The 57,671-nt window shown below is 37.7% G+C and carries 52 protein-coding genes, 2 pseudogenes and 2 riboswitches (1 of these 56 running past the window's edge); of the genes and pseudogenes, 29 read left to right on the top strand and 25 right to left on the bottom strand.

Annotated elements, in window-relative coordinates; genetic code table 11:
• Positions 1 to 1,140, top strand: partial view of a fructose-bisphosphatase class III gene (locus ON15_RS10055; RefSeq protein WP_010581367.1) — the 3' portion only. Its footprint begins 786 nt before the window's first position; only the last 1,140 of its 1,926 coding nucleotides appear in the window; the start codon falls outside the window, past its left edge; its stop codon occupies positions 1,138 to 1,140.
• 489 nt (positions 1,141 to 1,629) lie between these two features.
• On the opposite strand, the gene ON15_RS12345 is transcribed toward ON15_RS10055, so the two are convergent.
• Positions 1,630 to 1,860, bottom strand: a complete 231-nt coding sequence (locus ON15_RS12345) for a TetR/AcrR family transcriptional regulator C-terminal domain-containing protein (protein ID WP_412768441.1) — start codon at positions 1,858 to 1,860, stop codon at positions 1,630 to 1,632.
• Positions 1,821 to 2,177: a TetR/AcrR family transcriptional regulator gene (locus ON15_RS11310; protein WP_010581366.1), complete on the bottom strand. Its 357-nt coding sequence runs from the start codon at positions 2,175 to 2,177 to the stop codon at positions 1,821 to 1,823. The genes ON15_RS12345 and ON15_RS11310 overlap by 40 nt, the downstream gene beginning before the upstream one ends.
• 227 nt (positions 2,178 to 2,404) lie before the next feature.
• Here ON15_RS11310 and ON15_RS10045 point away from each other — a divergent pair, with 227 nt between their 5' ends.
• The 8 genes and pseudogenes from ON15_RS10045 to ON15_RS10010 all read left to right on the top strand — a co-directional run bounded on the left by ON15_RS10045 (position 2,405) and on the right by ON15_RS10010 (position 15,164).
• Positions 2,405 to 5,659 (top strand): MMPL family transporter, encoded by a 3,255-nt coding sequence (locus ON15_RS10045; protein ID WP_010581365.1) that lies wholly within the window; start codon positions 2,405 to 2,407, stop codon positions 5,657 to 5,659.
• A gap of 466 nt (positions 5,660 to 6,125) precedes the next feature.
• Positions 6,126 to 7,178 (top strand): AI-2E family transporter, encoded by a 1,053-nt coding sequence (locus ON15_RS10040; RefSeq protein WP_026049582.1) that lies wholly within the window; start codon positions 6,126 to 6,128, stop codon positions 7,176 to 7,178.
• Entirely contained in the window at positions 7,175 to 8,356 is a 1,182-nt protein-coding gene (locus ON15_RS10035; RefSeq protein ID WP_010581363.1) for a MalY/PatB family protein, read from the top strand. Before ON15_RS10040 ends, ON15_RS10035 begins: the two co-directional genes overlap by 4 nt.
• Before the next feature lie 101 nt (positions 8,357 to 8,457).
• Positions 8,458 to 9,144: a 2,3-diphosphoglycerate-dependent phosphoglycerate mutase gene (locus tag ON15_RS10030; protein ID WP_010581362.1), complete on the top strand. Its 687-nt coding sequence runs from the start codon at positions 8,458 to 8,460 to the stop codon at positions 9,142 to 9,144.
• Positions 9,145 to 9,476: 332 nt separating this feature from the next.
• Positions 9,477 to 10,886, top strand: coding sequence for an IS5 family transposase (locus ON15_RS10025; protein ID WP_010581361.1), 1,410 nt, complete (start codon positions 9,477 to 9,479; stop codon positions 10,884 to 10,886).
• Positions 10,887 to 11,351: 465 nt separating this feature from the next.
• Entirely contained in the window at positions 11,352 to 12,230 is an 879-nt protein-coding gene (pepI, locus tag ON15_RS10020; RefSeq protein ID WP_010581360.1) for a proline iminopeptidase, read from the top strand.
• A gap of 499 nt (positions 12,231 to 12,729) precedes the next feature.
• A complete protein-coding gene (locus tag ON15_RS10015) occupies positions 12,730 to 13,923 on the top strand; it encodes a hypothetical protein (RefSeq protein ID WP_010581359.1) in 1,194 nt (397 codons plus the stop codon).
• A 26-nt stretch (positions 13,924 to 13,949) separates the two neighbouring features.
• A pseudogene (locus ON15_RS10010) lies at positions 13,950 to 15,164 on the top strand (family 1 glycosylhydrolase).
• A 69-nt stretch (positions 15,165 to 15,233) separates the two neighbouring features.
• Here ON15_RS10010 and ON15_RS10005 read toward each other — a convergent pair.
• On the bottom strand, positions 15,234 to 15,695 hold the full coding sequence (locus tag ON15_RS10005) for an RpiB/LacA/LacB family sugar-phosphate isomerase (RefSeq protein WP_026049581.1): 462 nt from the start codon (positions 15,693 to 15,695) through the stop codon (positions 15,234 to 15,236).
• A gap of 279 nt (positions 15,696 to 15,974) precedes the next feature.
• Between ON15_RS10005 and ON15_RS10000 the strand changes: the two genes are divergently transcribed.
• Positions 15,975 to 16,211, top strand: coding sequence for a hypothetical protein (locus ON15_RS10000; RefSeq protein WP_010581355.1), 237 nt, complete (start codon positions 15,975 to 15,977; stop codon positions 16,209 to 16,211).
• A gap of 198 nt (positions 16,212 to 16,409) precedes the next feature.
• Here the strand turns inward: ON15_RS10000 and ON15_RS09995 are convergent, their stop codons facing one another.
• On the bottom strand, positions 16,410 to 17,423 hold the full coding sequence (locus ON15_RS09995; protein WP_010581354.1) for an LCP family protein: 1,014 nt from the start codon (positions 17,421 to 17,423) through the stop codon (positions 16,410 to 16,412).
• A gap of 28 nt (positions 17,424 to 17,451) precedes the next feature.
• On the bottom strand, positions 17,452 to 18,069 hold the full coding sequence (locus ON15_RS11305; RefSeq protein WP_141567417.1) for a CPBP family intramembrane glutamic endopeptidase: 618 nt from the start codon (positions 18,067 to 18,069) through the stop codon (positions 17,452 to 17,454).
• Between the two features lie 440 nt (positions 18,070 to 18,509).
• Between ON15_RS11305 and ON15_RS09985 the strand changes: the two genes are divergently transcribed.
• Positions 18,510 to 18,863: a bacteriocin immunity protein gene (locus ON15_RS09985; RefSeq protein WP_026049580.1), complete on the top strand. Its 354-nt coding sequence runs from the start codon at positions 18,510 to 18,512 to the stop codon at positions 18,861 to 18,863.
• Between the two features lie 60 nt (positions 18,864 to 18,923).
• Here the strand turns inward: ON15_RS09985 and ON15_RS09980 are convergent, their stop codons facing one another.
• Entirely contained in the window at positions 18,924 to 19,694 is a 771-nt protein-coding gene (locus tag ON15_RS09980) for a sulfite exporter TauE/SafE family protein (RefSeq protein ID WP_010581351.1), read from the bottom strand.
• A 680-nt stretch (positions 19,695 to 20,374) separates the two neighbouring features.
• On the opposite strand from ON15_RS09980, the gene ON15_RS09975 reads away from it, so the two are divergent.
• From ON15_RS09975 to ON15_RS09955, 5 genes are all read left to right on the top strand, one after another.
• Positions 20,375 to 20,941, top strand: a complete 567-nt coding sequence (locus ON15_RS09975) for a hypothetical protein (protein WP_010581350.1) — start codon at positions 20,375 to 20,377, stop codon at positions 20,939 to 20,941.
• A gap of 239 nt (positions 20,942 to 21,180) precedes the next feature.
• The gene (locus ON15_RS09970; protein WP_010581349.1) at positions 21,181 to 21,486 is read left to right on the top strand and encodes an adenine nucleotide alpha hydrolase family protein; all 306 of its coding nucleotides are present in this window, start codon (positions 21,181 to 21,183) and stop codon (positions 21,484 to 21,486) included.
• A gap of 21 nt (positions 21,487 to 21,507) precedes the next feature.
• The gene (locus ON15_RS09965) at positions 21,508 to 23,124 is read left to right on the top strand and encodes a DUF4118 domain-containing protein (RefSeq protein ID WP_010581348.1); all 1,617 of its coding nucleotides are present in this window, start codon (positions 21,508 to 21,510) and stop codon (positions 23,122 to 23,124) included.
• A complete protein-coding gene (locus tag ON15_RS09960) occupies positions 23,125 to 23,820 on the top strand; it encodes a response regulator transcription factor (RefSeq protein ID WP_010581347.1) in 696 nt (231 codons plus the stop codon). It abuts the gene before it with no gap.
• A gap of 182 nt (positions 23,821 to 24,002) precedes the next feature.
• Complete coding sequence (locus ON15_RS09955) at positions 24,003 to 26,033, top strand: KUP/HAK/KT family potassium transporter (RefSeq protein ID WP_026049579.1); 2,031 nt, start codon at positions 24,003 to 24,005, stop codon at positions 26,031 to 26,033.
• On the opposite strand, the gene ON15_RS09950 is transcribed toward ON15_RS09955, so the two are convergent.
• The gene (locus ON15_RS09950) at positions 26,023 to 26,238 is read right to left on the bottom strand and encodes a hypothetical protein (protein WP_010581345.1); all 216 of its coding nucleotides are present in this window, start codon (positions 26,236 to 26,238) and stop codon (positions 26,023 to 26,025) included. The two genes, ON15_RS09955 and ON15_RS09950, sit on opposite strands and share 11 nt — an antisense overlap.
• A gap of 18 nt (positions 26,239 to 26,256) precedes the next feature.
• Positions 26,257 to 26,454 (bottom strand): hypothetical protein, encoded by a 198-nt coding sequence (locus tag ON15_RS09945; protein WP_010581344.1) that lies wholly within the window; start codon positions 26,452 to 26,454, stop codon positions 26,257 to 26,259.
• 167 nt (positions 26,455 to 26,621) lie between these two features.
• Between ON15_RS09945 and ON15_RS09940 the strand changes: the two genes are divergently transcribed.
• From ON15_RS09940 to ON15_RS09930, 3 genes are all read left to right on the top strand, one after another.
• Positions 26,622 to 26,801, top strand: coding sequence for a hypothetical protein (locus ON15_RS09940; protein WP_026049578.1), 180 nt, complete (start codon positions 26,622 to 26,624; stop codon positions 26,799 to 26,801).
• Between the two features lie 44 nt (positions 26,802 to 26,845).
• Positions 26,846 to 27,607, top strand: coding sequence for a hypothetical protein (locus ON15_RS09935; protein ID WP_010581343.1), 762 nt, complete (start codon positions 26,846 to 26,848; stop codon positions 27,605 to 27,607).
• Between the two features lie 205 nt (positions 27,608 to 27,812).
• Positions 27,813 to 28,121 (top strand): hypothetical protein, encoded by a 309-nt coding sequence (locus ON15_RS09930; protein WP_010581342.1) that lies wholly within the window; start codon positions 27,813 to 27,815, stop codon positions 28,119 to 28,121.
• A 116-nt stretch (positions 28,122 to 28,237) separates the two neighbouring features.
• Here the strand turns inward: ON15_RS09930 and ON15_RS09925 are convergent, their stop codons facing one another.
• The 4 genes from ON15_RS09925 to ON15_RS09910 all read right to left on the bottom strand — a co-directional run bounded on the left by ON15_RS09925 (position 28,238) and on the right by ON15_RS09910 (position 34,107).
• Positions 28,238 to 30,181 carry a hypothetical protein gene (locus ON15_RS09925; protein ID WP_010581341.1) on the bottom strand — a complete coding sequence of 648 codons (1,944 nt, stop codon included), beginning with the start codon at positions 30,179 to 30,181 and terminating at the stop codon, positions 28,238 to 28,240.
• 11 nt (positions 30,182 to 30,192) lie between these two features.
• Positions 30,193 to 31,131, bottom strand: coding sequence for a glycosyltransferase family 2 protein (locus ON15_RS09920; protein WP_010581340.1), 939 nt, complete (start codon positions 31,129 to 31,131; stop codon positions 30,193 to 30,195).
• 298 nt (positions 31,132 to 31,429) lie between these two features.
• Positions 31,430 to 32,797 carry a HAMP domain-containing sensor histidine kinase gene (locus ON15_RS09915; RefSeq protein ID WP_010581339.1) on the bottom strand — a complete coding sequence of 456 codons (1,368 nt, stop codon included), beginning with the start codon at positions 32,795 to 32,797 and terminating at the stop codon, positions 31,430 to 31,432.
• 17 nt (positions 32,798 to 32,814) lie between these two features.
• A complete protein-coding gene (locus ON15_RS09910; protein ID WP_010581338.1) occupies positions 32,815 to 34,107 on the bottom strand; it encodes an FAD-binding oxidoreductase in 1,293 nt (430 codons plus the stop codon).
• A gap of 233 nt (positions 34,108 to 34,340) precedes the next feature.
• Here ON15_RS09910 and ON15_RS09905 point away from each other — a divergent pair, with 233 nt between their 5' ends.
• Positions 34,341 to 35,033, top strand: a complete 693-nt coding sequence (locus ON15_RS09905) for a response regulator transcription factor (RefSeq protein WP_010581337.1) — start codon at positions 34,341 to 34,343, stop codon at positions 35,031 to 35,033.
• A gap of 209 nt (positions 35,034 to 35,242) precedes the next feature.
• Here ON15_RS09905 and ON15_RS09900 read toward each other — a convergent pair whose 3' ends face one another.
• Positions 35,243 to 36,052: a CHAD domain-containing protein gene (locus tag ON15_RS09900; protein ID WP_010581336.1), complete on the bottom strand. Its 810-nt coding sequence runs from the start codon at positions 36,050 to 36,052 to the stop codon at positions 35,243 to 35,245.
• Between the two features lie 612 nt (positions 36,053 to 36,664).
• Here ON15_RS09900 and ON15_RS12340 point away from each other — a divergent pair.
• A pseudogene (locus ON15_RS12340) lies at positions 36,665 to 37,175 on the top strand (L,D-transpeptidase); the annotation flags it as partial.
• Between the two features lie 19 nt (positions 37,176 to 37,194).
• Positions 37,195 to 38,010 (top strand): alcohol dehydrogenase catalytic domain-containing protein, encoded by an 816-nt coding sequence (locus tag ON15_RS09885; protein WP_010581335.1) that lies wholly within the window; start codon positions 37,195 to 37,197, stop codon positions 38,008 to 38,010.
• A 126-nt stretch (positions 38,011 to 38,136) separates the two neighbouring features.
• Here the strand turns inward: ON15_RS09885 and ON15_RS09880 are convergent, their stop codons facing one another.
• From ON15_RS09880 to ON15_RS09870, 3 genes are read right to left on the bottom strand one after another with little or no spacing between them, the layout of a single operon-like run.
• Positions 38,137 to 38,655, bottom strand: coding sequence for a methylated-DNA--[protein]-cysteine S-methyltransferase (locus ON15_RS09880; protein ID WP_026049577.1), 519 nt, complete (start codon positions 38,653 to 38,655; stop codon positions 38,137 to 38,139).
• 22 nt (positions 38,656 to 38,677) lie between these two features.
• On the bottom strand, positions 38,678 to 39,028 hold the full coding sequence (gene crcB, locus ON15_RS09875; RefSeq protein ID WP_010581333.1) for a fluoride efflux transporter CrcB: 351 nt from the start codon (positions 39,026 to 39,028) through the stop codon (positions 38,678 to 38,680).
• Positions 39,028 to 39,426, bottom strand: a complete 399-nt coding sequence (locus tag ON15_RS09870; RefSeq protein ID WP_010581332.1) for a fluoride efflux transporter FluC — start codon at positions 39,424 to 39,426, stop codon at positions 39,028 to 39,030. Before ON15_RS09870 ends, crcB begins: the two co-directional genes overlap by 1 nt.
• Positions 39,427 to 39,655: 229 nt before the next feature.
• Positions 39,656 to 39,725: riboswitch (Fluoride riboswitch) on the top strand.
• Positions 39,726 to 39,784: 59 nt separating this feature from the next.
• Between ON15_RS09870 and eno the strand changes: the two genes are divergently transcribed.
• The 4 genes from eno (at position 39,785) to ON15_RS09850 (ending at position 44,626) form a co-directional block, all read left to right on the top strand.
• Positions 39,785 to 41,071, top strand: coding sequence for a phosphopyruvate hydratase (gene eno, locus ON15_RS09865; protein WP_010581331.1), 1,287 nt, complete (start codon positions 39,785 to 39,787; stop codon positions 41,069 to 41,071).
• A gap of 11 nt (positions 41,072 to 41,082) precedes the next feature.
• A riboswitch (Fluoride riboswitch) is annotated at positions 41,083 to 41,141 on the top strand.
• 57 nt (positions 41,142 to 41,198) lie between these two features.
• Positions 41,199 to 42,728: a MutS-related protein gene (locus tag ON15_RS09860; protein ID WP_010581330.1), complete on the top strand. Its 1,530-nt coding sequence runs from the start codon at positions 41,199 to 41,201 to the stop codon at positions 42,726 to 42,728.
• Entirely contained in the window at positions 42,718 to 44,181 is a 1,464-nt protein-coding gene (locus ON15_RS09855; RefSeq protein WP_010581329.1) for a MutS-related protein, read from the top strand. The genes ON15_RS09860 and ON15_RS09855 overlap by 11 nt, the downstream gene beginning before the upstream one ends.
• Positions 44,182 to 44,344: 163 nt before the next feature.
• Complete coding sequence (locus ON15_RS09850; protein ID WP_010581328.1) at positions 44,345 to 44,626, top strand: hypothetical protein; 282 nt, start codon at positions 44,345 to 44,347, stop codon at positions 44,624 to 44,626.
• 174 nt (positions 44,627 to 44,800) lie between these two features.
• Here the strand turns inward: ON15_RS09850 and ON15_RS09845 are convergent, their stop codons facing one another.
• From ON15_RS09845 to ON15_RS09805, 9 genes are all read right to left on the bottom strand, one after another.
• Complete coding sequence (locus tag ON15_RS09845) at positions 44,801 to 45,949, bottom strand: MFS transporter (protein ID WP_010581327.1); 1,149 nt, start codon at positions 45,947 to 45,949, stop codon at positions 44,801 to 44,803.
• Between the two features lie 37 nt (positions 45,950 to 45,986).
• Positions 45,987 to 46,961 carry an asparaginase gene (locus ON15_RS09840; protein ID WP_010581326.1) on the bottom strand — a complete coding sequence of 325 codons (975 nt, stop codon included), beginning with the start codon at positions 46,959 to 46,961 and terminating at the stop codon, positions 45,987 to 45,989.
• 69 nt (positions 46,962 to 47,030) lie between these two features.
• On the bottom strand, positions 47,031 to 48,707 hold the full coding sequence (gene ade / locus ON15_RS09835) for an adenine deaminase (RefSeq protein ID WP_010581325.1): 1,677 nt from the start codon (positions 48,705 to 48,707) through the stop codon (positions 47,031 to 47,033).
• Between the two features lie 178 nt (positions 48,708 to 48,885).
• Positions 48,886 to 50,025, bottom strand: a complete 1,140-nt coding sequence (locus ON15_RS09830; protein ID WP_010581324.1) for a serine hydrolase domain-containing protein — start codon at positions 50,023 to 50,025, stop codon at positions 48,886 to 48,888.
• Between the two features lie 21 nt (positions 50,026 to 50,046).
• Positions 50,047 to 51,339, bottom strand: a complete 1,293-nt coding sequence (dltD, locus tag ON15_RS09825; protein ID WP_010581323.1) for a D-alanyl-lipoteichoic acid biosynthesis protein DltD — start codon at positions 51,337 to 51,339, stop codon at positions 50,047 to 50,049.
• The gene (dltC, locus tag ON15_RS09820) at positions 51,336 to 51,581 is read right to left on the bottom strand and encodes a D-alanine--poly(phosphoribitol) ligase subunit DltC (RefSeq protein ID WP_010581322.1); all 246 of its coding nucleotides are present in this window, start codon (positions 51,579 to 51,581) and stop codon (positions 51,336 to 51,338) included. The genes dltD and dltC overlap by 4 nt, the downstream gene beginning before the upstream one ends.
• Before the next feature lie 19 nt (positions 51,582 to 51,600).
• A complete protein-coding gene (gene dltB / locus ON15_RS09815) occupies positions 51,601 to 52,836 on the bottom strand; it encodes a D-alanyl-lipoteichoic acid biosynthesis protein DltB (RefSeq protein WP_010581321.1) in 1,236 nt (411 codons plus the stop codon).
• Positions 52,833 to 54,359: a D-alanine--poly(phosphoribitol) ligase subunit DltA gene (dltA, locus tag ON15_RS09810; RefSeq protein ID WP_010581320.1), complete on the bottom strand. Its 1,527-nt coding sequence runs from the start codon at positions 54,357 to 54,359 to the stop codon at positions 52,833 to 52,835. The genes dltB and dltA overlap by 4 nt, the downstream gene beginning before the upstream one ends.
• Positions 54,360 to 54,380: 21 nt before the next feature.
• Positions 54,381 to 54,521: a teichoic acid D-Ala incorporation-associated protein DltX gene (locus tag ON15_RS09805; protein ID WP_026049576.1), complete on the bottom strand. Its 141-nt coding sequence runs from the start codon at positions 54,519 to 54,521 to the stop codon at positions 54,381 to 54,383.
• A gap of 382 nt (positions 54,522 to 54,903) precedes the next feature.
• Here ON15_RS09805 and ON15_RS09800 point away from each other — a divergent pair, with 382 nt between their 5' ends.
• The 3 genes from ON15_RS09800 to ON15_RS09790 form a co-directional block, all read left to right on the top strand.
• Positions 54,904 to 55,968, top strand: a complete 1,065-nt coding sequence (locus tag ON15_RS09800) for a YdcF family protein (protein ID WP_010581318.1) — start codon at positions 54,904 to 54,906, stop codon at positions 55,966 to 55,968.
• A gap of 40 nt (positions 55,969 to 56,008) precedes the next feature.
• Positions 56,009 to 56,698: a response regulator transcription factor gene (locus tag ON15_RS09795; protein ID WP_010581317.1), complete on the top strand. Its 690-nt coding sequence runs from the start codon at positions 56,009 to 56,011 to the stop codon at positions 56,696 to 56,698.
• A partial coding sequence (locus tag ON15_RS09790; protein WP_235720456.1) for a sensor histidine kinase occupies positions 56,685 to 57,671 on the top strand: 987 nt, incomplete at its 3' end. The genes ON15_RS09795 and ON15_RS09790, both read left to right, overlap by 14 nt.

The raw sequence follows: 57,671 nt of genomic DNA, 5'->3' as shown, positions 1-57,671 counted from the left end.
CTGCGACATTTATTCTTTTTTGCCGATCAACACTATCAAGCTTTGCCAGCCTTTTACCCTAAAACCATGTCTGATCAAAAACAGCTGACAGAAGTAGAGAAAAAAATGATTGCCAAAGTCCAAGCGGCCGTTACGATTATTCAGTTTAAACTTGAAGGCCAATTGAAGCAGCGACGGCCTGAATGGCGGTTGCCGCAGGTTGGATTATTAGGCGAAATTAACTGGCAAAATCAGACCGTAAAGATCAATGGTCAGGATTACGAATTAAGCAATCAGTGTTTTGCAACAGTTGATCAGCAAAATCCATTTGTCTTGACCGCTGAGGAAAAAACAGTTACTGACGGGCTTTTAAATTCATTTATCAATTCTAGTAAATTACGTCGGCAGCTGGATTTTATGATGCAAGCCGGCAGTATGTATAAAATTGCTAATGGAAATCTATTATTTCATGGCTGTGTGCCAGTTGATGGAAAAGGAAAGTTTTTGACTTTGCATTCAAAAAATCAAAGCTACACCGGTCAAGCTTTGTTTTGCTTTTTTGAAAAGCAATTGCGGCAGGCTTACGCCCATCCCAACCGGCAAAATGATCCAGCAACCGATTGGACCTGGTACTTGTGGCAAGGACCATTATCACCGCTCTTTGGCAAACACGCTATGACAACTTTTGCTCGCTATTTTGTTGCTGATCAAAAGACGCATATTGAACGTAAAAATCCTTATTTCGTTTTGCGCCGTGAAGAGTGGTTTTGCCGACAAATCATGCAGGAATTTGGTTTGGACCCGCAAACCGGCCATGTGATCAATGGTCATACGCCAGTTAAACGTGGTCAAGAACCAATTATGGCGAACAAAAAAATGATCGTTATTGATGGCGGCTTCTCTAAAGCTTACCAGCCAACGACGGGAATTGGCGGCTATACTTTGCTGTCAAATTCTTATGGCCTGCAATTAGTTTCTCACCATCCGTTCACTTCAAAACAGGATGCAATCAAAAATGAGACGGATATTATTTCAACCATTCAAGTCGTCAATCATGAAGTTGAGCGAAAAAAAGTAGCTGATACGGATACCGGCAAGCAAATCAAAGAAAATATCCGACAGCTGCATCAACTTTTAAAAATTTATGCTTCAAAAGAATGATCAAGCGAGTGTTTGACTTGCTGGCTATGTGCCTAAAGTCAAAGCAGCATTGATAATTGAGTTAGAGTTTTACGGATGACCAGTAGCCAAGTGCCAATTAATGCACATGCTGCTAACTGTTAAAAGTAATGGTTACTATTCATACTGGAAGCAAAACACTGTATACTGACAAGAGTAATAATTTCTATTAGTCAAAAAGAGAAGATAATTTTATCTGGCAAAGAAATCGAAATTTGTAAAAATTAAAGCATCAAGAAGCTTTAGTTGCCAAATTCGCTGCTAAATGCTGCAACATCCCTAACTTCTGCCCATAGCTTCTAATTGTTCGGCAATTTCCTTAGTTCATCCCCAGCATGATCACTGGCTATAATAATCTTTATTTAAATCATTCCTTTCTTATAAATTCTCGGAATAGATCAAAACTGGAATTATTTCTTGTCATGTTAGCAGGAATTTTGACTAACAGCGATTGTATTTTTTGAGCAACAGTTATTCGAGTTTGATTAGAATCTGATTGAGAATATTTGATAATTCGTGTGAATCAGTGTCAGAATCCCGCATTAACCAACTTATGAATATATTAATGGCACCAGTTACGGTGAACAAAATTTCAAAGTAAGCTTGTTTATTAGTTCGAGATATATGTTCGATTTTTATAATACGGTCAGTAAATAATTTTATCAAACGGTTGTCAACTTGCTTTCGCTGTCTTTTTGAAATAATATTCGAAAAATCTTTTTCTGTTCGACTACATAATTGATTAATTCTTGCATTAATTTCTTGAAATTTGAAGCCAAGGTGCTGGCTAGATAGAGCTGATCAAACCGAATAGTTAAACCATTTAATAAGTTAGTGATGATTTGATCATATAAATCATAAACATCTTCATAATGCAGATAAAAAGTGCTACGAGCAATGTCGGCGCTTTTAGTTATATCGGCAACGGTAATTTCATTAATCTTTTTTTGGCTTAATAAATCAAGGAAACTTTTTCTGATAGCGCGTTGAGTTTTAGTGATACGACGATCAATTCTCATGATTTTCTCCTATTTTGGACAATTTAAGACCAGGTGTCTTTTAATAAACAATTTTCTCCAAATTGCTCTTTGGTTGTAGTGACTTTACAAATATAATAAAGGATAAATTTTGAAAAATTAAGTCGAAATTGGCAAATTTAGAGGTTATTTAGCAATCCAAAAGGAAAACTTTAACTCTTTAAAAATGCTTAAAATTTCAGCAGACCATTGTAGTCAGGAGAATGAGAATGAAAGAAAAACTTTTAAGCAGGTATAAATGGTGGGCACTCGGTTGGACAGCCTTATTAATAATTGCGTTCTTGTTTACTCCAAGTGTTGCGAATGTTAATAAAAGCAGTACAATTCCCAGAAATTATCAAAGTACCAAGGCAACTAAACTACAAAATCAATGGGGAAGCAAAGAAAACAAGACAACTTCGCTGATTGTTGTTTTTAACAATCAGCATCATCGTTTAACGTCGAAGCAAAATCGAGCTATTAATCAGACAATTACTCGACTGAAACAAAAAAAACAGCAATATCAAATTAAAGATATGACTGATGCTAAAGATACCCCACTGGTTAAATCGCAGTTAATTTCTAAAGACAAAACAACTCAAATTGTTGAAATTTCAGTCCAAAAAACCAAACAGCACGATATTAAGAAAATTAAACAAGAATTGACAAAAGCAATAAAAACACCAGGTGTTAGAAGTTATTTGACAGGAAGTGATATTTTAGACCAAGATTTTTCTAATTCAACTGAAAAAGGTGTCAAGAAAACTGAAATTATTGCAGCAATCTTTATTTTCGTAGTATTGTTGCTGGTATTTAAGTCGCCAATCACGCCAATCTTTTCTTTAATAACAGTTGGAGTTGCCGGCTTAATTTCTATCAGTACTGTCGATACTTTGGTTAAATATCTGGGTTTTCCATATTCAGACTTCACTGAAGTATTTATCATTATTGTCTTGTTTGGAATTGGTACAGATTACAATATTTTGTTGTATAACGAATTTAAAGCTGGATTATCAGCTGGATTAACTAAAAAAGAGGCGACCAAATCTGCTTTGCAAGTTGGCGGTCGAACGATTATTTATTCAGGAGTCTCGGTCTTAATAGGTATGACAACTTTATTTTTTGCCAAATTCTCTCTTTATCGTTCAGCAGCTGGGATTGCTGTCGGAGTGGCAATTCTTTTACTGGTTTTATTGACGTTGAACCCGTTTTTTATGGGAACAATAGGTGAAAAAATTTTTTGGCCGATTAAGCATTTTGAAGGGGAGAAGCAAAGCCGTTTGTGGCAAGGTTTAGCAAAATATTCATTATTGCGACCGATTATAACGATTGTTGTAGTTTTGGCATTTTTGGTCCCCTTAGCAGTTCAAAGTCAGGGGCTGTTAAACTATGATGATGTAGATGAGGTTAGTAGTCAAGTTCCATCAAAAATTGGTTTTAATTTAATTCAACAACATTTTTCGAAGGGAATGTCAGAACCAACAACTATCTATCTTAATAGCCGGCACCAATTGATAAATGAAAAATATTTAAAATTAATTGATCAACTAACTAATCAGCTGAAAAATGTTGCTGGAATTAAAACGGTTTTATCTGCTTCACAACCAGCAGGGAAGGTAATAAAAAATCTATATCTCAAAAAACAACTAACAGATGTTACTCAGGGGCTAACTCAGGCTAAAGTTGGTTTAAGTAAAATTAGTGGCGGCTTAAGTTCAGCTAAAAATCAAATTGATGGAGTGAATATTAAGGGGGAAGTTGCTTCAACTCAACAATTAGCCTCAGGATCGCAGCAAGTTGCGACGGGAACTAGTCAATTAAGTGACGGCATTAAAGAATTGACCTCAGCAGTTACTACGCTACATGACCAGCTAAATTCTGGGATGAATAATTCTGAACAAGCACAATTACAAAAGTTAGTTCAATCGTTGCCAGAGTTGAATCACGCTATTAGCCAACTGAACCAACAAGTAACCAATAGTTCCAGCAGTTCTGAGTCAACGACTAAAAATTCATTAACACAAATTGGCAATGCGGCAAACGATATTCAGCAGCAATTGACTGCCGTTGATGCTGCAATGGGGAAATTAACTGCAAACACCGTTTTGGGGACGCAATTGGTGGCAAAATTGCAAAGTGCAGGTGTTAAGTTGACAACGGAGCAGCGGCAAAAAATTATTCAAATTATTAATCAAAATCAACAACAGCAACAACAAGCTTTATCCAGCTTAAACGGAGCATTAACTGAATCTTTGACGAAGATTGGTAATGATACCCAATCAATTGGCAATTCAACTAATTCTCTAGCTGCTCAATTAACTACTCTTCAACAGTCATCAGCCAGCTTGCAGCAAGCAGTTAGTCAGTTAGCAAGTTCATCAGCACAAATTTTGCCAGCAGCTGCAAGTACAATTACCCAATTAAACAGCAATTTAGGCCAATTAAGCAGTAGCACAGCGCAATTAGCTACTGCGATGGATACGTTGAACAACCAAACTGGTCAATTGACGACCGGAGCCAATCAAGTTGCTGCTGGAAATCAGAAGTTAGTTCAAAGTTTAACTGGTTTGCCAGCAGCTGTTCAGGCATTGTCGGCAGGATTAGGAAGTGCTACTAATGGAATCGGTCAAGTTAATCAAGGAAATCAAGCCAGCAACAATTATTTGCAGGGATTGCAGAAATCCACAGCGGGTAAAACTTATTACTTGCCGGCAAAAAAACTGCACAGTAAGGCTTTTAAACCAATTTTAGATACTTATTTCTCAGACAATAAAAGAATGACACAATTAACCGTTATCCTAAAAGCTGATCCTAATTCGCAAGCTGCCATTCAAACCTTGGCAAAAATTCAGCAGTTAGTTACTGGTTCTTTAAAAGGAACTAGTTTGAATCATGCAGAGGTAGTTTTAGGTGGTTCAACTTCGCAAACACGTGATTTGAAACAAGTAGCAGCACAAGACTTTAAGCGGACTGCTTTGCTGATGCTAGTTGGAATTTTAGTTGCCCTGATGTTCGTTACTCGTTCGCTAATTCAGTCACTAACAATTGAAGCAATGTTAGTTATTATCTATTACAGTGCATTAAATATCGTTCACTGGTTCAGCCAAATTGTTTTAAAAACTTCGATGTTGACCTGGAATACCCCATTTTTTGCGTTTATAATGCTGGTGGCTTTGGGAGTTGATTATAGCATTTTCTTGGTCATTAAATTTCGAGAAGGATTGCATGAACCAATTTCAATCGATGCTAAAGTGTTACGGGCAACGGCGATCATTGGTACGGTAGTTATTTCAGCTGGAATCATTCTCAGCGGAACTTTTGCAGCCTTGATTCCATCAGGGGTAACCACGCTGATTCAAGTAGCTTTAGTAGTAATTACCGGCATTTTCTTGTTAGTGATTTTAATTCCAATTGTGATGCCAGCTGTGATGAAGATTACTTATCCAACCCCGAGTTCTAAAATTAATGATCAATCATATAAATAGTTTTAGATTGTTATAATTCCTAAAGAAGTTGATAAGGGTTTTTATTAATGTCTTTAGACCTAGTTAGGTAAGACAGAAAACCATTTGTTTTGCGGAGTTTGCTAAAATTAACGACTGCCGCTGTGGTCGTGCATTATCAAAAACATCGTCAATAGTAAATTTAAAACTGATATCAATTAAGTCCAATGATTGCTAAAAAATTTCAGTTAGTTTAACATTGAACGAAATTTCTTAAAAAAAAGGAGGAATATCGAAAACAGATTTAAACAAGCTAAAACTGGTTAAAGATCTGATTTGCATAGTGCCTATAATTAATAGATATTTTAGGTAGCTCTAGTAAAAGTTCAAGTTTAATATTTTTTAATTACTGGAATTTATCATTATCAGCGAAACGTGACTATTTTAAAAATACGTAATTAGTGGTTAAATAAAACTGGATTGTTTTAAAAATTTGCGAGGTGATTTTGTGGGAGTTTGGCAACGATTTTTGGCAAATGTCCGTTTAAGAAGATTTGCCGTCTTACTTAGTGTCATTGTAGTTTTATATTTATTACGAGGGTTATTAAGTATGATTTTATTAACCTTCATTTTCACATTTCTGGTTTTTAATTTTGCCATGTTCCTGAAAAAAAAGCTGCGTTTACCGTTTCATCTCGGGGTGATCCTGATTTATTTAGCTTTGATCGGTTTACTATATTTAGCGGTAACTATATATTTTCCGCTAATTTTTAAACAAACTGAGGCAATGATTCGCTACTTAGTTGATTTTTATCAAAAGCCTTCAATGACGGCTAATAAAGTTTTCGACTTTTTCAGTCAGTATATTAGTACTTCAACACTGTCCACTCAATTAAAAAATGGCGTAGCAATCGTATTTAAATATGTAACCAGCATTGGAACAGTGGGGGCAACCTTTATTTTTTCTTTGATTTTGAGTTTCTTTTTCACGATCGAAGAAAGACGGATGGCTAATTTTTCTCAGAATTTTTTAAGCGGACCGTTTGCCTGGTATTTTCAAGATATTTACTTTTTTGCTAAGAAATTTGTCAATACCTTTGGAATCGTGATTGAAACCCAATTTATCATTGCGATTGTCAATACAATTATCACGACAATTTGCTTAGCATTTTTAAAAATGCCGCAATTATTTAGTTTGTCACTGCTGATTTTTATCATGAGCTTGATTCCGGTTGCCGGGGTAATTATTTCGGCTATTCCAATGAGTGTAATTGGTTATTCAGTTGGTGGTCTTCGCGATGTGATTTATATTATAATAATGTTATTAGTCGTTCATGCTCTGGAATCTTATGTCTTAAATCCTAAGCTAATGTCAAATAAGACCGAATTGCCAATTTTTTATACTTTTGTAGTTTTATTTGTCGCTGAAAAACTTTTTGGAATGTGGGGATTGATCGTCGGCATTCCGATCTTTACCTTCCTCTTAGATATTTTAGGAGTCAAAGCGATTAAGCAGACTAACAAACAGGGCAAAATTGAAAAAAAGGAGAAAAGCTCATGAATATAACTGACTTTTTGAAAACATACCAAATTGATCGCCGCCAAACTGATTCAGTCAAATGGGATGGGATGAAACAGGCTTTTGGACGAGCTGATTTATTGCCACTGTGGATTGCTGACACTGATTTTAAGGTACCAGCAGCAGTTGTCGCAGCTTTGCAAAAAGTGATAGCTCAGGGAGCATATGGATACTCAATGACTCCTGAAAATTATTTTGCTGCTTATGCTAATTGGCAACAAAATCATTATGGTACGGAGATTCATCCGGAATGGCTACGCTATGGAACAGGTGTAGTTCAATCTTTAAGTACACTAATCAATGTTTTAACGCAGCCGCAAGCAGCGATCATGGTTTTGCAGCCAGTTTACTTTCCATTTATGAAGGTAATTGAAGAAAATGACCGGCAGCTGGTGGTATCTGAGTTAAAACCAGTTGATCATCATTATGAAATGGACTTTGCTGACATTGAGCAAAAAATTGTTGCTAATCAGGTTCATCTACTGATCAATTGTTCCCCGCACAATCCTGTTGGCCGTGTTTGGAGTGAAGCGGAATTAGAGAGGTTATTGGAAATTTGTCGGGAACATGAAGTTCTATTAATTTCAGATGAGATTCATCATGATTTGATTGTTGGTCCGCAGAGGTTTATTTCAGCACTTTCTGTTAAAAATGGTTTCTATCGTGATAATTTGGTAATGCTGGATGCAGCTTCTAAGACTTTCAACTTGGCAGGCTTAAAAAGCAGTCATGTCGTGATTCCTAATCCGCAAATGCGTGCACGTTATGATGCTTATTTTGCACGCTTAGCCGCGCCGGCTGGAACTTATTTGGGACAAGTGGCAGCTTTAGCAGCTTATCAAGCAGGACAAGATTGGCTCGACGGCTTTTTAGCGGTTGTTCGGCAAAACTTTGCCATTTTAAAGCAACTTGAAAAAGTCCAACCACAAGTCAAAGTCTATGATTTGCAGGGAACTTATTTAGCTTGGGTTGATTTAAGGCGAGTAATTGATCCTGCCAAATTAAAACAGGTGATGCTGACTGATGCTAAATTGGCGGTTAATTTAGGTGAAATGTTTGGCCAAAGCGGCCGGGGTTTTGTTCGGCTTAATTTGGCGACACCACCGCAAAATATTAAAGCAGCTGTAGCTAGGTTACAAAAGGTGATTGAAAATAAATAAAGTTTTCACAAGTTCTGTTAGTTGGTACTATCAATTTTCAAATTTTCATTGTAAAATATGAGATGTAAACAAATAATTAATGAAAGAGGTTTTCGCTAGCTATGACAAAATTAGTATTTATTCGTCACGGACAAAGTGAATGGAATTTAAAAAACCTTTTCACTGGCTGGGTAGATGTTGATTTAAGTGAAAAAGGTGTTGAAGAAGCAAAAGAGGCTGGTCGTAAGCTTAAGGAATCAGGTATTCAATTTGATCAAGCTTATACTTCAGTTTTAACTCGTGCCATTAAGACATTGCATTATGCACTTGAAGGCTGTGGCCAATTATGGATCCCAGAAACCAAGACCTGGCGTTTGAATGAACGTCATTACGGTGCTTTACAGGGTAAAAACAAAGCTAAAGCTGCTGAAAAATATGGTGATGAACAAGTTCATATTTGGCGTCGTTCATACGATGTTTTGCCGCCGCTTTTGAGTGCCGATGATGAAGGGTCCGCAGCTAAGGATCGTCGTTATGCAGATCTTGATCCACGGGCTATTCCTGGTGGTGAAAACTTGAAAGTAACTTTGGAGCGGGTTATCCCATTCTGGGAAGACGAAATTGCTCCTAAATTATTAGACGGCAAGAACGTTATTATCGCAGCACATGGTAACTCATTACGTGCTTTGACCAAGTACATTGAAGGCATTTCTGATGCAGACATCATGAATGTTGAAATGACAACAGGTCAGCCAGTTGTTTATGACCTGGACGAAAAATTAAACATTGTTAACAAGACAAAGCTTTAATAACAAACGCTAATGAATTACAAAAGCCATGGTTTCCTTCAAAGGAATCATGGCTTTTTTACGTTTGCTATTTTTGGTCGAATGTTGTTAATTTTTATTACGTTAGATTGTTTTAATTGGAATATATTCCAAAAGAGGTAAATGATTCTTAACACGTTAAACATGCTTTTGCTTAAATTACTGTTTGATGAGTTCACTATATAGTGGGTACTGAATAATTATGCAATAGCTAATTTGATAGTTATTGTATCATATATGTTGTATAATAAATGCATGTGATATGGCGCTGATTCGCTATTTCTCATGCATTTTTTAGAAAACGGGGTGCGAAAATGGTTTATCGGATTAAAGCAGTTCAACTTTCAATCGATTCTTTCGGGCAAGAATTAGGCGTCGCTTTGAGTCCCCAAAATAAGTGGGTTCAGTTGGCCAACCAGTTGCCCTGGTCTAAGTTGGAATCCGTTTATACCACCACCTTTCCGTCAAAAGTCGGTCGAGCTGGAAAACCTTTTCGGTTGTTTTTCGGCGCTCAATTAATCAAACAGGCAACTAACCTGTCGGATGTTGAATTGGTTAATGCGATTCGTGATACACCAGCTTACCAGTACTTCATTGGACTCCCCAAATATCAAATCGAGTTACCTTTCAGTCCTTCTGCCATGACGGTCTTTCGCAAACGAATTGCGCCCATTAGTCCTGAGTTGCGAACGATTATTGGTGACTGGGCCAAACAACAGTTGAAGCATTCTTTGACTGATGACCAAACGATTATCGTGGATGCGACGGTCGTACCGGTAAACATTCGCTTTCCGCAAGACTATTCGCTACTCAACCAAGCACGCACAACTCTTGAAAAGTTCATTACTGAGTTGGCTCACCAATTAAACACTCAGATTCCCCGAACCTACAAGCGGGAAGCCCACAAAGTTTATGTTCGTTTTACCAAGAAGCCGCGACGTTCAGCTAAGGAAACTCGACACCAGGTTAAAGTGCAACTGCAGTATGTGCGGCGTGATTTACGTTACGTCCATGAACTCCGTGAACAAGGTGGCCAGCTGTCGGAACGGCAATTGGTTAAGCTGACGACGATTCAACAGTTGTTTGAACAACAGAATTTCATGTATCAAAATAAGACTCATCGAGTTAAAAACCGTATCGTTAGTCTGTCACAGCCCTATGTGCGACCAATCAAGCGTGGAAAAGCCCGACAGAACACTGAGTTTGGTCCTAAGATTGACGCTTCCATTCAAAATGGCATCATTGAAATTGAACGGGTTGATTTTAATGCCTTTAATGAGAGTACCGACTTTCAAACCGTGATTGAACGATATCATCATCTTAACGGTTACTACCCAGATGAAGTTCTTGCCGATAAATTATATCGGAACCGCGAAAACATCGCTTTTGCCAAGGAACATGGCATAAAAATAATCGGTCCCAAACTAGGACGTAAGCCCAAATATATTGATCAAAAGGAACGGCGGGCTGCCAATGCGGCTGCCCGAGATGCTGAAAATCGTCGCGGAAAAATCGAGCGACACTTTTCTTTCATTAAGCACAAATGTGGGCTAGGATTAGTGCGCGCTAAAACAGCGGCCACCATTGCCGTTTCAATCGATTTGGGGATCATGGTGGCCAATATCGAAACAGTTTTACGCTTTTTTTCTTGGAAACTTTTACTTATCATCAAAACTGACGCTATTTATTTAAAAATCAGTTATCAAACAAACCAAATAGATTAAATCTAAGGGCCTAATTCAGCAGCCACTATATAATTTACTGTTGTTCATTAGTTCTAGATGAGTTCCTTCTGCTACTATCCGTCGGTGAAGACTATAAGTTCATTTCAAAATGTGCTCATAAATTAGAACGAGCTTTTAACATAATCATTAATGATAATGAAATCGCCATTTTAATTAAAACAGTTAAAATGTTATGATTAAGCAAGGGGTGGAATAGTAAACATCTAATAATCGATGGTTTTTAAAAAGGTTGCAGCGTTCAAAACTATATTTTAATCTAGTTTTAGATTGGGTTGCCTTTTTAATTTTGCATCCTAACAATTTCTACAAATGCTTACCTTGTTTTTCCAATTATATGGCAAAGAAATTTCTATCATGAGCAGTCTAAGAACACTCAAATTTCTTTTTCTGTATTTTATAATTGCACATTACAACTATTAAGCAATTGAAAGGAACTGATTGATGATGAAAATTCAAGAAGGATATATGCCGTTTCATCAGTATCAGACATATTATCGAATTGTGGGCGAACCAAGTCAAAGTAAAGCTCCATTGTTGCTGATCCACGGTGGACCCGGGTCTTCACATAATTATTTTGAATTAATGGATGATTATGCCAAGACTGGTCGGCAATTGATTATGTATGATCAGGTCGGTTGCGGTAAATCATCGATTCCAGATGATGAGTCGATTTATGTTAAAGAAACTTGGGCAGCTGAATTAGTTGCTTTACGCAAGTATTTGCATTTAGATCAGGTGCACTTACTAGGCCAATCATGGGGCGGCATGTTGGAAATGTATTATTTGACAACTTTTGATCCCCAAGGAATTAAAAGTGTGATGATCAATGGATCGCCGGCTTCAATTAAGCTCTGGGTCAAAGAACAGCACCGCTTGCTTAAATACCTGAGTTATGAAGATCGGCAAGCAATTGCTGAAGCCGAAAGAACCGGAAATTTCAGCGGACCGAAATATTTAGCAGCTAATGATCGGTATATGGAACGCTATTGCTGGGATGACCCTGATGAAAATTCACCAGAGCCTTTAAGACGACCAACAAATGGCAAGAAAGCAAGTTTGATTGCCGAAGGGCCAAATGAATTTACAGAAAATGGGACGATCAGTGATTTTGACGTAACCGATGAGCTTAAAAAGATCCATGTACCAGTGCTGGTTACTAATGGGACAGATGATTTGTGCACGCCTTTGATTGCTAAAACTGTTTATGATCATATTCCGGGAGCTAAATGGCATTTGTTTGCTAATAGCCGCCACTTAGCACTGCTTGATCAGCATGATGAATTTATTCAGGTTTTAGATCAATGTTTAAAAGAAAATGATTGATCAATTGACTAACTAAGAAAGCTCGACGACTGCTGTTTGGCACTCATCGGGTTTTTTACGGTCAGGAATCTGATTAGTTTTTGGCAAAAAATCAAATTGCTAAAAAAATCAGCAAATAAAGTAAAGTGTCAAGTAAAATTATGGCTTTGTCAACTGATTGATTAATGAGCTGATCAGCTGAATAATTGTAGGATCGTCTGGTTAGATTAATTGTAAATTATTCAGCGGGTTAACTAACGCATTTTCAATAAAAGCGACTCATCGTTGTGCAAATTCCAACAAGATAAATTTTTTAGCTGAAATTAATATTTCCTGGGAAATGGTAATCGATAAGTTCTATGAATTTAAAATTAAAAGTTAAGTTGAACAACTTTTTTGAATTAAACTGGAGCCAAAAGATGGTACCTGGCTTCTTTGATTGCTTATTCAACAAGTTAATGCGCTTTCTTTTATTAGCAATGCTATAATTAATGAATCAAAGGGAAATGAGGAAGAAATCATGCGTAAAAGATATATCTTAGGACTGTCTTTTTTGTTGCTATTATTAACTAGTTGTGCAGCTCAAAAATCAAAACAGACTACGAAGCAAAATGCAACCGTTTCAGTTAAAACAACAACTAACCATGTTTTGCAAGCAAAATCCAAGACTTGGGTGTTTACTAAAAAAGTTGTTTCTCAGCAAACAAAGAAACGAGGAGTTGCTAGTCAGTTAACGACTTCAATGGTTTCAAAAACTGACACAACGACTAATTGGGTAACAGCTAAAGGTCAATTTATGGCTGGCTCTGTCAATTATAAGAAAGTTTCTTTAAAAGAGTGGCGAAAAAATTTGAATCACAATTTTGTCAAGAGTGGCCGCAAGAAAATCCATCTCATGTCGGTTGATCAGGTTAACGCAGTTTTAAAGAAATTGGGCGCTAATTTTAGAATTGCTCACCTAACAGAGCTGATTTTTTTAGCAACTAAATCTAATGGCTTAACGATTGCACAGGCCTTTGCCGCCAAGGGACACCATTTATATGCAATCAATATTCCATATTTTGATAATAACCAAACTTTGACGATTGATCGAGGAGAAGTTTTTACGGACACTGGCACTAAAAAAGCGACTGGTCAAATTTCATTGGCTAAATTGAATGGTACTTGGATCGCTCCCCAGACCACAACCAGTTCGACGGATACAGGTAAGATCTTAATCAAAGATGGTTATCTATATCAGCAGCGTTTTGACAGTTTCGAGAGGTCAGCAATTCAAAACTTAAGTACTTATTCCTTGATTTCACTTAATCAAAATACGACTTATGCGAATCAAAAGATTAATGCGGCCAATGCTGGCTATCAGTTGACACAAAAGACGGTTGCCAGCGGTGATAGTTTAGGGTATCTTTATTTATTTATTAATCAAAATAAGATGATCCGGATCGGAGCTGGGGTAACGACGAACTATAAGAAAGTTAACACGTTAGTTGCAGCATCAGATCTGCCTCAAGATGATATCACCATTTTTCAGCAAATGGATCAAAAAAATCCAGGTGAAGCAGCTTCAACGATTACTGTTAAAGCAGGTCCGGCTGTCGTGGGAATGAGTAAGAGTATTAAATATTTAACCAATCCTGAGGCCGGACAGATTACCAGTAATCAAACGATTAGTTTAAACAATGGGCAAGTTTCAGTCAGTCAATCAGAGAATTAAACCAATGTTTGTGGGTTGAAGTTTAAATGATTTTAAAGCAGAACTTTTTATGGGGTGGAGCAGTTGCTGCTAACCAAGTCGAGGGTGCTTGGCGAGCGCATGGAAAAGGACTGTCAGTAGCCGATGTAGCTTCTTATCGACCTCAGCTTGATGTTACAAATTATCAAAAGCAGGTTGCTATCAGTTTAGAAGAGTTTCAACGGGCAATTAATGATCAGTCAGATCAAAATTATCCCAAACGCAGGGGAATTGACGGGTTTCATCGCTATCGTGAAGATATCAAATTATTTGCAGAAATGGGTTTTAAAGTGTTGCGCTTTTCAATTGCTTAATCGCGGCTGTTTCCAACTGGCAAAGAAAAACAGCCGAATCGAGCTGCAATTAAATATTATCAGGCGGTGATTGCTGAATTAAAAAAGTATAACATTGAACCATTAATTACCTTGTCGCATTATGAAATGCCTTTAAATTTAAGCTTAAAATACAACGGTTGGGCGTCACGGAAAATGATTACGGCTTTTGTTAACTTTGCACGAGTTTGTTTTACTAGCTTTCCAGAAGTCAAATATTGGTTGACGTTTAACGAAATCGACAGTGTTTTACGCCATCCTTTCATTTCAGCTGGAATTATTCCGGAAAAAACTCAGAATTTGCGCCAAATTAAATTTCAAGCACTGCATTATCAATTTACTGCTGCGGCAATTGTCACTAAACTTTGTCACCAAATGATTCCTGGTAGTCAAGTAGGTTGTATGCTGACGAAAACAACTACTTATCCAGCGACTGCCAAGCCAACTGATGTATTGGCAGCTGGCGGTAAAAATCCATATTTAGAAACTTCAGAGTGGGGATGGACGATTGATCCGGTCGATTTGCGAATCTCATTGCTTGAGTTATATGATCGATACCAAAAGCCATTATTTATTGTTGAAAATGGATTAGGAGCTAAAGACAAACTTGCAGCAGATTACAAGGTTCACGATCAATATCGAATCAATTATTTTAAAAAACATTTACTTGAGATGAAAAAAGCAGTAGCGGCAGGAGTTGATTTAATGGGATATACCAGTTGGGACCCAATTGATTTAGTCAGTGCTGCAACTTCACAAATGTCTAAACGTTACGGTTTTATTTATGTTGATGCGGATGATCAAGGACATGGATCGTATAATCGTTATCGGAAAGATTCTTTTTTTTGGTACCAGCAAGTGATTACGACGAATGGTGAAAACCTAAACTAAATAAAGCGAGGTCAAAGAATAATTTTCTTTGGCCTCGCTTTGCTGGAAAACTTGATTGAGTTGGTTAAGCTAAATTTCATCCAGCTTTTTTAAATGGCGCTCGGTAATTGCTTGGCCCTTTTTAATTCGACGCAGATATTTTTCCTGAGTCAGTGGTTCAGTCGTCATCCAAGTTTTAACAATTTCTTCGGCAATGGCGGGACCAATAATTTTCCCGCCTAAGCACAAAACATTGCTGTTATTATGTTGACGGGCTAGTTTCGCACAAAATGGATCTTGGCAAACAACCGCATCGACCCCATAGATTCGGTTTGCGATCAAAGCACTGACATAACCAACACCATCAATAAAGATACCTCGATCATATTGCTGCTTACCAACAGCTAAAGCTGCAGGGTAAACAAAATCAGATAAATCAACTGAATCATTGCTAAATGGACCAGCGTCTTTAACTGTATGTCCCATTTTCCTAAGCTTTGCTGCAATAATTTTTTTTAATTCATATCCGGCATGATCGCCAGCTAAGATAATTTCACGTAGATTCGCTTCTTTCGTTTTTTTGAATAGCTAAACTACTCTACCAAATAGTATAGCAAAAATTTCAACCAAGAAAATTCACAACTTAAATAAAAAAATATTAAGCTGATTTCAATTAGTTTAAACAGTTAGTGTTTCTTAGTAAAAACCTAAGCAGATCATCAAAAGTTTTTCGCTAGATTTTCAAATTTTCCTTCTAGAATAAGAATTGTCGTTAAGGTAGCAACCTATAAAACAACAAATCAAGTATTAATTGATAGGAGGAAATGTTTCATGAAATTTAATCCTAATATTATCTCAGTAAAAATTATTGGTCTAAAAAAACAACAAGTGATTTGTGAAACAGAAACGGATCAAATTATTTTAATTAAAAAGCCCAAAAATGATTTTATGTTTACCGAAGTTATGCGCGATTTGTTACGAACTGGACTCTGGATTCCAGTTAATAAAAAATTGAAACAGTTTATGAAATATGATTGGCTAGATAATTCAGAATTATTTGGAGTTTAATTGATTAGACAAATTAGCGGCACAAATAGCTCGCAAAGCGATTTTTAATATCGGTTTTGCGAGCTATTAATTTTGCAAGTTAATGCAGTGTTAAAATTTGACTAGACTATTTTTAAGTAAAAAAATTATCTTAGCTATTAATTTAATTAATGATCATTGAGCAAAGCTTTCAGTTTGCTGATTATGCAAATTAAAGATTTATTGGCCATCAAAATCTTGTTCAATGATCTTATCAAGCTGATTGCGGTTCAAAACAATCTCATCATTGTCGTTTTGTAAGACACTATCATAGAGAACTTTGTTTTTTCCAGTTAGTTGATAATATTTAACTTGTTTTTGCGCATTGAAATTTCCCCTAACAGCTAAGCCGATGCTGATTAAATCATTAGTATTAAGATTAGTGGCAACCAAAAATTTTGACATTGATCTGGCGAGTACCGGGATTTTAAGGGCGTAAACTGGTTCAGTGACTTTATTAATAATGCCAACTAAAGCAGCTTCTTGTAATCGCTGTCGTCCAAAATCAGTACCTGGGACCGAGTCGCGTTCATGAACAATTTCGGCAACCATTTTCCCATTCAAATGGTGTTTACCTGGTGTGAAGACTTTAGCATAATCCTCTTGATACCAAGGATGAGTAAGTGTCACCTTGAAAGGTAAATTAATAGTAATCCCACCAATTGCATTGACCATTGAACGCAATCCCCAATAGTTAGTTTCTAAGTAGTAGTTGATTGGTACATTCAAGTAAGCTGAAATTGCCTCAACAGTTTTTAAAATTCCTTTTTTGGCACCATATTTTCCTTGATAAATAGTTTGCACACTGGTTAATTTAGTATGTCCAATATTATCTAGATAAATTCGCGAATCGCGCGGGATGCTGACAACCGTATAGCGATGTTTAGTTAAATTGGCATGAACCAGCATGATCGTATCGGTATGTCCAACAGTTTGATTCTTTCGTTCATCAGAACCAATTACCAAAGCATTGAAACTACCTTGAGCTTCTTGATACTTAACATGTGTTTGGTAAAGTTCCTGCAAGTTTGAAAAATAACGGCTGGGTTCGAAATATTTGCGGACAAAAAAAACAATAAATGAAATAACTGCGACAAAAACCATTAAAAAGACCAGTCGTTTAAATGGATGACGATGCCGTCGCCGGTATTCCTTTTTTAGTTGACGTAAATCTGGTTTGGTATTTTGAGCCATTTTCTTGATCCTTCTAAATTCAATCTAATTACTTAATTCTAATATAATCCTTATCGGCTACTTTGTGACCAGTTTCAAATAAAAACAGTCCAGAAATCAGCAAAAGCGGAGTAAAGACTAGAATAATCGGCAACCAAGAATTGTGTTCATTCGAGTAAGCAGTGAGCGCTGCCTGAAGATCGATTAGCATATGAAGGATGATTGGTATCAGCAAACCATTGAAGGCCGTTCGGATGGCTGCTAAACAAAGCCCAAAACTAACAGCATAGAAAATTTGCTGCAAGGTGCTTTGAAGATCGGCCCCACCTGTAAAATAATTTATTAGATGAGCTAATCCAAATAGCAGGCTAGATATAATACCAGCTAAGACTAGGCGCAAGGATCCTTGCTGCAGGCAATTTATAAAACTTGAAAAAAGGTAGCCACGAAAAAAGGTTTCTTCAAAGACCCTCGCCAAGATGGCTGTTATTAAACCAGCTAAAGAGTTTTTTAATGATTCATTTGCAAGCTGGCTAATATTTTGAGGAACGTTGCCTGCAAGCATGATCAAAATTAGCAACGAAAGAATCAAGCTTAAGGAAATTCTTTGTTGCCAATTAAAAACTAATCGATTTTTAAAAACTTTAGTAGATTTGATTTTACTCAAAACTAGTATCCAAAAAATAATTGCAATTGCAACTTCACCTAAAAGAGCAAGAATATTTGGAGATGAAGGAAAGGTTAGGTAAGAAAAAAATAATATCCAGATGCCCAAACTGACTAAAAGTCTGTTAGATATTAATAATTCCACCGGTAATTCAATTTTTTAATGAATATTAGTCCTGTGCCTTTAGTCAGTGGTGGTTGACCAATTCAGCCAAAATAATGGCTCAAGACTAAGAGTGGTACCTGGTTAATCATTATCAGCTGTAAAAATTTTATTAGCAACCAAATCAATAAAAAAAGTGTCTGAGCCTTGAAGCCAGCGTGTCTGATTATTGAAGCATCCTTGAAATGAAGGCTTTTTGCTGGTTGCTTTTAAAATATCAATCGATTATGTTAAGAATAATAGTTCACATTTTCAAAACAAATTATTTTCGGGGGTCATTGTTTAATGAAAATAATGTTCAAAAATCACAAGAGTATATTGATCGATTAATTGCAATTCTCGACAATCGAGAAGTTAAATCAGCCAAATTAAATGATATTATTGACGTTTTGCGACAAGTTTCCAAAAAATTGTCAACAGCTAAAAATCCTGAAGCGTTAGTGATGCGGTTAATTAACTATATCCGGAGTGTTTCGATGGCGGGGCGACTGCATTATTCTAAAGAAGAGGAAAACTTAATTATTAATTTAGAAATGATCGGACAAAAAGTCGGTTTGAATGGGCAGTACATGGCTGATTTTGGTGATAAATCTCAGTTTTACAGTATTTTTGAACAAATTCCCAAACATTGATGATTTTTTTTAAGTAACTAGCGATTAAAAAAGATCATCAGTTAAATCTTGATGATCTTTTTACAAATAGGCTGTTATAAACAGATAACCCGCTAAACCAAAAGCAGCTAAGGCAATTAGGATTCGTAAGAGATGAATATTAGCGTGTCTCACGATCACGGGACCTAAGTAGCCACCGATTAATAGGCCAATTCCAAGGGGCACGACCATTTTCCAAGCAATTTGCGCTTTAAAAATAAAAATGACAGTGGCAATCAGATTGCTGGCAAACCCCAGAAAGTTCTTCATAGCATTAACAGTTGCAAAATCTTCGTTAATGATGACTAAAAGAATAGCCAGCGTGATAACTCCACCAGCAGCACCAAAATAGCCAGTATAACCTCCAACTAGAAATATGCCGCCAAAACTCAGCAAATTTAGCCAAAACTCAGGCAGCTTTTGGGAATTAAGCTGGAGATGGCTGGTTTTTCGACTGGAGGCTAACAGCAAACTGCCAGCAATCAAGATAAAGAAGGGTACAACTTTTTCAAATGAAGCAGCTGGCGCCAGTAATAACAGTAAGCTTCCTAAGATACTGCCGCCAGTTGACAATAAAGTCAAAACAAGGACCTTATTCCAGTGACCATGGAGTTCTTTTAATGAAGAAACTGTTGAACCGATCCCAGTACAAACTAAAGCAGTTGTGCTAGTGACATTTGCTAAAACTGGTGGTAAGCCGACTAGCAACAAGGCAGGGTAAGAAGCAAGTGAAGCTAATCCAGCAACTGAAGCTAATAAACCGGCTAAAAAGCCAGCAATGATCAAAAAAATAAAAATGAAAAAAAATGACATTATCAGACCTTCGTTTCTTTAGGATGAGGTAGAAAATAAGCAGCTACATAAATAATAAGTCAATTCACTGACTTTTAAAAGAGATAGTTAGCAATGAATTGGGGAATGCAAGGATGAAAAAAATTTTTATTAGGCTTGGTTTTGGGCTTGATGATATTGTTTTTAGTTAGTTGTCACTCAAAGAGGTGACTAAAAACAGTCAATAGGCAGTTAGAACATCGCAAACTAAAAAAGGACAAAAAAACTCTCAAGAATAAGATAGCAACGGCTAAGACTAAAAAAACACAAGCTAAGCCTTGAAAATGCTAAGCAGAAGTTAGATTCGCAATTAAATCAAGATATCCAGGTGATTGATTATCCGGCTGGCAGCTATGATCAACAGACATTGCAGCTAGTTAAAAAATGCAACTATAATTAGGCTTAACGACTCATCCCAGCCTGGCTCAGAAAAGTCAGGGGCTCTTTCGCTTGAGCGAGTTCGTATCACCCCAGGACTTGCAACTGAGCAATTTTTATCATTAGTCAAAAACGGCTAATTGAATTTAAAATTTTTAGTCAATAGCAGTCAAGCAAACATTGACTGCTATTTTTTAGACTAGAAAATATAATTTTTCTTAAAGAAGCAGATTAATTGATATGGAGTATGCCATAATTAAAGAAAATTAGCTTGGGGAAAAATTATGAAGATGAAAATCAGGTTTTTAGTGGTTATTGTTTTAGTGATGGTAATGGGTCTAACTGCAATTTGGGGCTGGCAGCAACATTTTAACCAGTCGGCACCTGAAGTAACTAGTGTTAAAAAGAAAAAGCACTCTAAAAAACAGGATCACCAAAAGAGTCAATCAACAACAACTAATTCAAGTTCAGTGAAAGCATCGTCAACCGCCGCTAAATCTGACAGTTCGCTAACTACCAGCAGCCAGTCAAATGCAACCGCTTCAAGTTCGATCACCAGTCCGGCTGCAAACAGTGTTAGTTCAACAAACCAACAGGCCAATCGGCAAACAACATCAGTAAGTTCAAATAATTCTTCAGTCAGCAGTTCAACTGCCAGTACTAGTTCAACACAGCCGCAAGGTGCCTGGGTCAAAGCTTTTGAACAAAAATTATTTGCTGGCTATCATGCAACACCTAGTCGTTATCAATATATTGGCAATGGCCTTTGGGAAGTCTGGGTCAAGGAATACAATACCGGCAGTTTACCATATGTGACGGTTAATCAATATACTGGTAATTTTCATGGCTAGGAGTAATCATTAGCTTTTTTCAAGTAAAAAAGTGTCGTAACCGTGTTTGTTAGCAACTAAATCAGCCAAGCTTGTTCAATCCATTTTAAATAAACTTGAATAATTTAGTGATTAGTTAACTTGACGCAGTTAGAGCACTTTTTTTAGTTTGTTTTAAAAAGCTGGAATCTTAACACCATCTTAACACCAATTTTGTTATAGTCGAAGACAACCAGTTTAAGTTGAAGGAGCAATCAATGATGAAAGAAAATCAACCGCCGCAACTACTAGTTTGTCTCTCAAACTCGGCTAGCAATCGTCAAACGCTTCGTTTAGCCGCTGATTTAGCAGCTGGTAGACAAGCCAAGTTAAGCGGAATTTATATTAGTCAAAGTTCAACACTGGTAAACGATCCAGGCTTGCTTGCCAATTTTCGCCTAGCAGAAGATTTAGGGATGAAAATTACGATCCTTTATGGAACAGATCGGGTTCATCTGCTCAGCGAGTATGCAAAACAAAAGAAAATTACGACTTTGATCTATGAAAGAGGCTACTTAAAGGGCTGAAATAAGAATCAGGAACACCTGATGGATCGCCGATTGCCGGAAATTGAAAAAATCAGGGTAGCTAATTCAAATTACAAGGTAGTTTCCAAGTTTAAACAGCACTTAAAATTTATAGACAGACTAACTAATAACATAAAATTGACAAATCTTTTTAAAACCTTGCTGATATTGGTGATAACGACTTTGGGAGGACTAATTTTAAAAGATATCAATTCAAATAATACCAATATTACTTTGATTTATCTCTTAGGAGTAATGTTGACAGCGATGGTAACCAAGGACAGATTTTACTCATTGCTTTATTCCTTAGCAATCCCAATCATATATGATTTTTTCTTTACCAGACCAGTGGGTTCACTGCAAACCAATACTAACAATCTAATGACTTTCGGGATACTTTTTATTGTAGCTTTTTTGAGTGGCTCATGGACAGCTAGGATTCAAAAACAGGCGCATTTAGATGCTGGCCGAGCATATCGAACTGATATTCTTTTACAGACCAGCCAGCGTTTGCAGACTTGTCAAACAATTACCGAGATTTTTCAAGTAACTGGTGAACAGTTAAATCAGCTTTTCGGCGATAATGTTTTCATTTTGGAGAAAAATGATCAGCAGTATAAATTGGTGCAAAAGTTTGGCAGCAGTTTTTCAGCCGATTTGCAAAAACTAGCAAGTCCTAATTTGACAGCTTTGTTTGATTGGACAATTCAACATCAACAACCAGCTGGGTGGGGCAGTCTTAAAAATAATAAATTAAGTTTTGCTTTACTCCCAGTGATCGTGATTCAAGGCAAGGAAACTGCTGGAGTGATTGTTATTAAAATCAATCAAAATAAATTACCTGATCCATTGACGCTAGATTTAGCAGTCTCAATTGCCTTGACGTGCGGCCAGGCACTTCGACAAAATCAAAGCTTAAAGGAACAAGCCCAAGCACTGGCTTTAGCACAACAGGAAAAATTGCGGGCTGATTTGCTGCGCGGAATTTCACATGATTTACGTACGCCTTTGACAGCAATTTATGGTGATTCAGATATGCTGCTGCATGAGGAATATCAATTAGATGGGAAACAAAAGCAGGAATTGGCTCATTCAATCAATCAAAATGCTGCGTGGCTGGTTGATTTGACTGAGAATTTGCTGTCGATGACTAAGGTTGATGATCAGAACTTTAAAGTAAAACGCGAGCCAGAATTAATTGCCGATATTTTTGAAGCGGCCCTTAATCATTTGAGTCCCTTAGCTGAAGCAGATCAGCTTATAACTGAACTAGCGGAAACAGATTTAATCGCGCATACTAATGGCCGGTTAATTGTTCAAGTAATCGTTAATATAATCAATAATGCAATCAAATATTCGCCAGCTGGGTCAGTTATCAAAATGGCTGCTGCTAAAACCGATCAGCAGCAAATTCTAGTAACAATTTACAATAACGGTCCGCAGATTCCAGACAAGGATCAGGTCTTTAAACTCTTTTATCGTGGGCAAAACAGCGATACTGGTCGCAAAGGGCTAGGAATTGGTTTGGCACTTTGCCAAGCAATCATTTTAGCTTGCGGTGGCAAAATTGGTGTTGAAAATGTCAATCCGGTTGGAGTTAGATTTTGGTTTACTTTACCAGAATGGGAGGAAAAGTAGATGAAAAATTTCAGAGTAATGTTAGTTGAAGATGATCACGAAGTTGGTCATTTAATCAACATGGCTTTAAAAGCTAATCATTATACTGTTATTTGGGTTAAAGATGGGAAAGAAGCTTTGGAAAGCTTTAAGTTATTTGAACCTGAAGTTATCCTGCTTGATCTCGGCTTGCCGGATATTGATGGAATCAAGATCATCGAACGGATTCGACAGGCCGAACTAACGCCGATTATTGTGGTCTCTGCCAGAAATGAGGAAAATGATAAGATTTTAGCACTTGACCAAGGAGCAGACGATTATTTGATTAAGCCTTTTTCAATCAACGAACTGCTGGCTCGAATTCGGGCGGCGCTGCGGAGACGAAATTATTTAGAGAATACAAACGATAATCAGCGAATTTACCAAAATGGTGATTTAAAAATCGATTTTTTGGCCCGGATGGCTTATTTAAAAGATCGACCACTAGATTTAACAGAAACAACCTATGATTTGCTTTGCTTATTAGCTAACAATACTTCTAAGGTCTTAACACACGGCTATCTTATGCGTTCGCTTTGGCAGGATAAGCCAGTGAGTGATACTACCTCACTACGGGTGGCAATCGCGGCGCTGCGAAAGAAAATCGAGCCAGATTCAAATGCAATGAAATTTATTAAAACGCATATCGGTGTTGGCTATAGTTTTATGCAAAATTAAAAAGTGAAATAAACTGAAAAAATATCTAGCTTGGAGGTTTTCTAAGTGGACTGATAATTTTGACTTTTTTATTAGCAGAACATTTTGTTTTGGGGGAACTTTGGCTGATCAGCGATTTGCTTTTAATTTATAGCTGCTTGGCAGTCAGGTATTTTTTAAAGAGAGAATTGGAAGTGGTCGGAATGAATAAACAGATTCGTTTTTCGTTAGTTGGTTGTTTGATTACAGTTGGGGTAGTGTATGGCGATATTGGAACTTCACCATTATATGTTATGAGCAGCTTATTGAATGAGCTTGGCAAACAACCATTGACAACTGAATATGTTTGGGGAACTTTGTCGTTGATCTTTTGGACTTTAATGCTGATCACGACGATCAAATACGTGTTGATCGCGATGCGCGCAGCTAACCAAGGTGAAGGAGGCATTTTTGCCTTATACGCACTGATTAGAAAAAATGGCAAATGGCTATTAATTCCAACATTAATTGGCGGAGCGGCCTTATTAGCTGATGGAACGCTAACACCGGCTGTGACCGTGACGAGTGCATTAGAGGGTTTAAAGGGCATGGCGTTTAATGGTCAAGTTTGGGTAACCCAGCAAAAAGAAGTTGTTGCCGGGACATTAGTGACTCTGCTAATCCTATTTGCAATTCAAAATTTTGGTACTGATGTGATTGGCAAAGCTTTTGGACCAGTGATGGTCAGTTGGTTTAGTTTTTTGGCGATCAGCGGTTTGGTGAATTTAAACCAAAATTGGTCGATTTTACAAGCCTTATCGCCAATTTATGGTATTAAACTATTATTTTCGCCAGTAAATCCAGTGGGAATTTTTATTTTAGGTGGAGTTTTCTTGGCGACAACAGGGGCTGAGGCACTTTATTCAGACATGGGACATGTCGGGCGCAGCAACATTTATGCCACTTGGCCGTTGATCTTTTTAGCCTTAATGCTTAATTATCTGGGACAAGGAGCTTGGCTGCTGCAACAGCCAGCTGGTCAGAAGATTACTAATCCATTTTATCAAATGCTGCCGCTGGAGTTTCGACCATTTGCGATTCTCCTGGCGACCTTAGCCGCGATTATTGCCTCGCAAGCTCTGATCACTGGCTCATTCACTTTAGTTGAAGAAGCGATGGGATTAAAACTTTTGCCACATTTAAAAATTGAATATCCTAGCAAACAACGGGGCCAAGTCTATATCAATAAAGTTAACTGGCTGTTGTGTACTTGTACAGTACTGATTGTGCTGTATTTTCAGACTTCTGCACGAATGGAAGCTGCCTATGGCTTAGCGATTACTTTGACAATGTTGATGACGACGTTGTTATTGAAGAACTTTTTAAAGCACCAGGGGCACCCGCTAAGCGCTCAAATTTTTGTAACGGTTTTTGGATTGATTGAAATGGTTTTCTTATTAGCCAGTCTGACTAAAATTATTTATGGCGGCTATATCACTTTGTTGATCACGATGATTATTTTGCTGATCATGGCAATCTGGTATTTTGGGAACCAAATTCGTGATAGTTTATTGGATGAAACAGATGAGGTTTCGCTGTTGGATTATCAAAAACAGCTGGTTGATTTAACCGCTGATCAATCGCTTCCTTTATTTATGAGCAACGTGGTGATGATGGCAAAGGTACGGCCAAACTATCAAGTAAAAAGAGAAATGCTGTATTCGATTTTAGATAAGCAGCCCAAACGAGCTTTAGTCTATTGGTTTGTGACGGTCAATACAACAGATGAGCCCGATAATTGCTATTACACAGTTGATATGTTGGGAACTAGGAATATTGTTAATTTACAGTTATATTTAGGATTTAAAACCAGCCATCATGTCAATCTGTATTTGCGACAAATTGTGAATGATTTGGTAAAAAGAAGGATCATCGATCAGCAGCCTCAAAAATACACTACCTTAGGAAAAAGAAAAATTGGTGATTTCTGTTTTATTCTGATCCATGAATTATTGTCAGAAGATACAATGCTTCCAGCCTGGCAGCATTGGCTGATCAAAGCTAGAATTTTTTTGCAAAATCATAGTACAACACCAGCTCAATGGTTTGGTTTGGAATTTAGTGACGTACGAGTCGAAAAGGTCCCGTTATTTTTAAAGCAGCGGCGGTCACCAAAAATTTATTTGAAAGAGATCAAAAAATGCGGCTCACAAGTAAGAAAATCACTGAAAATAGGGGCCTTATTTAAGGGTTAAACAAAGCTTTTTTATTGCTTTCCAGATTAGCCAGCAACTTAAAACGAGCGGTGACAATCAAAATACCAAGTAGTAAAGCAAAAAAAATGGCAGCTGATGAGTCAGTCATGGAGCCATGATAGAAATAAGCGGGGATGAAGTTGGCAGTGGCAAATGATTCGCCGTTTTTTTCAAAGGCTTTTTGGATATTGCTCTCATCAGCCACAGCTTTTAACTTTGATCGTCAATTAGCAACAATCAGGTAAGCTAGCGGAAATAAGCAGAGTGCATCGAAAATAAAATATTTGTTGAATAAATTTGAAGCTACTGGGATTCTTTGACCAGCTCCACGCTCATTTAAAATTAGTAAAGTAAATCCAAGATAGACACCTGAAAGCAAATATCCGCCAATTAAGCGACCAATGATACTTGATAATTTCATTTTAGCTTCCACTAATTTTTTGATATCATTATAATATCAAAAATGAAATAAAATAACAAGCTGTGATTAAAAAACTATTAGTGAATCATTCACTTTTGCTAGTTTTAACGGGCATTTTTTGCTAAAATAATTTATAAGGCAGAATTTAAATAAAAAGGAAAGAAAAAATGCGAGGATCACATTATCGTCGAATCAACCAAAAGATTAATGTTATTGCTAGTTTAATTGGTTTTATTCTGTTGGTCACAATTGTTGCCTGGGCAGGAATCTCACGTCATCATCAGCAAGTTGAGGCTAATCGAACTAGTGCTGAAATTTATCAGATTCGAACTAAAAAAAAGCGTTAAAGAATTCTAAAACGGACACTCAGCGGCTGCAAAGGCTTAAAACGTTGGAAAAAGATTATCAAACATATTTGGCTCAAAAAAGCCAAAATCAGCGAGTAATCAAAGAATATCAAGCAGTAATTTCCTCAGGACGTCACTATTTTATTCAGCAAATTAAGCAAACCCTTCAACAAAATACGCTTGCTGATTTAAAGCATGCCAGCAAGCGTGATCTGAAGGCAAAGCTAAAAAAATTGCAACATGCCAAAACTTTGCTGCAACGACATCAGCAAGTTATTTTTGCCTCGACTCAGCGGGCGGATGATTTTCAAAAACAACTTACTAGTTTGACCAAAAAGTATTCAAACCGACTGCAAAAACTTGATCAAAAGACTGATCAAACTGCTGCAAAGTCTTCAACAGTCCAGTCGACACTCACGGATTCAGCAGCCAATACAGCAAAAGCTGCAAGTTCTAGTGACAGTCACTCATTAACGACCGCTTCGTCGGCTACTAGTGCGAAGACAAGCTCAACAACTACATATTATTATGGTGAAACGAGTGGATCGAGCTATGCTGGTACAAATTATGCCAAAGGTTCACGTTCGTATTATCATGCTCGCTCTAATAGTGGAACCGGTAATTATTCAACTGAGACTAAGGCTGGGACAGCAGTTGCAACCGATCAGTCTAACGAGGACTCTGGCAGTCAGGCGGTTGCTTCTAATAATGACCAAGCAGCAACTGAAAAAACTGATAATCAACAAGAGTCACCGGCAACGACTGATAATAATAACCAAACAGATCAAAGCAATGATAACAATTAATTAGATAAATGGGCATTTTGAAGTGCCTGAGTTTCAAAATGCTTGTTTTTTTAAGTAGTGGAGCATTGTTTTGCTTAACTAATGGGGATTTATTGTTAGCCACTGGCTTTCAGAAGATCCGAGGCTGCAGAAAAAAGACGTACTAATCTTGCTTTATTTCAAGAAAGCTGAAGTCATAAAAACAAAGTCGAAAGAAGTAATGAAAATGGGGAGAAATTTTAGAACGCCGTGGATTGCCAGTATTTTAGCAAGTACAACAATTACGATTTTAGGGGTGATCATTAACAATAATTTACTAAGCAACCTCGGCTCGGCTTTAATTGGCATTACCGTGCTTTGGGGTGGCGGGGCTTTAACATTTTTTAAACATTACGAACTGTTGGCAGGGGCAAGTTATCCATTACGGGAACAAGATTTAAAAAGAGAGCTCAAGCTTTTGGCACGTGCTTTGGGAGTCTTGTTGATTTTAGTTGGCGGATATTTAATTTTTCAAGCTATTCAATATTTTAGATAATAAATATCTTGAACAAGAAAATAAGTAATTTGAGATTAAAAGCTCGACAATTGCTAGCTAAAGAGGTTAGTGACTGTCGAGCTTTTAGATTGGTTTGATCGTTTGAGCTTCAGCATTTATCTACTGACGTAAAGAGCTTGATAAATTAAAGAAGCATGGTAATCAGTTTGATGATTGATCTGCAACGGATAAGTAGCTAGTTGATAGTTAATGTTTCGGGATAGATCAATTTTTTGGACTGTATTAGTTGGATTTTTTAAAATTAATAAATATTTTCCTGGAGTGAGTGTTTTATTTATGCCAAAATGTTTCCCTTGCCTGGATAGTAAATAGTGATGGTTGTCGTTTGTTAACCAACCAGTAATACTTGAAGTCTTTGGTAATTCAAGCCAAAATAAATTAACCCGGTGAGCAAACGAAATTTTTTGTTTGAGGCAAGCATTTGCTTTCAAATCATAGGTTGGTGGATCATATTGGTTTGAAAGCTGACTTCTTTGTGCAGTAACAATATGTGAGCCAGGATTTGAACTACTAAGCTTTGACCAATTACCGCCGCTGATGCCTAAGAGAATAATGACACTAATTAAGAATATTTTTTTAACTTGAATTTTGCTAAACTTTGTTTGTTTAAGAGGAATAGTTCCGAGAAGCAAAAAGTTTAGCGGTAAAATTATCTGTCCGTAGCGTGCTTCGGTTTCCCAAAGAAAAGTATTAAAAGATAATAATCCAAGTGAGACAATGACTGCAAGCAAAGCTACTCTTTCGTGAGCATTTTCTAGCTGAGGTTGCCAGCTTAAAAGCCGCAAGCAAACAACTGCTGCTAGCAAGACATTGGCTAACTGATAGATAAAGCTGGCTATTTTTTGCCAATTCCAAAGATTGGTGCTAGCTGAACGTAAGCCGCCATTATACCAAGTAAGAAACGAACGGACGTTTAAAAGAATACTGGCTTTAATCAGCCATTGTTTAAATAAGCCAACCATTTTCAGCCGGTGAATTTGAGCCTTGATTTTTTTCAGATCATTTTGCTGGCGAGCAGCTTTAGTGGGCATTTTAAGTTCTTGGGCGATGAGTGCTGCATCATAGGTTCCATGTGAATGCTGGTTTAAGCCCATTAAGATCCATGATTCTACCGGTAATTCGGCTTTAGATTTCGGCTGGAAAGCGACAGTTTGCTCAATAATTTTGGCAGTTGGGAATGACAGGCTAATCGCTAAAATAATTATAATTAATGGTGTTAGCAAGTGACTGGTTTTCAGTAGTTTTTGTTGTTTTAGAATCAAAATATACAGCAAAATAGCTGGCAGAATTACGATTAAATTTGGCTTAATTAGTTGACTGATGAGAGTAACAATGAATAAGTTTAAGGCTAACCAAAATTTTTGATTGACGGTCGGATTTTTCCAGCTTAGCAAAATTTGAAAAATGAGTATTAGTCCGAGCATTGCAGGCAAATCGGAATAAAAAATCTGCAAGTAGTAGCTATAAGCAAAGGGAGTAAAGACCAAAAAGGCCAAACTGGCAATGATCAGCGAATTGCGAGCTGCCAACTTTTTAAGCATTAAAATTATGCTAATTATTAAGGAGTCTAAACAAACTAAATTGAGAGCTCCCAAAGCAAAATTAGTGGTCAAGTGGAATTTGAAAGTCAGCTTAAACCAAAGTGATAAGAAAAATGTCAGGGGAAGATTATTGGGATAACGCTCAAAGTAAGTGCTTTGCTGCCAATTAGGATCACTAGCAGCTAAGCGTTCAGCGGCTGTTAAAACTCGATAAGGATCATGGAAAACGCTGACGGGAAATTTTATTAAGATCCAACTTTGCAGAATAATGACCAAGAACAAACTGATAATTAAAAAATAATTTAAGGTTTGCTGACTGATTTTATCAAGTGTCGGTTGAAGAAATTTAAAAAAAGCCACTAGCCAGATTAAACCAATTAATAAGCTTAAACTCGTACTGCTTGAATTTTTAAAAAAAAGATTGCTTAAAACGGCAATTATTAAATAGCTAGTTAAAACTTTAGGCCAAAAATTAAGATAGTTAAGTTTAGTAATCATAAAAAAAACACCTACTTCAGATAAGCTTCAATTAAATAGCGTGGTCGATGTTTAACTTCTAAAGTAATTTTTCCTAGATATTCACCAAGAATTCCTAAACTGAGCATTTGTAAACCGCCCAGTACCCAAATTGAAATCATCAATGATGACCATCCATGAATTGTCAGGCCTAAAAGCTTAGTGATTAATGAATATAAAAACATGACAATTCCCAAAAAACTTGCCAAACCACCGAAAAATAAAATTATTTTGACTGGGGCAATTGAAAATGAGGTTATCCCATCCCAGGCGAAAGCCAACATTTTTGCAAGTGGATATTTCGATTGACCGGCTAGTCGTGGTGTGCGTCGATAATAAACTTTGGCGGTTTTAAAACCCAATAATGGAATTAGTCCACGAATAAATAAATTGCGTTCTTGATAAGCTAAAAAAGCTAAAACAGCTCGTTTCGACATTAAGCGAAAATCAGCATGGTTAGGAATCAACTTGACGCCAATCAGATTGAGCAATTTGTAAAAACAATTGGATGAGGTTCGTTTAAACCATTGATCGGTATCACGATTGTTTCGGACCCCCAACACAATTTCAGCTCCTTGAAAAAATTGTTTGAGCATTTCCGCAATTTTTTCAGGGTCATCTTGCAGATCAGCATCGATCGTGACAACTAGGTCGGCAGTTTGGCTAGCAGTCTTCATCCCAGCGACTAAGGCATTTTGATGACCAAAGTTACGGCTAAATTTAAGCTCGCAGACTGGCTGAGTTTGATGAGCTTGTTTGATGATGTTCCAAGTTTGATCACTTGATCCATCATCGACAATTAAAATATTTGATTGGGGGTCGAGCGGATATTTTTTGATCAGTTTTTGTTCAATTCTAATTAATCTTTGAATAGTAGTCGGTAGAACTGCTTCTTCATTCAAGGCAGGCACCACGATTGTCAGCTTTTTCATTTTAATTTTCCTCTCTTTTCAAAGTGAATTTTTTAATTGCCCTTGACTGATGATTCAAATAAATTGAACGGACTTTTTTCACGGTCTTGAAGTTAAAATCAAATTAATGCTGGCTAAGTTTTAGAGGTGGTCAGCACATTAACTTGTTGACAGTTTATAAAAAAGAAGCATTTATAAAAAGGCAAATTTACTAAGAAGAAACTGAGTTTTTTTCAGAATTAAAAAAGCCTTTGTCGAAAAGCAGGTTTTCAACAGAAGCTAAAATTAAAATTTATCAGTAATCGAAATTTTTTAAAGATTAGTTACGATTTTCAAAAATCAATGAAAAAATTGAACCATGAGGAACATTATTACTCACAGTGAGTTTGAGTTGATTCAAAGCCGCCAGTTGAGCCGCAATTGCTAATCCTAAGCCAGTACCGGCAACCGAACCACGAACATTATTTGAACGATAAAATCTTTCAAAAATATGCTTTTTTTCTTCAAAACTGATGCCCATTCCTTGGTCACAAATTTGGATGGTCGTCTGTTGTGGCGACTGTTTTAAAATTAAAGTGACAACTGAATTAGCTGGTGAATACTTGCTGGCGTTGGTCAACAAATTAGCTACAATTTGTTCAACTGTTTGCTGGTCAGCAACAGCTGTGATTCCTGGGGGGAGTACCAACTCCATTTTTTGGGGTAAAATTTTTTGAAATTTACTCCCAATAGATTGCAAGGACTGACTTAAATTGTAATTTTTTAGGGGCAATCTCATTTGATCAGCGCGGGATAAAGTTAATAATTTTTCAATGAGATCCGCCATTTGAGTTGATTCTTGATAAATATACGTTAATGAATCATTAATGATTTCTGGGTGTTGTTGGCCATGACGCTTAATCAACTGAGCATGGCTTTGAATCGTGGCAATTGGCGTTCGTAATTCGTGAGCGGCATTAGCGACAAAAATTTTTTCTTTATTATTCTGATAGTAAAGATTGTCTAGCAAATGATTAAAACTTTGGGCTAATTGCTTGACTTCAGTTGGGGAAGCTGGAACAGGCAGTTTTTTAGCACCCTTAAAATTTTCAGCCGAAATTTTTTGTGAAGCGTGAGTCAGTTTAGTTAAGGAACCAGTCAACCGTTGCGTGATTACATGGATGTAAAGTGGCAGTGTAATTAAAGTCAAAAGCAGAATAATAAAAGTAACCAACATAATTCGTACTAAAATTTTAATTTGTGACTGCAATTTGATCCAAAGATTATAGTCAATTCCCTTGGCATGGCCAGTCTTAAATAATAAGAAACCAGTATTTTTTTGATAATATAAATCATGGATTAAAGGAATTCTTCGGGGCTGGACCGTTAGGAGTTTTTGTGTACCAGGAGAATAATAGTGTTTAGTCTTGGCTGTTGTCCGTGTATTATGGATCTGTACATAACTTGTGCTGGTATCAAGTGTACTGTTAAAACGCCATTGTTTCCAATCATGATTACCATCAATAACAGTTTTTTCCAGACTGGTGACAATATTGTCGGCGGTGGTTCGGCTGGTTTCCAAAAGCTGATGACCAATAGCAATAACTAAAATAACACTAAAGACTACGATGATGGTCGTAATTAATAATAGGAAACTCCGGAGCATAATTGCATCACTATTTTGATTTTTTTTGAAAAATGATTTCATTAGCTGTTTTCCTCGATTCACCATGAAAAATTTTCTTTAAAAATACAAGTGGGTTTAACTTGTTGCTTGAGCAAAAAGGCTTGCCAATGATTAATCAGCGGTGTTGGACCGCTTAACAAGAAAAGTGTAGCTTTTTTCCAATCAACAGGCAAATGTTCAACGACAAAATTATCTGAAAAGCGGCCTTTTTGCCAATAACCGTGGAAGTTATTCAATTGATTCCACTGTTTTAGTTGATCAAGGTAAAGGAGCTCAGAAACATGATGGGTTGTATAAAAGAAATAAATTTGGTGTGATAAATTATGTTTGATCACTGAAAATGACGGAGTAACGCCAATTCCACCGGTAATTATGACCAGATTAGCTTGACTTGGTTGCTCGTCAATAAAATGTTGATATCGGCCATAACCGCCGGTCACCTTAACTTGAGTTCCAGCTTTGACTTTGGCTAAAGCAGTTGTAAAATCGCCATCAGCTCGAATTGCTAATTTTAATTTTCCAGTATCGACCGGTAAAGCAACGATCGAGAAAGGGTGCGGTTCATGTAATTCTTTGATTTTGGGGAATGCTAAGAAAATAAAATCTCCTGGCAGTAATTGCAGCTTGGCTAATTGGCGACCGTCTAGTGTCAATTCACATATTCGCGCGGAGATTTGTTTATTTTGAAATACAGTTAGTTCAGCTTGATCCGAACGGTACCAGTTGAGTTTGAATTTTAGATAAATCAGCAGAGTCACTAAACTGTAACTGTCAAATAAAATCATAAATGGTGTGATGCGGGTGACAAAACCAATCAGTTGGACATGAATGAAAATCAAAGCAATTGCTAATAGGTTTAAACGATGGGTCCATAATGTAAACTCATGTTTGAAGACTTTCTCAAATGAGTGGCGGAGGGCTTTGAAGATGATTGAATGGGCAGTCAGCCAATTTGACAATAACAAAAATGAATAAATTAGTATGATGGTTAAGATAATTAGCGCTAGATCACCGGTTTGTTTTATTAAGCCACCAGCATGTGAACTGAACTTATGCAGCCAAGCTAATAGTAAAGCAGCAGTGGCTAAAATGCCATGAAGTTGATAAATATTAGGCAGACCAACTAGACGATCAAGCCAATGCGGACGAGTTCCCAAAAAAACTGCGAGCAGCATCCAAGTATAGGCAATGGTTCCACTGTAAATTGAAAGCTGCTGTTGAGACCCAAGTGTGTGAATTTCCGTCAAAAGACTGAGGATTAGTGGTAAGGGCAAGATAACAAAAAAGACGGACCAAATAATTAAACTGCTAAACTCGAGTTTTCTAAACATAAAATGGTTTCCTTTCAAAATGTTTTTAAAATTTACTTAAGTCATCTGTGGTTGATTTGCGGGATTGAAGTTACAAATGAAGAAAACTAGCCTTTTTAAAATATTACTTTTTTTAAAATTTGTCTGCCATTGATAAAGGCTGAGGATATTCTGAGAAAATCTCAGAAAACTTTGAGAAAAAACAACTAAAATGAATTAAGAAGAAACTAGTTTACATCATGGAGGAGTTATTGATGAAAAAAACTGTGCTTTTAGTGGAAGATGAACAGGGCTTGCTAGATTCCTTGAAAAAGGAGTTGCAGTTTGAAAATTATCAAGTGTTGACCGCAATGGATGGATTAACAGCCTTAAAACTTTTTTTGGCAAAGCAAGAAGTAATCGATTTAATCATCCTTGATTGGATGCTGCCAAAATTAGATGGCTTAGGTGTCCTGCGTCGTTTGCGGCATGCATCTGACGTCCCAGTAATCATGCTAACAGCTCGTGATTATACTGGTGATAAAGTTGCCGGGCTAAGAGGTGGAGCTGATGATTATGTTACTAAGCCCTTTGATATTGAAGAACTGCTGGCACGTATGAAAGCTATTTTGCGTAGGCCACGGCAACTGAATACACATTCTCAACTTTTCAAACTTGATGATCTGACGCTTGATGTTGGTAAGCGAAGAATCATGCGTCAGGGTAAAAATATTCAATTGACGCAACGGGAATACCAGTTGTTATTAGAAATGTTCAAGACGGTGGGTAAAGTTTTTACTCGCAATGAATTATTAGATCTGGTTTGGGGAACTGACTTTGAAGGTGATCCAAATATTGTGGATGTTTATATTCGCTATTTACGTAACAAAATTGATCATTTCCCTAATTCAAAAAAGTTGATTCAAACTGTTCGCGGGGTTGGGTATATGTTAAGTGATCAGGTATAAATAGGTAAATTAATCAGCTTTTTCGACAATTATCTTGGTAATTGCCGGCTTGACTGCTTTAGAAAATGTTGCATGAATTTGTTGCGAGAGTTTAAACTCTTTGGCTTTAAAAACAGACAATGAATGAGCTAGTAAAAAAACCAATCTTGCTTTAAGAGTATCTCAGCTGAACAGGATTGGTTTTAATTCTTTAATTGGTTAATAACATTTTAGTTATCATTGAGTTTAGCAGGCGGTCGATAGATTTTTTCTTGTTCATGAGCAATTTTTAACAGGAGAAATTTTTGTTGGGGATCAACGATTTTTGTCGCAAAATTTAGCAACAAGCCATAATTTACATGGGCATCCGTAATCACACCACAAGTATCTTGAATTTTCTCGGCAGCTGCTTGAGTCTTAATGGCTGCATGAGGAGAAATCAAAGCGGCGAAGTAAGTGGCTGAATAGCGCAAAGTTTTAGCTTGTTTTCGAATGTGATGAACTTGCGGATAATCAGTCAAGTCCAAATTCTGATAAGCTTTAATAATTTTTTTCTGCCGTTTTTTCAGCTGCTGCGTAAGCAACTTTGACCAATTAAGCTTAGCTGGAAATTTTAGCTGAGTTAATTGTTGTTTAATAGTTGTTAAGCACTTCTTAAAAGTTGTTTGGGTAGCAATGCTCAGAATTTGTTCCATGATTTGCTGGCGCTGCTGGTAAAACATTTTAAAAAGTTGATAGTAGTTTGAGCTTATATCAGCATTGGGATATTTAAGGGCATACTGACTGCTTTTTTCAATTAAAACATCGATTTCTCTCAGTGGACCTAAGAGTTTAGCCGCTTGGCTCAAGTTCTGATTGATGATCGCAAAGTTTGTTGTTGGTAGCTGCCGTTTTAAAAATTTAAATAAGCCCCGCAAAATCCGAAGCGAAACACGCAAATCATGAGTTCGTTCAGGATCATATGGGTTGTTTAAAAAGCGAGTATGTTCAATTTGAATTTGTTGCAACTGACGCTGAAAAATTGGCATGATCGATTTCATCAGCTATCCCTCCTCGTAGTATCTGTTTATGCGTTACGAATCTTTTACTAAATATACTTTTTGAGCAGCAGATTTTTTAATTTTAAGCGCTTACATTCAACTATAAAATAACACAGATCTGAAAAAAATAAAGCGAAACAATTAGAACCTTAGCAATTGCTATTAAGCCCGCCATTTGAAAAATTAGGCTATTGACTTTAGCAATGAAACTTCTAAAATTAAATTAGTTTTAATTATGATTAGACGAAACTTCCGTGAATTTCGAAACCGGATCTAATAACATTTTTAAAGGCTACTTTATTATGTTCTGAATTAGCTTTTTCATCGTTAATATTCCTGCTAACTGTTGATTTTCTCAGATTGCCTGAGGGGGAGACCATGGTGCTAGTCTAAGATTAATTTGAGGTGCTGAAATTGTTGAAGAAAGATCATTTAGCTAAAATTTGCTTGATGATAGTTATTTTTTTGTTAAGTGGCATATTGCTTATTCGAACGACTGGTTATTTTAGACGGCAAAAGACAGCCTCGAATTCAACCAACACTAACAAAATTGTTCACAAGTCGCAAGTTAAATCGAAGAAAATTAGCCAGTAGGCAGTTGCTAAAACGCAGTCGGCAACTGTCAAAAAGATAAGTACTCAGCAACAGTTAAAAGATCCAAAACAAATGCGGCGGCCAATGAATTGGCAGTTGTCTTCAGAAACACTTGCTTATCCAGTGGTCAGCCAATATCCTAATTTGTGGATCCACGTGTCCATTGAAAAACAGCGGGTTTATTTAATGAATGGGAGTAATAAATAAATCCCCATTATATACAATGTATGCTTCAACCGGGGTTGATAACCGGACACCGCGTGGCACTTATTATATTCAAGCTGAACGTGGCTATTACTTTTATAGTGCCAAACAAGCGGAAGGTGCTTATTATTACGTTTCTTGGCTGTATCATGGAGTATATTTATTTCATTCCGTTCCAACTGACTCACAGGGAAACTACATTCAATCAGTGGCGGAAGATTTGGGGAAGCGGCCAACATCACATGGGTGTATCCATTTATCGGTTGCCGATGCCAAATGGTTTTATCAAAATATTCAATATGGAACTAAAGTAGTCATTGATTAACTAGCGAAAGGGGACGGCGTTGAAAGCAGGATTTTTTTATAATTCATATGGACAGCCAATTAAACAACTCAAATGTTGCTCAACGAGTCTGCCAAAATTAGCGGCCGACGAAGTTTCAGTTAAAATGGAAATGTTTCCGGTCAATCCGTCAGATTTAATTCCGGTAACTGGCGCCTATGCAGCAAGGATTAGCTTGCCACAGTTTGTTGGCTATGAAGGGGTCGGCCGAGTAACTGCAGTTGGCTCAAAAGTTGCAACTACTTGGCTAAATAAACGTGTTTTGCCTTTGCGGGGTGAAGGAACTTGGCAAACACAAGTCAAAACACGGGTAAAGTTTTTAGTTGAGGTTCCTGAAGAGCTGCCGGCTGAAGCTGCTTGTCGGATGTATATTAATCCATTAACGGCTTTTTTAATCGTCAACCGGGCAATGGAAATTAAACCACAAACACGGGTTTTGCTCTCAGGTGGGAATTCACAGCTAAACTATTTGTTAATCCAATTGTGTAGAAAATTAGCTTGTGCAGTTGATGTCATTACTCGTTCTGAGCAATCAAGAGCAGCTTTAGTGGCTCAAGGATCTCACCGAGTTTATCTGACCGGTGAGAAGCTGCCAATTCAAGCTTATGATTATACCATTGATTCTGTTGGCGACTTAATCGGTCGGCAAGTTGTAAAAGCAACTAAATTTAAAGGAAATTTTTTAAGTGTTGGTTTACTGTCAGGTAATCAGATTCCAGTAGCAGTTTTCAAAGAACGAGCGGATCTTAAACTTGACTGGTTTTTTTGCGACAGTGGAATCAAACTTTATCGGTCCAAACTTGGCATTATTTATTAACTCAACTTGTCAAGTCAGTTTCACAAAATCAGTTGCAATTAGCGTCAAATTATCGTATCTGCACTTTTACGGAATTAAAAAGTAATTTGAACTTATTGTCTGGCCAGCCTAAGTTATTAGTTAAAGTTAATCTTTAATAGTTAAAAATGGATTTTCAAATTTTAATAGCGTTTTTTTGCGGCTAATTCCACCAGCGTAGCCAGTTAACTGACCATTAGTACCAATGACACGGTGGCAGGGGATGATGATCGCCAATGGATTATGCGCAATGGCGTTAGCAACTGCACGCGTATAATGATGCGGATTGCTTTTCCCAGCAACAACTTTAGCAGCAATTTCTTGATAAGTTGCAGTTTGTCCATAAGGAATCTTGCTTAAAACTCTCAAGACTTGTCGCTGAAAAGAACTGACTGTTGGGGCTAGCTCTAATTGCGTAATATCCGGATGCTGACCAGCAAAATAAGCTTTCAGCCAGTTTTTGGTCATTAAAATAGCTGGTGTTTCATCATTGATAGCTGATTTCAGCTGGCGTTCAGCTGAAAAGTACTTTTGGTCAAAAAACCATAAGCCCTGCAAAGCTTGAGGACTGCTTAACAGATAAATCATTCCAAGTGGTGAAGCAAAAGTACTGTAGTAGTTCATCATTTCTCCTAAATTTTTTCAAAAGTTAAAACATTTTGCTACTCCAAAAGCCCAGGGTTACTAATAATAAGCCACCTAAATAACTAGTTAAACCATAAAATAATTCCAGTCGGCGCGCTTGCGAGTGATGCAAAGCCAGTAATTCAACGTTAAAAGTTGAAAATGTTGTATAGCCGCCGAAAAAACCGATACCTAGGATTTTATAAACGTCTGGAAGAAGATTAAGGCCAAATAATAATCCTAAGGCAAATGCCCCAGATAAGTTGATCAACAAAGTTGCGAGTGGCCAGCCAGAAACTTTTTTTAGGCGGATAGTGATCAGGTAGCGACCGATGGAACCTAAGGCGGCACCTAAGCCAATCATCATTAGTAACATCAGTCGTCTTCCTCCCCTGATTGGCTGAATCGCCGTCCTATCTCTGTTCCGGCTTTGATTCCAATTAATGCGGCGATCCAACCGCCAGCAATGCTGATCAGCAAGTAAAGCAGTAAAGCTAGGTTTTGGCCAGCCAGCAATAATTTTAAATTATCCAGGCAAAAGCTTGAGAAAGTTGTAAATGAGCCAACAAAACCAGTTCCTAATCCAAGTGACAGCCAATTGGCTATTTCACGAAAATTCAACCAAAAATAAGTTAAAAAGCCTAATAAAAAACAACCTAGCAAATTGACCAGCAAATCACCACGATAATCGAGTTGTAGGCCGATCAAATAGCGACAAATCCCACCTAAAGCGCCGAAAATACCGATGCTAAATAAGCACTTAAATTTTTCCATTAATTCTCTCTCCTGAAAAAACATCTGTCTTTTATTCAATAAAACAGGTGTCAATGATCTCTTAGTCTAGTTCTTATGCGTACACTAGTGCAGTAAAAAATGCTGGTTTAATTATACTCCTGCGCTAGCAAGGCGGCAATTAAAAATATTTCCAAGCTAAATATTAAATTTTTATTATTCTAAGATGAATTCCAGTTGCCTTTTCGCTAAAAAAAGAGTATATTCAAAATGAAATAAAGGTGATGACGTTCACCTATTAAATGATCGTAAGCAAATGACCTGATGACGTCTACTAAACTATTTAGATAGCTTAGTAGACGCCTTTTTTATGCTTATTGATTTGGAAGGAGAGAAGAAAATGTCATTATTTATTGATACTGTCAAGGCACGCGAAATTTTCGATTCAAGAGGGAATCCGACGATTGAGGCTGATGTAATTCTATCAGATGGAACGCTTGGTCGGGCCGAGGTACCTTCAGGAGCTTCAACTGGTGAAAAAGAGGCGGTTGAATTGCGTGATGGAGGCGAGCGGCTCCAAGGAAAAGGGGTTCTTAAAGCGGTTAAAAACGTTAACACCGAAATCGATCGGGCTTTGCATGGCTCAAATCCATTTAATCAGGCTGAAATCGATCAAACGATGATCGACCTCGATGGGACTCCCAATAAAGCCCGTTTGGGTGCCAACGCTATCTTAGGAGTTTCAATGGCCGTTGCCCGGGCAGCTGCTAAAGCAACCAAACAGCCACTTTATCGTTATTTAGGCGGTACTGATCTAGAATTACCGCAGACTTTCCACAACGTGATTAATGGCGGTGAGCATGCTGATAACCAGATTGATATTCAAGAGTTCATGATTACCCCAGTTGAGCGTCAGAGCTTTCGTGATGGTTTTGAAAAAATTGCTAACACTTACCATACTTTGAAGAAAGTTATTGAAGCAGCGGGTTATACAACCGGGCTTGGTGATGAGGGTGGTTTTGCTCCGGATCTTGATTCATCAGAGGAAGCTTTGCAAATGCTGCACGATGCGATCATTAAAGCTGGCTATACGCCAGGAAAAGAGATTGCCATTGCTTTTGATGCGGCTGCTTCTTATTTCTATAACCATGATACTAAGAATTATGATTTTGAGGGTAAGACTTATACTCCAGCTGAACTGGGTGAATACTACGTTCATTTGCTGGATAAATTCCCAGAAATTATTTCCATTGAAGATCCCTATGGCGAAGAAGACTGGGATAATTTTGCTGCTTTCACGAAAAAATATGGCCAGCGAGTTCAAATCGTGGCCGATGATCCAGTCTGCACCAATCCAGCATTGATTCGGCAAGCAATTAAACAAGGAATGGCTAACTCAATTTTGATTAAGCTCAATCAGATTGGGACAGTCACTGAAACTTTAGAGGCAATTCGCTTAGCACGCAAGAATGGCTATACAACAATGATTTCTCATCGTTCAGGTGAAACAGGTGATACTTTTGTTGCCGATTTTACGGTGGCAACGAATGCTGCAGAATTAAAATCAGGTGCGCCGGCACGTTCAGAACGGGTCGAAAAGTACAACCAATTATTGCGAATCGAAGAAGAATTAGGAGAGGACAATGCTCGTTTAGCTCATTTTCCGAATAGTGTTGATTTTGATTAAAATTGAACTTATTGATTTTAGGTGATGACGTTCACCGTTAAACCAATTTATTAATGACGTCTGTTTAAGGCCTTTTCAAATTAGGGCCTTGAAACAGACGTTTTTTGTTTAAAAGGGAGTGAAGAAAATGTTTACTAGTCTTTTGTATTTGCATACCAAGCAATCAGAATTAGCGCAGCCAACACCAGCGACTTTAAAAGATTTGCAGTTAATGAAAGTCTTCAAAGCAATTCAGCAAAAAAGCATCCAAGATTTGAGTGAAATTTTTAAACATCCTTTGACCAATGACAGCGAAATTAAATATCGGCAAGCCATTTTTCAAGATCTGGTTCGACAGCCCGTTTTGACAACCGTCAATCAGTTTGAAAGGGAATTTCTTGGCCATCAGCGATTTAAAGCAGAGATCAGCTACCATTATGACGGTGAGATCCGCAATTATGAATTACTGATCATCTTACAGCAAAATCTCAAGTCATTGGCCAAGTTGCTGAAAGCCCTTGATCAGCTGGCATGTCAGAGTGCCGGCTTAAGGAGTTGGTGTTTATACTTGCATAAGTTTTTTCAAGCTGATCCTACTAAACAGCTGCAAGCAGAAATTGTTGATTTAACGCAGAAAATGCAAGATCTACATTATTCATTGACAATCAGTGGAGCTAAAATCACGGTCAGTCAAAAAATTGATCAAGGGATGCCATTGAATGATTTATTAAAACAAAGCTTTGCACCATTATTAAACTCCCAATCAGTTGTTCAAAATGATTTAATTAAACCAATTCCTCAAGAATCTGGGATTAACAATTTACAAGTTTTGATCTTACATTCCTTAGCTAAGGTTTATCCAGCTGAATTTCGCGAATTGAGTCGCTTTTATCAGGAGTATTTTGAATTTGCTGATCCAGTCATTGAACGCGTGGCCCAAGAATTTAATTTTTACACAGCTGTAATCAAATATCAGCAGCAAATTAGGCAAACCTATCAGGTGAACTTTTGCTATCCGCAACCAGTCACTGCGAGTACCGCCAATACTGTGACCGCTAGCTTTGATCTGGCTTTGATTACGATGGCACCCCCAAAAATTATCACTAATGATTTTACGCTGCAGCCTGAGGAAAATTTTTTGATCGTTTCTGGCCCAAATCAGGGCGGAAAAACAACTTTTGCGCGGATGGTTGGCGCGGATTATTATCTTTTCCAGCTGGGAATGCCAATTCCGGGAAAAAAGGCAGCTTTGACGATCAAAAGGCAAATTCTTACTCATTTTGAACGACAGGAAAAAGCTAGTTTATTGACTGGATTACTGGCCGCGGATATTGAGCGAATCTATCAAATTGTTACAGCTAGTGATCAACAGACATTGGTGATCTTCAATGAGCTTTTTTCTTCGACTGCCGTTGTTGATGCTGAACAGATGGGAACGACTATCCTCCAGCGGTTGATCAAAAAAGGTGTCACAGGAGTTTATGTGACCTTTTTAGCCAAATTAAGTAGCTTGCCACGAACTGTCTCAATGCAAAGTCAAGTTAGCATTCAAACAACTAAGCGGACATTTAAAATCATTAGGGGTCAGCCTAACAACCAGGCTTATGCAATTTCACTACTGAAGAGCTACCATTTAACAGCAGCAGAGATCAAACGAGGTGGAGCAGATGAAAGTTGAATTAATCGGAACCAACTTGAAATGGCAGAGCAATTGGAAACCGAACCAGTTGCAAAAAAATATCATAGCTGATTTAGAACTTGAGCCCATCATTCAAGCTGCTAGTGACGACGACCAATTGATTGCGATGGTGTTTTTACAAAGCTTATTTGATCCGATCATGGAAAAAACTGACTTAGCAGATCGTCAAGCGACAGCAGCCTTTTTTCTGGAACATCCTCAAATTGTTCGAAAAATTTATCAAGTTGTTCAAACTGCAATTGCTAACGTCAAAACTAGTTGGTGGTTTATGGGCAAAGAGTCGGCAATCGCTGCTTTTTCTAGCTGCATCAGTGCTTGTCAGCTTTATCTCTCTGCGATTGAACAGATCATGGCCTTAGAGCTGGATCAATTTCAATTGCCAGCAGGAGTGTTAAAACTGAACCACCAGTTAAAGCAAGCTTTTGATCAAGGAAAATTGGCCAAGATGCAAAAATTGCTGCGTGATTTAAAAAAAAGCCGTGCCTATGCGGTTAATAGTCAATTAACGGCGCAGCTTGACTCGCAAATCACCCAACGGCGTTTTATTCACTGGCATAAATGGCTAGCACCATTAGCATTAAGCCAAAGGAAGGTGACCTTTGAGATTCCGATTCGTGATGATAATGCCTTAAATGCATTAGGAAGACTTGAAAATCGCGCAACTTGGGGGAGTGCAACGACGCTGCTGACAGTTTATTCGAACTTAAAAAAATTTTTTGCTGAATTAGAGCTGCAAACGGCTTGGCTCGTAGGCTTGACTAATTTAGCACAAAAATTATCAGGCGAATTTTGCTGGCCTGTTTATCAATCAGCCTTGAAAACAGAGAATTTGAAAAATCTGGTGTTATTATTGAAACTTAACGGTAAAGAAATAATTGGTAATTGTATCGAGCAAAAAAATAGCAATGTTGTTTTGATTAGTGGTGCTAATCAAGGTGGTAAGACGACTTTTTTACGGGCTTTGGGGCAGGCAGCCTTATTAGCCGAAGCAGGAAGTTTTGTATGTGCACAAAACTTTTGCTTGAAGCCTGTCAAACAAGTTTTGACTCATTTTAAACGTGAAGAAGATCAAACAATTCAAAATGGGAAATTAGCTGCTGAATTACAACGAATGGCTGATTTGGTTAACTGTTTGGCAAGCTCAGCACTTGTTTTGCTGAATGAATCATTTACTTCGACGAATGAACATGAAGGCTCGATCATCAATTATCAAATCACCAAGGGATTGGTTGAACGGCAAGTCCTGGTTGTCAGTGTCAGTTTTCAATATGAGTACTGGCAGCTGTTGGATCAAGATCCAGAAATTCGGTTGCTTTGTCTGCGGGCACAAAGAAGGGCCAACGGGCAACGGACCTTTAAGCTAACCGGCAAAGCTCCATTAAAGACCAGTTTTGGCCTGGATCTATTTTGGCAAAAATTTAAAACCAGCTGAAGTTTTGTTTTAGTTCAAAGAGGAGTAAGATCAGCGTGAATCTCCAGAAAATTAAGAAAAGGTTGCTTAAATTAATAATTGAAATTTTGATTTTAAAAATGTTGCTGTTTTACTGATTAAGTCTAGTTAACGAAATTAGCAAGTTGAGAAAGGAACGGATTGGATGAATTATCGATCGGTGCGTTTAGCAACTGAACTTTTATTGGATAATTTTGATTTGGCGCAACAACAAGCTGAATCGTATCCTGGTGCATATCAAAATTTATTGAAGATCAAGCAGCAATACTTTGGAGAATTAGAAACCAGGACCTTTGAAGCAGCACTTGAAAATTTAATGCATAACTTAGAGAGCTGGGGAAGCAGCTTAACACCGAAAACCGAACCAATTAGATACAAGTATCTGAAAAAGCATCTCAAAAGCTGGTTGGCAGTTAGCAAACATTGATTTTCAGCCAAATTTTAGTCTAATCAACAAAACGTGAGCTGTTTGTTTGCAGCAAAAGATCAAGCAGTAGTTTTAAAAGAGTTTGTAATCCAAAATCTTGGCGTTGATAAATGATGACCAATCAAAAGACCGACTAGGTTAACGTAGTCGGTCTTTCGTTAGTTAATTTTAAGTTTAACGATCACTTTTAGTCCGTAAAATAAAACTCCCTAATAGCACCATTAGCAAATGAACTGCAAATAAAATCAGAAATGTTAAATCAAAACCGCTTAATTCAATTAAGGCACCACCAAATAATGGACCTACTGCCCGCCCCAGTGAGCCGGCAGTACTGCCAAGAGCTTGAATTGTTGCTCGATTTTGGTCAGTCGCAAACCGATTCAGTGTTGCCGGAGTGGTCGTTAAGGTTAAGATATCTCCCAGCGACAATAAAGTAATTCCCAGAACAAATTGCGGGTAAACAGTGGCGTGAAGCAAACTGAGATAGGAAACTGCAAAAAAGCCACTGCCAAGTAAGATGCGCCATTTTTCATTTTTAAAAGTCGGTCGAAAGAAAATACCCAAGAGTGGCTGAAATAAGACGATCTCGCAAGTTGAAATGGTAAATAGAAAACTATATTTTTGAACAGAAATGCCTTTTTGCAGCATATAAACTGAAACATTGCTATTCCATTGCTCGTAGCCAAGCCAAATAATGACCAGCAAACAACAAATAAACCAGAATTTAAGTGGCAATAAAGCAAATTGCCGCCAAGAAAATTTGCTGTTTGCTTGATCAACTGCTGGTTTGATCTCCTGAAAGACAACCTTGATGATTATTAAAGCTAAAAGAAATAAAAGGAAAGCAACGCCGAAAACCCAGCGAATATTAACAGCATATAAAACTCCTGACAGAAAAGTTGCTAAGCCCATGCCTAGATTTGCCAGCCAATATTCTTGAGTAAACAAATTGGGGGTGTGTTTTTGGCACAAGGCAATGTAACCATTGACTGCAGAATTTAGAATTCCTAGCCCCCAGCCGTAACCGGTCGCAAATAAAGCATACCAAGGCCACAGTGGAAAAAGAAAGAGCAGTAGCAAATTTAAACCAACAATAGCACCGCCAAGGTAATGAGTTTGTTTGATTCGCCAATTGTCAAACAACCAGCCACCTAATAAGTTGCCTAAGACCATTGCCAACGAAAAGGCCAGCAAAACGTTGCCGGCAATAACTAATTTTTGCTGTAACTGGTTATGTAAGTATAAAGTCGTGATCGGCATGATCAAGCCGATACCCATATTGACCAACATCCCAACCAGCAAAACCCCCAAATTTTTCCTCATAAAACTTTTACCCGCTTAATAATTTTTAATTGTCATTTTAAGAAATTGCATCATTTAAATAAGTTTTTAAGGCCGCGCCCTTTAAACCATAACTTAAACCAACTAACAATTTAATGCGAGCTTTTTGACCGTTCAAGCCATGGCAGAAGGTGACACCCAGTTTGCCTAATTGGATACCACCGCCTTGATAAGCGTAAACCTCTTGAGCAATACCATTAAAGCACCGGGAAACTAAGATTACTGGAATCTGCTGGTCAAGCAGACTTTTAAGTGCTGGCAAAACTTGCGGCGGCAAATTGCCAGCTCCAAGCGCCTCAATGACAACTCCATTAGTCTGTGGCTGATCGATCAACTGCAATAATTCGGGATCCATCCCAGCATAAGCTTTAATCAAGTAGACATGATCAACAACTTGATCAATGGGATGGTAACTATGCGAAAGCAACTTTTCAAAGAAGATCACTTTTTTCTTAGTTACTAAGCCAATTGGACCAAAAGAAGGAGTTTGAAAAGTCGCTACATTAGTGGTATGAGTCTTCGTAACAAAACGAGCAGTATGAATTTCATCATTCATCACGACTAAAGCTCCTTTGCCTTTAGCTTCATCACTAGCAGCTGTTTGAATGGCGGTCTGCAGGTTATGCAACCCATCGGAACCAATTTCATTAGCTGAACGCATTGCTCCAGTGACAACGACTGGTAATTCATCAGGTACCGTCAGATCCAAAAAATATGCTGTTTCTTCGAGGGTATCAGTTCCGTGTGTGACGACGACTCCAGCAAAGCCCTGGTCGCTAGCTCGCAAAATTCTTTGCTGGATTTTGAGCATTTCTTTCGGGCCGATATGAGGAGAAGGTAAATTAAAGACATCCTCGGTTTGCAAATCGATTTGACCGTGAAAGAAATCTGGCGCCTCATCCAATGGATTCCGTGAAGTCGGAGTGACACCACCATTCTTATTTTCTGACATAGCAATCGTTCCGCCGGTATGTAAAACTAAAATCTTTTTCAATGCATTGACCTCCAACTTCAAGCAAACTTGCAAATTATTTTTAAATCTAGCGTACAAACTTTGGGAAAGTTAATCAACCTCTAAATCAATAAACTTTCCCGCCTCAAAATCATATAGTCCCTGGTCAGTTAATTTTAAAGTTGGAATAACTGGCAGAGTTAAAAAAGACAAAGTAATAAAAGGATTGAAATCAACAGTCTTTTTGCCAGTTATTTTTTGATAACCAGTTGAAATTGCTTGCAAATCTTGAGCGGCAGTTGCGTAGGGCTTGGCCGACATTAAACCAGCAATTGGCAACGGCATAATTGCTAAAATTTGATCTTGTTGAGCAACAGCGATGCCGCCATTGGAGTTAGTGATTGCTTGAATTGCCGTGTAAATCGCTTGATCGTCAGTTCCTACTGCCACGATATTGTGCGAATCATGTGCCACAGTGGTTGCAATCGCTCCATTTTTTAAACCAAATCCGTGAACCAAACCTAAACCAAAAGTACCTAGATTATGGTGGCGTTCAACCACGATCATTTTTGAAATATCTTGGTCAAAGTCGTTGCAAAACAAACCATTATTAAGCGGTACAGTTCGTTGGAGTCGTTGAGTTTCAATATGATTTGGAATGATTCCAATCACCTGACAATTGCGACTTTTCGGTTTTAACTCCAAGTCTTTAAGTTGTAGCTGGTGATGAACAGTTGATTGATCAAATGCCAGTGGCTGAGTGTTTGAAGGAGTAATCCATTGGCCAGCTTTCATAACTCGCCGCGCACTGGCCGCTTTAAGATCAGCTAACACAACTAAATCAGCAGTAAAACCAGTACTTAAAGCGCCATAGTTCGTTAACTTATGAGCTTGAGCAGCATTGTAGCTGGCCATAGTATAGGCAGTTTCAGGTCGAATTCCTTTTTTAATTGCCAGCCGAATGCAGCGATCAATCCCGCCTTCAACCAGAATATCACTGATCAGTTTATCATCAGTGCAAAAAGCAAAACGTTGTGCATTTCCTTCATTAACAGCCTCAATGACTTGATTCAAATCACGTTCGACGGAGCCTTCGCGTAAAAATGTCCAAAAACCAGCTGCTAAGCGTGTTTGAGCTTGCTGCTTGGTCATGCATTCATGATCAGTATCAATTCCAACCCGGCGATAAATATCCAGTTGCTGAGAGTTTAAACCAGATCCGTGACCATCAGCATGGTAGCCAGCCGCTTGAGCATCTTGAATTTTTTGCAACAGATCAGGATCACCATTGACAACTGCCGGGAAGTCCATTACTTCTGCTAATCCTTTGACAGTCGGTTCAGCGTAAAGTGGCTTCAAGTCTGCGGCAGTTAAAGTTGCACCGTTATGTTCAAATGGTGTGCAAGGAACGGAGGAAGGGAGCATATAAAAAATATCTAGCGGGGTTTGAGCAGCATCTTTGATCATATATTCTATTCCAGGAATACCACAAACGTTGGCAATTTCATGTGGGTCAGCAACGATTGCTGTGGTGCCAGTTGGTAACAGGGCTTTTCCTAGTTCGCTGGGAGCAACCATTGAGCTTTCAACGTGGACGTGAGCATCAATCATTCCCGGAACAATAAAAGCCTGCTGAGCGTCATAAGTTCTGTTAGCATTCAGATCGGTGGCTTCACCGGTTGCAATGATTTTTCCGTGATTGATCCATAATTTTTTATCTTCAAATTGGCGTCTGAAAACATTTAGAATTCGGCCGTTTTTAATACACAATTCGACATTTTGTTTCATCAATTTGCTTTCCTCCAGTTAAATTGGATCTTGGATTTTTAAAAGTCATTTTATTACAATCTAGTTTAAGAAACAAGCTAAATTTGATTAAATTTAAGAAAAACAGCCACAATTTGTTGACTGTGACTGCTTTTTATTCGGCAAAATGGACGATTAAAAGTAAAATTAGTTGTTTGGCTTAAAAATTGTTTGTAATTTGCTGATATAGTTGTGACAGGAGCGTGTTTTGAATCATAGCGTGTGAGTTCCAGTGATTACTAAGCAAAACGACAGCATTTTTGCCATTATTTGAAATGGCAACGCTGCTTTCAAAGCCAAAACCGATCCCATGTAGTCGATCGTATTGCGGTGTTGGATACATACCAGCAGTATAAGGATCATGCGGCGTCTGCAAATAAAGATAGAGGTCATCTTTTTCAGGCAGCAATTGGCCGTTTCTTAAAGCAGCTTGTACGCGGTAAACATCTAGGGCTGACATATACATATTACTTGCACCTAATTCATTACTGATGACAGCCGGCTGAATTTTTTGGGCAATTGACTGAGAATTGTTGCTAATTGTATATCCAACTGGTAGCTGGCGATCCCTTTTGACTGATAAAAATCCTGTTTGATCCAAATTCAACGGCTGAACCAAATCTTTATTAATTAATTGCTGATAACTGGTTTTGGTCAGTTTTTCAGCAATCCCAGCTAGCAAAACATAATTGATTTCTTGGTAATCATATTTACCAATCTTGGCTGGCGTATAACTTAAATGAGCTAAATCATAATTGATTACTTGCTGATCATTCGCTGGATGTTTCAGGGGCTTAAGCAAACGATAGCTTGAACACATATTGAGCATTTCTCGCAAAGTGATAGTTTTTCCACCAGGAATTTTAGGATAAAATGCACCTACTTTCTGGTTTAAGTTCAATTTGTGCTGTAAAACCAGACGCATAATCAGATAACCAGTCAACGATTTTTGAACTGAGTTTATTGGGTAACCAGTAGTTATCTGATTAGGTTGATCGGTTTTAAGATTAGCTTGGCCAAAGGCTTTTAAAAAAGTAATTTTTCCATTTCTAACCAGCAGACAGGTTCCACTGAAGTGAGTATCAGTTAATAATTTGGCAACTGTTTTCCTTTGAATCGAGTTAAGGTGATCAATTGGCTGATTTACGTGATTAAACACCGACGTCTTGGTTTTAGTTTTTTTTACAGCAGTCACATTTGCTTGGTTAGTTTTTAGTTTTCTTTGCACTAGGTAACCACCAAAAATTATTAATCCCAAAGCTATGAGGATCAATGGACCCCATAAAAGTTTCTTCTTCATTTGTCATCAATTCCCTTAAAGTTAGTTAATCTGGCTTGCAAACCGCTGTAGGTTCTGTTGATCAGGTTTTAACTGCTGCCATTTGCGACTTAAGAATTGCTTTTTTAAATGATAATGGACAGCTGGCTGCTTAGTTTGGATAAAACTGTTAACACGATGGTTGAATTTGACCCAACCCAGCCAACCAATATGGATCGTATCTTGCATAAAATAAGGGATTGAGCCATCGTGTGAATAGTCAGCAATCTGATCGAAGCCTTGTTGTCGCAATTGAAATTTGATTTTGGCAACGGAACGATAATACATCGGTAGGCTTAATTTGGTATAAGCAGTCCATTTAGTATTAACTGGCTGAATCATGAATAAGACTTGCGTATGCTGTTTAGCCAGCTGATGTAAAACAAGTTCTAAATCAGCATACTCCGGTGATTGCAAATAACTGAAATGCTTTTCTGCACCGGCCAACAGTTTGTAATGTGGCTTGACCCGTTGTGCATAAAATTTATTAAGAATTCGAAAATGATTGTTGGTACTGTGCTTTTGCCCGTCAGCCTGGGCCATAGTTTGCAATTTTTGATAATTATATTTAGTTGGCAGATTATTCAGGCGCGGCTTGATCCGGTTTAAGTAATTGTCATCTGGTCGAAAGCGTGAGAATAATTCATCCTCATGCCATAAAAAATTATGTTGGACACTGATCAGTTGCTGATCGAGACTACTTAGCTGGTGTCCTTGAGCAATTTTGGCCGCTAACTGGGAGACTTCATCGTTGGACCCTAACAGAGTTATTAAGCGTTGAGCCAAATAACGATCATAAGCCGAATGGGGATTAGCCTGCTTAAGCCAAGTCAAATCAGCCAAACTGCCATTGTAATATTTGAAGGCAGCAGGACTGATCCCTTGTTTAACAAACCATTGCGGTGAGATAATAAAAACAACTTTACGATTTTTCAGTTCTGGTAAAATGGTTTCCATAGCTAAAAATTGCGGCAGTGACTGGGCACCTTTTTTCCCCAAAAGGAAAGGTCGATAATTATAATATTTAGCCGACATGACTGAAGGATGAAATTCATCCATGCGTTCCAGCTCACTTGAACCAAAAAAAGGGACGTAATTGACTTTTTTATTCTGCAGGGCTTTCTGCTTGAGAAACTGATTTTTAAAAGTTGCCGTGTCAAGTGAAACAGCGGCTTTTCGCATTTCCTGAGCAGAAACTTTCCGGTAATGGATCGGCAGACTAAGCAAGATTGCTATTAATAAGACTGCTAGTAGTACAGGACCAAAGATCTGCCAAAGCAAATGTTTTGTTTTCACTTTTGTAACTCCTTTATTTGATTACAGATTTTGGTAATCGTGTTCCACTGCTGCCGATCAAATTCTGAAACTGGTACATTAATTCCCAATTCATCTTGTAAAGTTACTAATAGTTCAACCGTAGCCATCGAATCTAAAAAACCACTTTTGAAAAGATCCTGATCGCCCATTGCTTTAACTTCTGCTTCATCATTAGCAGTTACATCAGCCAAAATTTTAATTACTTTTTCCTCTAAATCCATTAAAAATCCCTACTTTCTTTTATTTGTTTAAAATGTGAGAACCAAACCAAAATTGATTCAAAAAACCAGAGAATAACAAGAAACTCAACATTACAAAATTAAAAGTGACAAAAATTGCAATCCCAGTGGTTAACTTATTATGTGGCAGCCATTTAAGATGTTGCTTTTTATATCTTAGCCACCAATCATTGACAACTAAGCCTAAACCATGCATTAACCCATAAAGAATGTAATACCAGGTTAAACCGTGCCAACAACCCATGATCAGCATATTCAGTAAATAGCCGAGTGAGGACAGCAAATGCCGGTTTTTAATCCATTTCTTCTTAGTTGCCATAAAGACGAAGCGCATGAAGATATAGTCGCGAAACCAAAATGACAATGTCATATGCCAGCGATTCCAGAATTCTTTGATATTTTTGGAAATAAATGGTTGATTAAAGTTCATTGGGGTTTTAACGCCCATTAAATAACTAATAGCAACTGCAAATAATGAATAGCCGGCAAAGTCAAAGAATAAATCTAAACTATAGACGTACATCACGCCAACCAAATACCAGGTAAAGTGTGGGCTATAGAAGAGTGCCTGCTTTTCAAGAATTGGCAGTAAACGACTTCCAAGGTAATAAGCCAAGATGAATTTGTACAGGAAACCAAGAAACAAATAATTAACCGCTTTGGCAACCATTTGCAAATATTCTTGACGTGACGGCAGTTGTTGATAGTCTTTTTCAAAACGTCGAAAACGGTCGATTGGGCCAGAAGTTAATGCTGGCATAAAAGCCAGGAAACGAATGAAATGATAAGTCTTAATTTCCTGAATCATTCCATCACGTGTTTCAATGACTGTTCCCGTAGCTCTAAAAGTCAAATAACTGATTCCTAGAAAACCAATGATTGAATTTTGTCCAATCAAGGCGGGAGTAACCTTGATAATGACTAAGGGTAGCAGTGATAAAAAGACTGCTAAGTAGAAAACGCTGCTTTGGTTGGCTTGTCGCCGATAGTTAAGGTAAAATTTAACTATCAAAGTCTGCCAGCATAAAAAGCCAAGCAAGGCCAGCAATTGAGGGAAACTTTGGCCGTCAAACATTAAAAACAAAAAGACAAGATTGACCAAAAATTCATATTTAACCAATCGTTTCCCATAGTAAAGGCTGATTCCTAACGGCAGGATCGCTAACAATAAATAAATAAAATAAGTTGGTGTGCCATAAACTTTCAAGTTCGGCAGATTAGTTAAAAAGCTTGTCAAGAGTTGACCTCCTTGATCAATCGTTTCACATCGATTTTTCCATTCGGTGACAACGGAAAGCTTTTCTGGAAAATAAATTGACTTGGCAGCATGTAAGGCATGATCTTACCTGACAGCTCTTGGCGGATCTGCTCGATTAGCGATTGATGATCAGTTGTTAAATCGGCTGGAATAATTAAGCCAATCAGGTGGCTGGGCCGTTGATCAGAGCCGTATTTGGGAACCGCAACGGCTTGCTTAACGACGCTGCTTTGCTCAAGTGCTGCTCGAACTTCATCGAGCTCGATGCGAAAACCATGCAATTTGATTTGAAAATCTTTGCGGCCTAGGTAATTCAAAAGTCCGGATTGATCAAAATAACCTAAGTCGCCAGTACGATAAGCTGGTTGATCATTTAAAGTGAAAAAAGCAGCCTTGGTTTTTGATGGATTATTAAGATAGCCAGTCGAAACACATGGTCCGCTGATGATAATTTCTCCTGGTTCGCCAGTTGGAACTGGCAATTGGTGATCGTTCCAGACCAACAATTTAACTTGTGGCTCAGCGATCCCTAATGGAAGTCGCTTAACAGTTGAAAGCTTTTCTGGTTGAACTTGCCAAGCGCTAACTGCAACCGTGGCTTCAGTAGGACCGTAAGTGTTAAAGATTCGGCTTTGTGGGAACCGATTAGTTAGTTTGGTCGCTAATTTGACGGTCAATTCTTCGCCGCAGAGGAGGAATAATTTTAAAGCTGGCATTTTTGCTTGGCAAAAGTCTGATGACAATAACAACATTTCAGCTAACGAAGGTGTTCCGACAAAAACATCTAAGTCCAGTTGCGGCAGTTGCTGGAATAGATAGGCAAAGTTTTCGACTTCTTGATGAAAAAGAGCTTTGATCGTACCACCACGTAAGATTGCTGGCAGCCAATACATGTTTGAAACATCAAAAGAATAAGGAACTTGACCCAGAAAATTGGCTTTTTTAGGAATTGAAAATGTTGGGCTTAATAGCCATTCTAAAAACAAATTCAGGTTTGCATGGCTGATTGGGACCCCCTTTGGTGAACCGGTTGTGCCAGAAGTAAAGAGAATATAAAAGGGCGTCTTTTCAACAATTTCTTTCGGTTGAAAAGTATTTTTCGATTGCTGAAAAATTTTTTGCAATTGTTGATCATCAATCACTAACTGATTCTCAAGATATATTTGCGAAAAAGGGAAGTCACTGATCAGCAGAACTATCTGTGGATCAGCAGTCGTTAAAATTGATTTAATCCGTTCAATTCCAGATGCTGAGTCGACTGGAATATAGGGATGACCAGTTAAGGCACAACCTAAAAAAGCAACGATCATCTCAAATTGGTGGTCACCAAAAACCAAAATTGGTCGTGAATTAGGATAATTAGTTGTTAAAAAAGCAGCAAAACTAAAAACCTTTGCTTTTAGTTCACGATAGGTATGACTTTTTTGCTGCTCAGTGTAAACAATCCTTTGATCATTTGTTTGTAATGCATTGATTAGTTTAGTGACAAGTGTTTTTGTCATTAAAATTCCCCCAAACTGTCATTAAAATTCGTTATAGATAAATGGTTCCTGTCCAGCACCAAAATATCCGTAAAGATAAAGCAAAAATAGTAAAATAGCAAAGTAAAATACTGTTTTGAGCAAAAAGTCCATAACTGGATGGTGAAGTATTTTTTTCATAATCATGACTCCTTTGTTACAAGCTTGTTTCAGTATAAAATTTTGAAAACGTTTTTAAAACAGGAATGATCGTAACTTAAGCAAAGATTAGCTATCTTTACTAAATTTGAAGAATTTGTGAATTTTTGTGAGAGAAATTGTGAAGAAAGTTTAAACTTGAGGTCTTCAGGTCAAAAAAAGACCAGATTGAAAATTCAATCTGGTCTGCGGTAAAGTGCAGCGACCTTCCGAACGCATTACTGCGCCGATCACTTTCCTATACCATGGTTTGGCACCGTTAATAGTATCGCATTAATTATTACGTTGGTCAAATAAAAAAATTACTGCTTAACAAATGGATAATGGTAAAATAACGATAGTATTCAATTATAAAGGGGTTTAAAGGATGCAAATTAACGCAGGAATAAGTTTTGTTATTTTAGCTTGGTTGATTTTTTTGTTTTTTTTTGGCGGCTTGGCTTTCAGTTTAAAGCGGAATAAATTTCGCTTACTTAACGGGATCTTAGGAAATCTAAGCTTGTTATTATTAGGGGCAGCACTTGCTTTAACGATTACTTATAGTCAGATTCCATGGTTAGAACACGCAATGTTAGTTGCTTTGGTAGTTATTGTAGTTCCAATTGTGGCTTTGTATTTATCATTAGGCGTCTTGTTATTGTGGAATGCCATTATTGTTTGGCGCAAAGAAAGTCATACCTTAAGTAACATGCTGACACTGATCTTAGGTTTAGCGATTCTTTTGAGCCCAGTTTTTTCGCGTGCTTTACGCGCAATTTTTCCACCACGAATTTCATGGGCAGTTATGGGATTGATGGCTGTATTTGTTGGTTACTTTGCTTTTTGGCTAGTCAACTTTATTACTTCATTTTTAATTACGCGGCTGTTCCATCCCAAATGGAACCAGCAATATATTATTGTTTTGGGAGCCGGTCTAATTAATGGTGAACGTGTATCACCACTATTGGCTTCACGAATCATGAAAGCAAAAGATTTTGGGGATCAGCAATTTGAAAAAACAGGCAAGCGTCCGATAATCATCTTTTCTGGTGGTCAAGGTGCAGATGAAAAATTGCCTGAGGGTCAAGCAATGAAAGCATATGCGCTAAAACATGGGATGACAGCTTATACTCTAATTGCGGAGACCAAGTCGCGTAATACTTATGAAAATATGCTGTTTTCTAAGGAGATTCTTGAATCAAGAAAGATTCCATTAGCAGCTGGTATTTTTTCAACTAGTGATTATCATACTTTCCGAGCAGCTGGCTATGCACGTTATGTTGGTTTGAAGATTGATGGAATTGGTGCTAAAACTAGTAAGTTTTTTATTCCAAATGCTTTTTTACGCGAATATATTGCTATTTTACTGAACCACAAAGTTTTTCATTTGATTGCTTTGGGATTGTTGATTCTATTGAATATTGGATTATTTATTGTACAATTCAATAGTTAAGTTGAGCTGCAGCAAAATGACAAACAAGAGGTAAAGGACTTTGAAAAAAATTTTCCTTGTTGAAGATGATCAAGCACTTATTCAAGGCCTGATCAAGGGCTTGAATAAGTGGAATTATCAAGTTATAACGGTTGATAACTGGAAGATTGTTGCCCAGGAAATTATTGACCAACGCCCCGACTTGGTAATTATGGATATTACTTTGCCCTTATATGACGGGTTTTATTGGACAGCTAAATTGCGTGAGTTATCCCAAGTCCCGTTAATTTTTTTGTCAGCTGCTGACATGGACCCTAATGCGATCCGGGCGATTGCTCTTGGAGCAGATGATTATTTGACGAAACCTTTTTCGGTTAATGTCTTGCTTTCAAAGATTCAGGCAGTCCTGCGGCGAACACAACTTAATCCGGTGGCTGCCAACAATTTGCAGTTTGAAAATTATCAGCTGAATTTGTTGACCAATATTTTGGCAACCTCAAAAGTGCAAATTAAATTAACACCGACTGAGGGTGTGATTTTAAAATTATTGTTCTTAAATCATGGTAAAATCGTTACTAAAACACAAATCATGAATGAGTTATGGCAAGGCGGAGCATTTGTTGATGAAAATGTGCTGAATGTCAATCTTAGTCGATTACGCAAAAAATTAATGCCGACTAACCTGCAGCAGCGAATCATTACCGAACGGAAGCGAGGCTATCGACTAATTGAAAAAAATGAAACAGAATAGTTTGTTTAGGCTGAAAAACTTGCTGGATCAATTGCCATTAATCGTGGCCTATTTATTGTTGATTGGTTTAGGACAAGCCTTAGTTTGGCTAAAGGATGATCGAAATCAATTAGCACTCGATTTGCTGCGTTTTTCCTGGGCGCCATTTCTACTGTGGCTGTTCTGGCGACTTTGGCGTAAAAATTCGGCACAGCAGCAGCTTTTGACAGCTAATCAGCAAAATCAACTGCCTAAACGCTTGCCACCCGGAGCACTGAGTCAAGTCTATTATCAAGTGTTAGCGGGCAATCAGGAGCTTTTTGAAACTAGATTGCAGCAATTGCAGCTGAGTGATCAGCAGCGTAAAACTTATTTTAATTTATGGAGTCATGAAATGAAGCTGCCACTGACAGTTTTGAAATTAGCAGCAGAAAATGATGCTGAAATTGCCAGTGAACTTGTTTTGACGCAGACAATTCAAATCGAAAATCAGCTGGAACTCTTACTCAATTACGAGCGCCTAGCAGATTTCCATCATGATCTGCAGTTTAGCAGTTTTTCTTTGCGTTCCCTAATAGTTGAAATTATCAAAAATAATTCGATTTTGTTTATTCAAAAACAATTACAGCCAGAAATTTTGCTGCCGGTTAATCAGCAGCTGCTGACGGATCGCAAATGGTTGGCTTTTTGCTTGCAGCAGATCGTTTTTAATTCGTTAAAATATGCGACAGCTAAGACCAAATTGACATTTAAACTGGTTGACGGTGAGCTGTTGATCCAAGATCGCGGAATTGGGATCAGCAGTGATGACTTGCCACGAGTCTTTGAGGCTGGTTTTACGGGTAAAAATGGGCGCCAACAGCAAGCAGCCACTGGAATGGGACTATATTTGGTCAAGCAGGTTTGCAATCAGCTTGAAATTGATTTCAGGTTGAATTCAGTTGAGCGGCAAGGAACTACGGTGCATTTTGTTTTCCCCAAAGCAGCACTTAAA

Source organism: Liquorilactobacillus vini DSM 20605, from assembly GCF_000255495.1.
Lineage (GTDB): Bacteria > Bacillota > Bacilli > Lactobacillales > Lactobacillaceae > Liquorilactobacillus > Liquorilactobacillus vini.
The sequence above is the reverse complement of the archived record's forward strand: the minus strand, read 5'-3'. Positions and strand labels throughout refer to the sequence as shown.

Coding starts and splice junctions, on each gene's coding strand:
- ON15_RS11310 (WP_010581366.1), bottom strand. CDS start 2,177: ATGAGAATTGATCGTCGTATCACTAAAACTCAACGCGCTATCAGAAAA.
- ON15_RS10045 (WP_010581365.1), top strand. CDS start 2,405: ATGAAAGAAAAACTTTTAAGCAGGTATAAATGGTGGGCACTCGGTTGG.
- ON15_RS10035 (WP_010581363.1), top strand. CDS start 7,175: ATGAATATAACTGACTTTTTGAAAACATACCAAATTGATCGCCGCCAA.
- ON15_RS10030 (WP_010581362.1), top strand. CDS start 8,458: ATGACAAAATTAGTATTTATTCGTCACGGACAAAGTGAATGGAATTTA.
- ON15_RS10025 (WP_010581361.1), top strand. CDS start 9,477: ATGGTTTATCGGATTAAAGCAGTTCAACTTTCAATCGATTCTTTCGGG.
- pepI (WP_010581360.1), top strand. CDS start 11,352: ATGAAAATTCAAGAAGGATATATGCCGTTTCATCAGTATCAGACATAT.
- ON15_RS10015 (WP_010581359.1), top strand. CDS start 12,730: ATGCGTAAAAGATATATCTTAGGACTGTCTTTTTTGTTGCTATTATTA.
- ON15_RS10000 (WP_010581355.1), top strand. CDS start 15,975: ATGAAATTTAATCCTAATATTATCTCAGTAAAAATTATTGGTCTAAAA.
- ON15_RS09995 (WP_010581354.1), bottom strand. CDS start 17,423: ATGGCTCAAAATACCAAACCAGATTTACGTCAACTAAAAAAGGAATAC.
- ON15_RS09980 (WP_010581351.1), bottom strand. CDS start 19,694: ATGTCATTTTTTTTCATTTTTATTTTTTTGATCATTGCTGGCTTTTTA.
- ON15_RS09975 (WP_010581350.1), top strand. CDS start 20,375: ATGAAGATGAAAATCAGGTTTTTAGTGGTTATTGTTTTAGTGATGGTA.
- ON15_RS09970 (WP_010581349.1), top strand. CDS start 21,181: ATGAAAGAAAATCAACCGCCGCAACTACTAGTTTGTCTCTCAAACTCG.
- ON15_RS09965 (WP_010581348.1), top strand. CDS start 21,508: ATGGATCGCCGATTGCCGGAAATTGAAAAAATCAGGGTAGCTAATTCA.
- ON15_RS09960 (WP_010581347.1), top strand. CDS start 23,125: ATGAAAAATTTCAGAGTAATGTTAGTTGAAGATGATCACGAAGTTGGT.
- ON15_RS09955 (WP_026049579.1), top strand. CDS start 24,003: ATGAATAAACAGATTCGTTTTTCGTTAGTTGGTTGTTTGATTACAGTT.
- ON15_RS09945 (WP_010581344.1), bottom strand. CDS start 26,454: ATGAAATTATCAAGTATCATTGGTCGCTTAATTGGCGGATATTTGCTT.
- ON15_RS09940 (WP_026049578.1), top strand. CDS start 26,622: ATGCGAGGATCACATTATCGTCGAATCAACCAAAAGATTAATGTTATT.
- ON15_RS09930 (WP_010581342.1), top strand. CDS start 27,813: ATGGGGAGAAATTTTAGAACGCCGTGGATTGCCAGTATTTTAGCAAGT.
- ON15_RS09925 (WP_010581341.1), bottom strand. CDS start 30,181: ATGATTACTAAACTTAACTATCTTAATTTTTGGCCTAAAGTTTTAACT.
- ON15_RS09920 (WP_010581340.1), bottom strand. CDS start 31,131: ATGAAAAAGCTGACAATCGTGGTGCCTGCCTTGAATGAAGAAGCAGTT.
- ON15_RS09915 (WP_010581339.1), bottom strand. CDS start 32,797: ATGAAATCATTTTTCAAAAAAAATCAAAATAGTGATGCAATTATGCTC.
- ON15_RS09910 (WP_010581338.1), bottom strand. CDS start 34,107: ATGTTTAGAAAACTCGAGTTTAGCAGTTTAATTATTTGGTCCGTCTTT.
- ON15_RS09905 (WP_010581337.1), top strand. CDS start 34,341: ATGAAAAAAACTGTGCTTTTAGTGGAAGATGAACAGGGCTTGCTAGAT.
- ON15_RS09900 (WP_010581336.1), bottom strand. CDS start 36,052: ATGAAATCGATCATGCCAATTTTTCAGCGTCAGTTGCAACAAATTCAA.
- ON15_RS09880 (WP_026049577.1), bottom strand. CDS start 38,655: ATGATGAACTACTACAGTACTTTTGCTTCACCACTTGGAATGATTTAT.
- crcB (WP_010581333.1), bottom strand. CDS start 39,028: ATGTTACTAATGATGATTGGCTTAGGTGCCGCCTTAGGTTCCATCGGT.
- ON15_RS09870 (WP_010581332.1), bottom strand. CDS start 39,426: ATGGAAAAATTTAAGTGCTTATTTAGCATCGGTATTTTCGGCGCTTTA.
- eno (WP_010581331.1), top strand. CDS start 39,785: ATGTCATTATTTATTGATACTGTCAAGGCACGCGAAATTTTCGATTCA.
- ON15_RS09860 (WP_010581330.1), top strand. CDS start 41,199: ATGTTTACTAGTCTTTTGTATTTGCATACCAAGCAATCAGAATTAGCG.
- ON15_RS09855 (WP_010581329.1), top strand. CDS start 42,718: ATGAAAGTTGAATTAATCGGAACCAACTTGAAATGGCAGAGCAATTGG.
- ON15_RS09850 (WP_010581328.1), top strand. CDS start 44,345: ATGAATTATCGATCGGTGCGTTTAGCAACTGAACTTTTATTGGATAAT.
- ON15_RS09845 (WP_010581327.1), bottom strand. CDS start 45,949: ATGAGGAAAAATTTGGGGGTTTTGCTGGTTGGGATGTTGGTCAATATG.
- ade (WP_010581325.1), bottom strand. CDS start 48,707: ATGAAACAAAATGTCGAATTGTGTATTAAAAACGGCCGAATTCTAAAT.
- ON15_RS09830 (WP_010581324.1), bottom strand. CDS start 50,025: ATGAAGAAGAAACTTTTATGGGGTCCATTGATCCTCATAGCTTTGGGA.
- dltC (WP_010581322.1), bottom strand. CDS start 51,581: ATGGATTTAGAGGAAAAAGTAATTAAAATTTTGGCTGATGTAACTGCT.
- dltA (WP_010581320.1), bottom strand. CDS start 54,359: ATGACAAAAACACTTGTCACTAAACTAATCAATGCATTACAAACAAAT.
- ON15_RS09800 (WP_010581318.1), top strand. CDS start 54,904: ATGCAAATTAACGCAGGAATAAGTTTTGTTATTTTAGCTTGGTTGATT.